48 protein-coding genes (1 of these 48 running past the window's edge) are annotated in these 57,671 nt (G+C 45.2%); 19 read left to right on the top strand and 29 right to left on the bottom strand.

The window, feature by feature from the left end; genetic code table 11:
- A protein-coding gene (locus V7R55_RS15605; RefSeq protein WP_334060210.1) for a hybrid sensor histidine kinase/response regulator crosses the window boundary here: on the top strand, nucleotides 1-2,678 show its 3' portion. 442 nt of this gene lie to the left of the window's left edge; the window shows 2,678 of its 3,120 coding nt (coding positions 443-3,120); its start codon lies beyond the left edge, outside the window; its stop codon occupies nucleotides 2,676-2,678.
- A gap of 39 nt (nucleotides 2,679-2,717) precedes the next feature.
- Here the strand turns inward: V7R55_RS15605 and V7R55_RS15600 are convergent, their stop codons facing one another.
- The 3 genes from V7R55_RS15600 to V7R55_RS15590 all read right to left on the bottom strand — a co-directional run bounded on the left by V7R55_RS15600 (nucleotide 2,718) and on the right by V7R55_RS15590 (nucleotide 7,863).
- Nucleotides 2,718-3,413: a DUF2982 domain-containing protein gene (locus tag V7R55_RS15600; RefSeq protein WP_334060209.1), complete on the bottom strand. Its 696-nt coding sequence runs from the start codon at nucleotides 3,411-3,413 to the stop codon at nucleotides 2,718-2,720.
- A gap of 164 nt (nucleotides 3,414-3,577) precedes the next feature.
- Entirely contained in the window at nucleotides 3,578-6,724 is a 3,147-nt protein-coding gene (locus tag V7R55_RS15595) for an efflux RND transporter permease subunit (protein WP_334060208.1), read from the bottom strand.
- Entirely contained in the window at nucleotides 6,724-7,863 is a 1,140-nt protein-coding gene (locus tag V7R55_RS15590; RefSeq protein WP_334060207.1) for an efflux RND transporter periplasmic adaptor subunit, read from the bottom strand. Before V7R55_RS15590 ends, V7R55_RS15595 begins: the two co-directional genes overlap by 1 nt.
- A 129-nt stretch (nucleotides 7,864-7,992) precedes the next feature.
- Here V7R55_RS15590 and V7R55_RS15585 point away from each other — a divergent pair, with 129 nt between their 5' ends.
- The 4 genes from V7R55_RS15585 (at nucleotide 7,993) to V7R55_RS15570 (ending at nucleotide 12,339) form a co-directional block, all read left to right on the top strand.
- Nucleotides 7,993-8,652: a TetR/AcrR family transcriptional regulator gene (locus V7R55_RS15585; protein WP_334060206.1), complete on the top strand. Its 660-nt coding sequence runs from the start codon at nucleotides 7,993-7,995 to the stop codon at nucleotides 8,650-8,652.
- Between the two features lie 145 nt (nucleotides 8,653-8,797).
- Nucleotides 8,798-9,811: an aspartate carbamoyltransferase gene (locus tag V7R55_RS15580; protein WP_334060205.1), complete on the top strand. Its 1,014-nt coding sequence runs from the start codon at nucleotides 8,798-8,800 to the stop codon at nucleotides 9,809-9,811.
- Between the two features lie 4 nt (nucleotides 9,812-9,815).
- Nucleotides 9,816-11,096, top strand: coding sequence for a glutamate-1-semialdehyde 2,1-aminomutase (gene hemL, locus V7R55_RS15575; protein ID WP_334060204.1), 1,281 nt, complete (start codon nucleotides 9,816-9,818; stop codon nucleotides 11,094-11,096).
- Nucleotides 11,097-11,262: 166 nt separating this feature from the next.
- Nucleotides 11,263-12,339 carry an adenylate/guanylate cyclase domain-containing protein gene (locus tag V7R55_RS15570; RefSeq protein ID WP_334060203.1) on the top strand — a complete coding sequence of 359 codons (1,077 nt, stop codon included), beginning with the start codon at nucleotides 11,263-11,265 and terminating at the stop codon, nucleotides 12,337-12,339.
- Nucleotides 12,340-12,426: 87 nt separating this feature from the next.
- Here V7R55_RS15570 and V7R55_RS15565 read toward each other — a convergent pair whose 3' ends face one another.
- The 4 genes from V7R55_RS15565 to glnK form a co-directional block, all read right to left on the bottom strand.
- Nucleotides 12,427-13,353: a Dyp-type peroxidase gene (locus V7R55_RS15565; RefSeq protein ID WP_334060202.1), complete on the bottom strand. Its 927-nt coding sequence runs from the start codon at nucleotides 13,351-13,353 to the stop codon at nucleotides 12,427-12,429.
- Nucleotides 13,354-13,531: 178 nt separating this feature from the next.
- Entirely contained in the window at nucleotides 13,532-15,223 is a 1,692-nt protein-coding gene (gene ggt / locus V7R55_RS15560) for a gamma-glutamyltransferase (RefSeq protein WP_334060201.1), read from the bottom strand.
- A 219-nt stretch (nucleotides 15,224-15,442) separates the two neighbouring features.
- Complete coding sequence (locus V7R55_RS15555) at nucleotides 15,443-16,690, bottom strand: ammonium transporter (RefSeq protein WP_334060200.1); 1,248 nt, start codon at nucleotides 16,688-16,690, stop codon at nucleotides 15,443-15,445.
- Between the two features lie 32 nt (nucleotides 16,691-16,722).
- Nucleotides 16,723-17,061, bottom strand: a complete 339-nt coding sequence (gene glnK, locus V7R55_RS15550) for a P-II family nitrogen regulator (protein ID WP_012516988.1) — start codon at nucleotides 17,059-17,061, stop codon at nucleotides 16,723-16,725.
- A gap of 242 nt (nucleotides 17,062-17,303) precedes the next feature.
- Here glnK and V7R55_RS15545 point away from each other — a divergent pair, with 242 nt between their 5' ends.
- Complete coding sequence (locus V7R55_RS15545; protein ID WP_334060199.1) at nucleotides 17,304-18,146, top strand: hypothetical protein; 843 nt, start codon at nucleotides 17,304-17,306, stop codon at nucleotides 18,144-18,146.
- 5 nt (nucleotides 18,147-18,151) lie between these two features.
- Here V7R55_RS15545 and V7R55_RS15540 read toward each other — a convergent pair whose 3' ends face one another.
- Nucleotides 18,152-18,892, bottom strand: coding sequence for an AraC family transcriptional regulator (locus tag V7R55_RS15540; RefSeq protein ID WP_334060198.1), 741 nt, complete (start codon nucleotides 18,890-18,892; stop codon nucleotides 18,152-18,154).
- Nucleotides 18,893-19,059: 167 nt separating this feature from the next.
- On the opposite strand from V7R55_RS15540, the gene V7R55_RS15535 reads away from it, so the two are divergent.
- Complete coding sequence (locus V7R55_RS15535) at nucleotides 19,060-19,983, top strand: DUF808 domain-containing protein (protein WP_334060197.1); 924 nt, start codon at nucleotides 19,060-19,062, stop codon at nucleotides 19,981-19,983.
- Between the two features lie 372 nt (nucleotides 19,984-20,355).
- A complete protein-coding gene (locus tag V7R55_RS15530) occupies nucleotides 20,356-20,640 on the top strand; it encodes a hypothetical protein (RefSeq protein ID WP_334060196.1) in 285 nt (94 codons plus the stop codon).
- Nucleotides 20,641-20,921: 281 nt separating this feature from the next.
- Here V7R55_RS15530 and mrcB read toward each other — a convergent pair whose 3' ends face one another.
- Nucleotides 20,922-23,273 carry a penicillin-binding protein 1B gene (mrcB, locus tag V7R55_RS15525; protein WP_334060195.1) on the bottom strand — a complete coding sequence of 784 codons (2,352 nt, stop codon included), beginning with the start codon at nucleotides 23,271-23,273 and terminating at the stop codon, nucleotides 20,922-20,924.
- Between the two features lie 267 nt (nucleotides 23,274-23,540).
- Here mrcB and V7R55_RS15520 point away from each other — a divergent pair, with 267 nt between their 5' ends.
- Nucleotides 23,541-24,827, top strand: a complete 1,287-nt coding sequence (locus V7R55_RS15520; protein WP_334060194.1) for a lytic murein transglycosylase — start codon at nucleotides 23,541-23,543, stop codon at nucleotides 24,825-24,827.
- 89 nt (nucleotides 24,828-24,916) lie between these two features.
- Here the strand turns inward: V7R55_RS15520 and V7R55_RS15515 are convergent, their stop codons facing one another.
- Nucleotides 24,917-25,729 carry a DUF4198 domain-containing protein gene (locus V7R55_RS15515; RefSeq protein ID WP_334060193.1) on the bottom strand — a complete coding sequence of 271 codons (813 nt, stop codon included), beginning with the start codon at nucleotides 25,727-25,729 and terminating at the stop codon, nucleotides 24,917-24,919.
- Between the two features lie 179 nt (nucleotides 25,730-25,908).
- Complete coding sequence (locus V7R55_RS15510; protein WP_334060192.1) at nucleotides 25,909-28,632, bottom strand: ATP-dependent RNA helicase; 2,724 nt, start codon at nucleotides 28,630-28,632, stop codon at nucleotides 25,909-25,911.
- Nucleotides 28,633-28,818: 186 nt separating this feature from the next.
- Between V7R55_RS15510 and thpR the strand changes: the two genes are divergently transcribed.
- Both thpR and purU read left to right on the top strand, forming a co-directional pair.
- Complete coding sequence (gene thpR / locus V7R55_RS15505) at nucleotides 28,819-29,472, top strand: RNA 2',3'-cyclic phosphodiesterase (RefSeq protein WP_334060191.1); 654 nt, start codon at nucleotides 28,819-28,821, stop codon at nucleotides 29,470-29,472.
- Between the two features lie 239 nt (nucleotides 29,473-29,711).
- Nucleotides 29,712-30,566, top strand: a complete 855-nt coding sequence (gene purU, locus V7R55_RS15500; protein ID WP_039217723.1) for a formyltetrahydrofolate deformylase — start codon at nucleotides 29,712-29,714, stop codon at nucleotides 30,564-30,566.
- An 80-nt stretch (nucleotides 30,567-30,646) separates the two neighbouring features.
- On the opposite strand, the gene V7R55_RS15495 is transcribed toward purU, so the two are convergent.
- Both V7R55_RS15495 and V7R55_RS15490 read right to left on the bottom strand, forming a co-directional pair.
- On the bottom strand, nucleotides 30,647-31,129 hold the full coding sequence (locus tag V7R55_RS15495; protein ID WP_334060190.1) for a hypothetical protein: 483 nt from the start codon (nucleotides 31,127-31,129) through the stop codon (nucleotides 30,647-30,649).
- A 63-nt stretch (nucleotides 31,130-31,192) separates the two neighbouring features.
- Nucleotides 31,193-31,711, bottom strand: coding sequence for a YgjV family protein (locus V7R55_RS15490; protein ID WP_334060189.1), 519 nt, complete (start codon nucleotides 31,709-31,711; stop codon nucleotides 31,193-31,195).
- Between the two features lie 255 nt (nucleotides 31,712-31,966).
- Between V7R55_RS15490 and V7R55_RS15485 the strand changes: the two genes are divergently transcribed.
- Together V7R55_RS15485 and V7R55_RS15480 are read left to right on the top strand one after the other, a co-directional pair.
- Nucleotides 31,967-34,156 (top strand): M3 family metallopeptidase, encoded by a 2,190-nt coding sequence (locus tag V7R55_RS15485; RefSeq protein WP_334060188.1) that lies wholly within the window; start codon nucleotides 31,967-31,969, stop codon nucleotides 34,154-34,156.
- A 341-nt stretch (nucleotides 34,157-34,497) separates the two neighbouring features.
- Entirely contained in the window at nucleotides 34,498-36,408 is a 1,911-nt protein-coding gene (locus tag V7R55_RS15480) for a methyl-accepting chemotaxis protein (protein ID WP_334060187.1), read from the top strand.
- 59 nt (nucleotides 36,409-36,467) lie between these two features.
- Here the strand turns inward: V7R55_RS15480 and V7R55_RS15475 are convergent, their stop codons facing one another.
- Nucleotides 36,468-37,055, bottom strand: a complete 588-nt coding sequence (locus V7R55_RS15475; RefSeq protein WP_334060186.1) for a hypothetical protein — start codon at nucleotides 37,053-37,055, stop codon at nucleotides 36,468-36,470.
- Between the two features lie 194 nt (nucleotides 37,056-37,249).
- A complete protein-coding gene (locus V7R55_RS15470) occupies nucleotides 37,250-37,993 on the bottom strand; it encodes a hypothetical protein (protein ID WP_334060185.1) in 744 nt (247 codons plus the stop codon).
- A 319-nt stretch (nucleotides 37,994-38,312) separates the two neighbouring features.
- Here V7R55_RS15470 and V7R55_RS15465 point away from each other — a divergent pair, with 319 nt between their 5' ends.
- Nucleotides 38,313-40,121 carry a cation:proton antiporter gene (locus V7R55_RS15465; RefSeq protein ID WP_334060184.1) on the top strand — a complete coding sequence of 603 codons (1,809 nt, stop codon included), beginning with the start codon at nucleotides 38,313-38,315 and terminating at the stop codon, nucleotides 40,119-40,121.
- Nucleotides 40,122-40,394: 273 nt separating this feature from the next.
- Here the strand turns inward: V7R55_RS15465 and waaA are convergent, their stop codons facing one another.
- The gene (waaA, locus tag V7R55_RS15460) at nucleotides 40,395-41,705 is read right to left on the bottom strand and encodes a lipid IV(A) 3-deoxy-D-manno-octulosonic acid transferase (RefSeq protein ID WP_334060183.1); all 1,311 of its coding nucleotides are present in this window, start codon (nucleotides 41,703-41,705) and stop codon (nucleotides 40,395-40,397) included.
- Between the two features lie 129 nt (nucleotides 41,706-41,834).
- Between waaA and V7R55_RS15455 the strand changes: the two genes are divergently transcribed.
- Complete coding sequence (locus V7R55_RS15455) at nucleotides 41,835-42,908, top strand: glycosyltransferase family 9 protein (protein WP_334060182.1); 1,074 nt, start codon at nucleotides 41,835-41,837, stop codon at nucleotides 42,906-42,908.
- Nucleotide 42,909: 1 nt separating this feature from the next.
- Nucleotides 42,910-44,016, top strand: coding sequence for a glycosyltransferase family 4 protein (locus V7R55_RS15450; protein ID WP_334060181.1), 1,107 nt, complete (start codon nucleotides 42,910-42,912; stop codon nucleotides 44,014-44,016).
- Nucleotides 44,017-44,137: 121 nt separating this feature from the next.
- Here the strand turns inward: V7R55_RS15450 and rpsQ are convergent, their stop codons facing one another.
- Genes rpsQ through rpsJ form a run of 11 tightly spaced genes read right to left on the bottom strand, consistent with a single transcriptional unit; the run spans nucleotide 44,138 to nucleotide 49,075 of the window.
- Nucleotides 44,138-44,395, bottom strand: a complete 258-nt coding sequence (gene rpsQ, locus V7R55_RS15445; RefSeq protein WP_012516966.1) for a 30S ribosomal protein S17 — start codon at nucleotides 44,393-44,395, stop codon at nucleotides 44,138-44,140.
- Nucleotides 44,395-44,586 carry a 50S ribosomal protein L29 gene (gene rpmC / locus V7R55_RS15440; protein WP_012516965.1) on the bottom strand — a complete coding sequence of 64 codons (192 nt, stop codon included), beginning with the start codon at nucleotides 44,584-44,586 and terminating at the stop codon, nucleotides 44,395-44,397. Before rpmC ends, rpsQ begins: the two co-directional genes overlap by 1 nt.
- Nucleotides 44,586-44,996: a 50S ribosomal protein L16 gene (rplP, locus tag V7R55_RS15435; protein ID WP_012516964.1), complete on the bottom strand. Its 411-nt coding sequence runs from the start codon at nucleotides 44,994-44,996 to the stop codon at nucleotides 44,586-44,588. Before rplP ends, rpmC begins: the two co-directional genes overlap by 1 nt.
- A gap of 2 nt (nucleotides 44,997-44,998) precedes the next feature.
- Nucleotides 44,999-45,703 carry a 30S ribosomal protein S3 gene (gene rpsC, locus V7R55_RS15430; RefSeq protein WP_014947978.1) on the bottom strand — a complete coding sequence of 235 codons (705 nt, stop codon included), beginning with the start codon at nucleotides 45,701-45,703 and terminating at the stop codon, nucleotides 44,999-45,001.
- Nucleotides 45,704-45,712: 9 nt separating this feature from the next.
- Complete coding sequence (gene rplV / locus V7R55_RS15425; protein ID WP_012516962.1) at nucleotides 45,713-46,045, bottom strand: 50S ribosomal protein L22; 333 nt, start codon at nucleotides 46,043-46,045, stop codon at nucleotides 45,713-45,715.
- 11 nt (nucleotides 46,046-46,056) lie between these two features.
- Nucleotides 46,057-46,332 (bottom strand): 30S ribosomal protein S19, encoded by a 276-nt coding sequence (gene rpsS / locus V7R55_RS15420; RefSeq protein WP_012516961.1) that lies wholly within the window; start codon nucleotides 46,330-46,332, stop codon nucleotides 46,057-46,059.
- Between the two features lie 15 nt (nucleotides 46,333-46,347).
- Nucleotides 46,348-47,172, bottom strand: coding sequence for a 50S ribosomal protein L2 (rplB, locus tag V7R55_RS15415; RefSeq protein WP_012516960.1), 825 nt, complete (start codon nucleotides 47,170-47,172; stop codon nucleotides 46,348-46,350).
- 14 nt (nucleotides 47,173-47,186) lie between these two features.
- On the bottom strand, nucleotides 47,187-47,486 hold the full coding sequence (gene rplW, locus V7R55_RS15410) for a 50S ribosomal protein L23 (RefSeq protein WP_012516959.1): 300 nt from the start codon (nucleotides 47,484-47,486) through the stop codon (nucleotides 47,187-47,189).
- Entirely contained in the window at nucleotides 47,483-48,088 is a 606-nt protein-coding gene (gene rplD / locus V7R55_RS15405) for a 50S ribosomal protein L4 (RefSeq protein WP_118490523.1), read from the bottom strand. Before rplD ends, rplW begins: the two co-directional genes overlap by 4 nt.
- 18 nt (nucleotides 48,089-48,106) lie before the next feature.
- On the bottom strand, nucleotides 48,107-48,745 hold the full coding sequence (gene rplC, locus V7R55_RS15400; RefSeq protein WP_014947975.1) for a 50S ribosomal protein L3: 639 nt from the start codon (nucleotides 48,743-48,745) through the stop codon (nucleotides 48,107-48,109).
- A gap of 18 nt (nucleotides 48,746-48,763) precedes the next feature.
- Nucleotides 48,764-49,075: a 30S ribosomal protein S10 gene (rpsJ, locus tag V7R55_RS15395; protein ID WP_010179497.1), complete on the bottom strand. Its 312-nt coding sequence runs from the start codon at nucleotides 49,073-49,075 to the stop codon at nucleotides 48,764-48,766.
- Nucleotides 49,076-49,505: 430 nt separating this feature from the next.
- Between rpsJ and V7R55_RS15390 the strand changes: the two genes are divergently transcribed.
- Nucleotides 49,506-51,722 carry a GspE/PulE family protein gene (locus tag V7R55_RS15390; RefSeq protein ID WP_334060180.1) on the top strand — a complete coding sequence of 739 codons (2,217 nt, stop codon included), beginning with the start codon at nucleotides 49,506-49,508 and terminating at the stop codon, nucleotides 51,720-51,722.
- A gap of 63 nt (nucleotides 51,723-51,785) precedes the next feature.
- Here V7R55_RS15390 and acnA read toward each other — a convergent pair whose 3' ends face one another.
- Nucleotides 51,786-54,503 carry an aconitate hydratase AcnA gene (gene acnA, locus V7R55_RS15385; protein ID WP_334060179.1) on the bottom strand — a complete coding sequence of 906 codons (2,718 nt, stop codon included), beginning with the start codon at nucleotides 54,501-54,503 and terminating at the stop codon, nucleotides 51,786-51,788.
- Nucleotides 54,504-54,976: 473 nt separating this feature from the next.
- Here acnA and V7R55_RS15380 point away from each other — a divergent pair, with 473 nt between their 5' ends.
- Both V7R55_RS15380 and gpmA read left to right on the top strand, forming a co-directional pair.
- Nucleotides 54,977-55,438, top strand: coding sequence for a cupin domain-containing protein (locus V7R55_RS15380; RefSeq protein WP_334060178.1), 462 nt, complete (start codon nucleotides 54,977-54,979; stop codon nucleotides 55,436-55,438).
- A 176-nt stretch (nucleotides 55,439-55,614) separates the two neighbouring features.
- Nucleotides 55,615-56,361, top strand: a complete 747-nt coding sequence (gene gpmA, locus V7R55_RS15375) for a 2,3-diphosphoglycerate-dependent phosphoglycerate mutase (RefSeq protein ID WP_012516952.1) — start codon at nucleotides 55,615-55,617, stop codon at nucleotides 56,359-56,361.
- A 124-nt stretch (nucleotides 56,362-56,485) separates the two neighbouring features.
- Here the strand turns inward: gpmA and V7R55_RS15370 are convergent, their stop codons facing one another.
- The gene (locus V7R55_RS15370; RefSeq protein ID WP_334060177.1) at nucleotides 56,486-57,487 is read right to left on the bottom strand and encodes a branched-chain amino acid aminotransferase; all 1,002 of its coding nucleotides are present in this window, start codon (nucleotides 57,485-57,487) and stop codon (nucleotides 56,486-56,488) included.
- Nucleotides 57,488-57,671: the final 184 nt, after the last annotated feature.

The raw sequence follows: 57,671 nt of genomic DNA, 5'->3' as shown, positions 1-57,671 counted from the left end.
CTGTCGATCTTTATATACGTATCGAAAGTCACTCTTCAAGTCTCATAGCTCCACTCCGCATACAGGCTGAACCTTTACACAGCAGCTATTTCCAAATGGACAGTTTGCTATGGGGCTTTTTTTACGGCGGCTTACTCATACTTGCTATTTACAACCTAGCCTTGTTTTTTGGCGTGAAAGAAAAAAGCCTTCTTGCCTATGTCGGATATATATTGGCGGTGATCTTGTGGCAATTCGTGTGGGGAGGACATACTCACCTATTGTTCACCCAAGGTATCCCCACGTGGCTAGCTGGTCACTCAGAATTGATATTCGTCATTATTGGTATCAGTTCAGGCCTGTTTACCATGACTTTCTTAGAAACCGAAAAGCACTCACCCACTGCCCATCCTATTATAAGCTTATTATTAGTGTGCCAAGCACTCACTGGACTCGTGTGCTTTGTCGATCTTCTTCCCTCTATCTGGAAGAACAACCTGGTATATGGTGTAGGACTGGTAGCGATTTTGAGCTATATCTACGCAGGGGTGGAAGCCTTCCTCAATAATTTCAAGCCCGCACGGTACTTTATTTTTGCATGGGGTATGCTTGCCACCGGCGCTATTGTTGGCATGTTAAGCCTTTTGGGCGTGCTGCCCTCAAACGATTTTACTACCTACTGCTTCCAAGTTGGCGTTTTCCTCGAAGCAGGTCTTTTTTCTTTCGCATTGATGGAGAAAAGCAGAGGACAGCTTGAAAGTGAAGTGGAACAAGCAACCAATGATTTACGCAACAATGTTGAGCTTATTGAAGAGCAAAATGCTCGTCTAGACATTGCCAGAAAAGATGCTATTAAGGCCAGTAACGTTAAGTCTCAGTTCCTTGCAAACATGAGTCATGAGATTCGAACGCCCCTAAATGCAATCTTGGGGTTCAGTAAAGAACTCAATAACGCAATATTACCTACTGACCAGCAAGAACAGGTGCGGATAGTCAGTACCGCAGCTGAAAACCTGCTTACTATTGTTAACGACGTACTCGACTTTTCAAAAATTGAAGCGGGCAAACTTCAAATCAACAACCAACCTTTTTCTCCGAATAAACTGCTCGAAGAGATGGTCACCATTATGGCTAAATCTTCGCATAGTAAACGTATCGAATTCGTTTTTGACTTAAAACCACTGCCTGAAAAACTTATTGGTGATGTGTTTCGCATTAAACAAGTGCTTAACAACTTACTCAGTAACGCACTTAAATTTACTTCTAGCGGAACCATTACATTCTCAGTAAATGGGCGTTCGCTTCCTCACGGTATCCACGAGTTAAATATTACCGTTGAAGACACGGGAATTGGCATTAGCCGGCAAGACAGGAAAAAGCTTTTTAACGCTTTTTCTCAGGTAGATGATGCGCTTAATCGCAATTATCAAGGAACGGGCTTAGGTCTTGTTATTAGCAGAGAACTCGTTCGCCTGATGAACGGAGACCTTACGCTCAAAAGCGCACTGGGCCAAGGTTCTACGTTTAGCGTTTCCCTTCGCATGAACCAGCTTAGTCAAAAGTATTCGTTGACAAGTAGCGAAGACTGGAAAGAGAAAAACGTGGTTATTTTCGACCCCATTCCATCAACCCGCCGCTCAAGCGCTAACATGTTGTCGATATTGGGTGCCAAGGTTACCTCAGTGGAGTCCTTAGAATATTTAGCTACACTCAGCGACCAGTATGACTTCTTTATGGCAACGGTGCCGGTAAGCAAAATGGCACTGCGTGATACTTACCTTAGCAGATTTGTGCAGTTCCCAGCCAAAAAACGAGTACTCTGGTATTCTGGCCCTGAGCCCTTTGCGCAATACCCTAGCCTTTCGCAGCACTTCCATTCGCAAATACGTATGCCGATAACGTTGACTAAGCTTGACAGCCTGGTAAACCAACACACAACGCCAGCGAAAAACGCCATGCAAGAAAAAATCAGCAGTTTGCCTAACGTGAAAGTATTGGCTGTTGATGACATGGAAATGAACCTGAAGCTTCTGCACACATGGCTTGACCAGTCACCGGTTGAGCTTATTACAACTATTAGCGGACAAGATGCAGTAAACCAGTGTCAGACACAGGAGTTCGACCTAATTTTAATGGACGTTCAGATGCCAGGCATGGATGGTATACAGGCCACCCGAGAGATACGCAAGTCTCCTGTTAATATGGGCACGCCCATCATCGCTGTCACCGCGCACGCATTTAAAGAAGAGCAAGAACGATTGCTTGCATCAGGTATGGATGATTACCTTCCTAAACCTATCGAGGTAGAGTTACTCATTAACCTTATCAAGTCGTGGTGCCATAGTATTGAGCCCGGGGAGATCGAACTTCCTTCCGTTGACTGGCAGCTTGCGCTAAAACGTGCCAATCAAAACCAAGAAACCGCAAAAGAAATGTTGGAAGGCTTCATTACACTGCTTCCAGAAGCTATTGATACGCTTTCAGCCCTGTGGGAAGAACAAGACTATAACAAGCTTAAAACCGAGGTACACAAACTTCATGGGGCTTGTTGTTATACTGGCTTGCCGCGCATGCAACATCTCGCTCATGAAGCTGAGAGCGCGCTCAAGTTAGGCCAGCATAAGCTTGTTGATGAGCACTTACCTGCACTTATCGCTGAAGCTAAGAAGGTATTAAGAGAAGGGATTACCCGCGCTTAACGAATGATCCACCACACAGCACAATAAGTGCAGCATGGCTTAATCATTGTGATAAGACTGCCGAGTTTGCTGGCATTCGGCGATTAACCTGGCAAATTCGGTGGCGTCTCTATCTAACTCTGAACTTGCTATAAAAATATCAAAACCAAGCCGTTTTCGTAGCTCTACCATTCGGTGAGCTAACATGGCTTTTATTCCTTTAATGATAGTACCGTCTTCCATAACGTACTGCTTATCGTCGAACATCGATTGTTCGTAACAGCTGCCAGACGCACAGTTTTCGTCAGTATTTTGCATTAGCAGTGGCCGCTGCTCCATCAGTAAGTGTGTAGCAAGCCTAGGTGATATTGTATTTAGAAAATCAGTGTAGCTTTTTATTTTAAAGCCGATTGTTTCTAAAGGAACGTGATCCAACCCATTGCGTACACGTGGGCAATCTGCGCGCTGTAGGTTGTCCCAGTGAATTCTCCAACTCCCGAGACGATGGCGATAGGTAATGTAATCTCTGGCTATTTCCAAACTATAGTCTGGTTCGCGCACCTTAAAATAGCCGACTAGCAAACACACCAGTGCTGCGCTCGTTAAAAAAATACCGGCTAAAAACAACCAATCTGGCAAAAAGGCCAGCCACAATGCTGCAACAAATAGCCCTACACAGCCTAATACTAAGCTAGTAATGCCGTTACTTTTTGATGCAGCTCGGATATAAATAGGTTCAACACTAGTGCCAGACATACAAGTACACCACCAACATAATTATGGCCCAAACGATATAAAGTCTGACCCGTTTACACTTCACGCAGTCAGTCTGCCACCAGCGTAATATTGGGTGTGTTTTACGCATACACTGATAACCCTTTTTTATACGCTCATTAGAAAGGGATAGTTTAACCGCAAAATTAAGCTAATGTGTGGTTTCTATAACGATAACGTTGAAATGCCGCCACAATAGCTGGAGTGAATACTAACGACAAAATGACGGAAAAGCCCACCCCACCTGCAAGTACAACAGCAAGTGGCGGCCAGAAGCTTCCTTCACTGAATAACAACAGTGGAATTAAACCGCCTACCGTTGTAAATGTTGTCGAGAGTATGTGACGGCTACAGCTCATGGTTTCTTCAACAATGGCCTTGGTATCACCTTGCTTCGCTTTGGGATTGGCATTGATTGCAGCTATGACTACGATCGATCCATTGATTGCAACACCAATAAGCCCTGCACAGCCAAGTAAAGGGTTAAACCCCACTGGCAAACCAGAAATCCATAAGCTAAACATTCCCAGCCCCACTGAAAGTATCGCTACTAGAGCAATGACGCCTGCCATACGCAGGCTTGTAAATGTCAGTATAAGCGTGGTTATCATAAGAACTAATAGAACAGGCGCATAAGTGGCAAGCTTGCCCAGCGCTTGCTGCTGTTCGTCTGCATCGCCTGCCAAGTGAACTCTATAACCCTCGGGTAGTTTAAGTTGGCTCTCAAGCAAATCTCTTAACTGATTACTGGCATCAATTGCCGGAACCCCAGGAAGTAAAAAAGCCTGAATCCGGTTAAGCCTTTCTCCGTCAACGCGGGTAATGCTGCTGGTTGCAGGCTGTAACGTCAAATTAGTTACCGCGGCCAGGGGCGACCATGAAATAGCATTGTCGCCGGATACAGGTATAGGCATAGCATCCACACCAGTGAGGTTTTGCCTGTAAGCCTCATCAAGCCTTACCCGAACCGGAATTTCTTCTGTGCTCTCCAATACCGACCCACCGGTGATCCCCGAGAAGTTGATCTGCATCTGGTTAGCAAGCTCAGAAAGGGTTAAGCCGAGGTAAGACAAGTTATCGCTCTGTGCATTAATTTTAAGCTCGGGCTCGCCCATAGAGATACTGGTGATAGACTGAGATATGCCGTCAACTTGTGACATCAACATACGTACTTTATCGCCTAAATCATTCAATATATTTAGATCTGGGCCGAATATTTCGACTTCTACCGGCGCAGCAATTGGCGGACCTTGACCGAACGCTCGTACTACAATTTGCACTTCAGGATATTCGCTATCAAGGGAATGTTGTAATTTACCTACCAGCGCTACAGCGTCTTCTACCGTTTGCGTCGAAACCACTGCGTTGGCAAAATAAGGCATATTGTCGCGAGTCATCATTTGATTGTAATACACTGAAGGCGCGGAACCACCCACTAACCAGCTAACCTGTTTCACGCCTTGCTCACTGCGAATAGCGGCATCAACGTTTTTAACATAGTCGGTAGTGTTTTCAATGCTGCTCCCCTCTTTCGTCCACAGATACACTTCAAACTGGTCTCTATCTGCACTTGGGAAGAACACGTTGGCCAATGTCGAAGACAGCACGAACCCAGAAAGGCAAAGTATGGCGACTGCCGGCAGCACTAAAACGGGTTGTTTTATCCAGCGACCTAACTGCCTTTTAAAAGCTAAACTTAGCTGTGGCGCTTGAAGGCCAACTTTCCACCACGTCGTGGATACGACTTCACCTTGCAGAGCACTATTGTGCTTTGGTAAGAATCGTGCAGCTAGCGCGGCAATAATAGTCAGTGAAATAAACAAAGAGCCAATGAGCGCCATAACCACGCTTATAGCAATTGGGCCAACGAAATCACCTATATTTCCATCAAGAAGAAAGATAGGCATAAAGCCTAGAATGGTCGTAAGTGTTGAAGCTAAAAGTGGCGCAAATAAGTGAGAAACACTTTTTGCCATGGCCCCCACCCGCGTTAGGTTGGGGTCTTGTAAGTTAATGCGTATTTCATCGGTAATTACAATAGCGTTATCAATAAGCAGGCCGATGGCGATGATCATGCCGAAGATTGACATTTGGTGTATTTGCTCGTTGTAAAAGCTCAATGAAAACAGCGCAAAAGCGGCGCACAATGGCAGCGCTAACCCCACAATCCATGCTGCGCGAAACCCCATGAAAAGTAGAATAACCATCATGACAACCGCACACCCCATCAATAAGTTCATCGATAGGTCGGCAAGGCGCGTGGCGGTATATTCATTTTGCTCAAATGCTACCGTAGCGGTTAATGTTCCGCTGAAATCTTTATTAAACTGCTCTACTACCGCTAATGCATTTTTTGTCCATACGTCAGAACGCAATGAAGGCTGCATGCGGGCGGCTACAAAGATAGACTCTTCACCATTTAAAAAGGCTATTTCGTCTCGTGGGGTGGTGTAACTGCGTTCTACCGACGCCACATCTTCGACTCTCAAATAGCGCCCTTGTTCATTAACAAGAGGTATGGACGCTATCATGTTTACACCATTCAAGCCCTCTCCCACCGTAAAGCGCAGGTTACTTTGTTGGGTGTTCAACATGCCCGCTGGCAATTTGGGGTCGGCGCGACTGATTGTATTGCTGACCTGCTGTAGTGTAAAGCCTGTCGCAGCAAGCTTAATGGGGTCAATATTTACGCTAATTTCTTCCCGCGGTGCGCCGTATACACGCACTAACTCAGTCCCGTTAACATTGCGAAGTCGGTCGGTGAGCTCTTGAGCCAAGCGAGCGGTAAGCGTAATAGGGGTATTGTCAAAATGTTCAGCGCGAAGAGAAAGCAGAAGGGTAAAGGCAGTTGCGCCACGTTTTTCATCAAATATTGGCGCCATTGCGCCTTCTGGAAATGACTCAGCGGCAGCACCTATTGCGTCGCGGATCTCACTAAATAGCTGCTCGTTACTTGTGTTGTCGATCCAGTCCTGTGTTTCAATCAATATGATGGAAATCCCTGCACGAGAGGTAGATTTCACTTCCTTGATTTCAAATATCTCCCTTAATCTGTCTTCCAGTACGTCGCTGACTAAGGCTTCAACTCGCTCGGCTGATGCGCCAGGATACTGGGTAATAATCAGTGCATTTCTTGTATCAATTCGCGGGTCTTCTATTCGCGGCAAAGAGCCCAAGGCTGATAACCCAGCGGTAATCAAAATCAATAAACTTAAAATCAGCAAGTGGCCCCGTCGATAAAAGAGCGTGTACCACGGATAGGACTTATCAGCGTCGAAATTAAATGACTTCATTAACGGGCCCCAGCATGTTGTTGGCCAGGTATCGCTACCATTTGCCCAGGCGCTAATTTATGGGTACCTTCGTCAACGTAAATATCACCGTCTTTGAGTGCGCCGCGAACGAACGCTTTATTTCCATCTGTATATACAACCTCGACAACTCGCGCCTCTATGGTGGCGTTCGACTGGCCGGATAAAACAAAAACGCGCCACAGGCCTCTAAGACCATTGCTTAGTGAGTTTACCGGAAGCCACGCGCCTGTTTCAGTATGGGAGCGGAAGGCAGACAAGATCGCCATATCGCCAGGGCGAACCTTTTCATTGCTATTAAGTGTAACCAGAATATCTACGGTTCGAGTCTGAACGTTTCGTGTAGGAAGACGCTGAGATACCGTACCCGCAACATCAATATCGCCAACATGCACAAGTACGGGTTCATCTACATCAAACTGCTCTACGACGTCAGCAGGTACCGCAAAGCGGGCCTGATAGTTTTCGATACTCGTAATACCAAATACGGGGCTTCCTGCACTAACCACACTGCCTTCATCAAAAAATCGGCGATTAACAACACCATCAAAAGGCGAAACGAGTGTAGTTTTTGCGATCTCTACATTGAGAGATTCGAGCGCGGCCTGCATTTCGCTGACCTGCGCTTTCGCTACATTTAAACTCGCTCTTGCTTCGTCCAATCGTTGTGCTGACTCTAGCTTTCTCTCCACTAATGAGGTGGTTCTATCACTGTTAACTTTTGCAAGTGTAAGGTCTGCGTTTGCTCGCTCAAGCGCGGCTTGTAGCTCTCGCTTTCTCGCATTTAGGCGCTGTAGATCTTGGTGAGCAAGAATATCGCCTTTGCTGACTACATCCCCTTCTTCTACGAGCATTCGGGTAACTTGACCAGCGACATCAAAGGATAAAGACGTAGCCTTGGGCGATTCAACCAAACCAAATACATTAATTGGCGTCTCAAAGCCCGATTGAATAGTGATCGTGCCAGTTGAAACGGCAACTGGTAGTCTTGCCTCCGGCGTTTGCGTTGCGTTCCCCAAGCCAGCGGTCATCAATAATACCACCAGGGCTGCTGTAAAAACGGCAATCGAAATAAGTAACGTGAATTTGCCACTTTTAGACGGTGTATTTGCAGCAGTCATAACAGTTCCTTTAACCAATTCGGCGTGTGCTCTAGGCTATATTTGCATACTTATTGTGCTATGCTAGTATATAAATACTAGACCGTCCAGTTTGATATTTAAATATTCTGCAATAAAGTGAGAACGTACGTGGCTACCATCAAAAAGCAAGGCCGTCCTAAAAGTGAAGAGAAATACCACCTCATATTACATGCCGCGTCTTGCCTGTTTTTAAAAGAAGGGTTTGCTAATACGTCAATGGACACCGTGGCTAAAGCTTCTGGCGTATCAAAACAAACGGTTTACTCTCATTTCGAGAGCAAAGATGCTCTGTTTAAAGCCGCCATCTCTTCAAAATGTCACTCGTATCAACTCGACACTCAACAGCTTATCGACGCATCACTAGGCTCACTTTCATTGTTTGAATGCTTACAAAAAGTGGGGTATCAGTTTGTTCGTCTATTACAAGACCCTGAAGCTATCGCTATATTCCGCGTAATTATTGCCGAAGCAGTAAATAGCCCCCACGTAGCCACATTGTTTTATCAAGCAGGTCCTGAAGCATCCCTCGCCACACTTAGTACAATGATAGAAAAATTTGGGCAAGGTAGCTTGAGCGCTGATGTTGCGCAGCAGCTAGCCGTGGATTATTGCGCGCTACTTAAGGGCGAGTACCATACCATGATGTTATGTGGCATAAAGTCTCCGCTGACAGACGACGAAATCACGGCGCACGTTGATAGAGCAGCAGAAAAAATCCTGCTGCTCTTTACTCATTACACAAAGCAAAGTGGCAAACACTTAAAATAATATGAACCTTCTCAATTAGCTTAAACAAAGGTTTTATAAGCTACTAGGCAAAGAAAAAACGTAAAACAAGATTAACCTTGCGCTAATGACTTAATACCAGCGGTATTATAAACTAGCGGCGTTTTCGTTGATGATTGAGAAGCGCATGTCTGACTTTACCGGTAACCACATTCTTTCCGTTAATCAATTCGATCGCGAGGCCATTGAGAAAGTCTTCTCAGTCGCCAATTCCATGAAGCCTTATGCCAAGCGACAAAAACGCACGACCGTGCTAGACGGCGCTATTCTCGGGAACCTTTTCTTTGAGCCAAGTACGCGTACTCGGGTGAGCTTTGGTACTGCTTTTAATCTATTAGGCGGCGAGGTAAGAGAAACTACCGGCATGTCTAGCTCCGCCCTTGCTAAAGGCGAATCGCTCTATGATACCGCCCGCGTACTAAGCGGCTACTCTGATATTATTGCCATGCGCCACCCTGCGGCTGGCTCCGTTGCTGAGTTTGCAGAAGGTAGTCGAGTGCCTGTCATTAACGGGGGAGACGGCGCAAACGAGCACCCCACTCAAGCACTATTAGATCTATTCACGATTAAGCGCGAGCTTGAATACAACGGGCACGGTATTGACGGCTTACATATCGCAATGATTGGTGATCTTCGATACGGTCGAACTGTACACTCTTTATCACGCTTATTATGCTTGTTTAAGAATATTCGCTTCACGCTGATATCGCCAAAAGAGCTGGCTATGCCTCAGCCAGTTATTGATGCAATTGAGAACGCTGGACACCAGCTTACTATTACAGAAACGCTCGAAGGAAATATGGATGCGGACATATGCTATCAGACTCGCATTCAAGAAGAGCGCTTTCCTTCGCAAGAAGAGGCAAACAAATACCGAGGTAAGTTCCGTTTAAATCAGTCGATTTATACGAAACACTTTCAGTCGAAGACCGTTATTATGCATCCACTTCCTCGTGACTCACGTATGGAAGCCAACGAATTAGATAACGATCTAAACCTTAACCCAAACCTCGCTATCTTTAGGCAAACCGACAACGGTGTGCTTGTAAGAATGGCCTTATTTGCGCTAACACTTGGTGTAGAACATCTTCTCACTAAGTATGAGCGTGACGTTGTTTGGTACAGCAATAAGAGTAAGTAATTACATGCAAAAATCTGAAGCCCTATTTTCCCGCGCCCAAAAGACCATTCCCGGTGGCGTAAACTCACCTGTTCGCGCATTTAAAGCGGTAGGCGGTACACCCCGCTTCATTACCAAAGCTGACGGTGCTTACATGTGGGATGCGGATGGTAAGCAATACATTGACTACATCCAGTCTTGGGGGCCGATGGTACTAGGTCATAACAATGCAAAAATCCGTGAAGCAGTGATTGAAGCATCATACAGCGGCCTTTCATTCGGTGCGCCAACCGAAGCAGAAGTGATCATGGCTGAACTTGTTAGCGAGTTGGTGCCATCTATGGAGATGGTACGTATGGTTAACTCTGGCACAGAGGCCACCATGTCAGCCATTCGACTGGCTCGCGGCTATACCAGCCGAAACAAAATCGTTAAGTTTGAAGGCTGCTATCACGGTCATGCCGATTCACTTTTAGTTAAAGCAGGCTCTGGCGCATTAACCCTAGGCGTACCTAGCTCTCCGGGTGTACCTGCCAACGTAGCCGAGCACACGCTAACAGTTGAATACAATAATCTAGATAGCGTTAAAGAGATTTTTGAAGCTCACGGCGATGATATTGCGTGTATTATTGTTGAGCCAGTCGCTGGTAACATGAACTGCATCCCGCCGGTGGAAGGGTTCCTTGAAGGGCTTCGCACAATCTGCGATGAGTACGGCAGCGTACTTATATTTGATGAAGTGATGACAGGGTTCCGTGTATCTCGTGGTGGCGCTCAAGAGCGCTACAAGGTTAAACCAGACCTAACCTGCTTGGGTAAAGTTATCGGTGGTGGTATGCCTGTGGGCTGTTTCGGTGGACGCCGCGACATCATTACTCATATCGCGCCAACTGGTCCTATCTACCAAGCCGGTACACTTTCCGGTAACCCTGTCGCTATGGCAGCCGGACTTGCTGCGTTAACCCAAATTAAACAGCCAGGACTTTACGATTCTATCTTTGAGAATACACAAAAGCTGGTTGATGGATTTCAGGCGCTGGCAGACAAACACAATATTAGCCTAACTACTAATATTGCTGGCAGTATGTTTGGGATATTCTTTACAGACGTAGAGAAAGTTACTAATTATAAGCAGGCAATTAACTGTAACACCGAGCAATTCAATAAGTTTTACCACGGTATGTTAGAACAAGGTGTTTATTTGGCTCCCGCTTCCTACGAAGCAGGGTTTGTCTCGAAAGCACACAATACTGAAGTAATTGAAAAAACATTGGCTGCAGCGGATAAAGTTTTCTCAACCCTATAAGTTAATTGCCCCTTACCGTTAATTAAAGCTCGGCGCTAACACTTTTTGTAAATGTAATTAAATGTAATGTGTTAACGCCGAACTATCCTTTATACTTTCTCGGCAGCTTAATTGTTGTCCGCTATTTTGCTGCTTTTCTATAGGAAATTTAAAGGTTTGATTAACAATGGATTGGCAAATAAGCGCGCTCTTTGCACTTACTCTTTACAGCACTGTTATAAGTGTTCTTTATGTTAGGCGTAGCAGGCGCTTCAAATATCGACTCAGAAAAGCCTTATCCCGCAACTCAAGCAAGCTTGAGGCGACACTGCAGGCTGCAGACGAAGCCCGGTTTCAGGCCGCTGCTGATGAAGCCTTAAAACTCACCCAAACTTTCCAGAAATTTGTACCCCGCCAGTTCGTTGAGCATATGGCTACCACCGATGTAGATTCATTGGAGCTTGGCTATGCTGCTGAAAATGATGTTGCCATCATGTTTTGTGATATTCGCGGTTTTGCAGGTTTTTCCGAGCGTATTACCCCACAAGAATTGATGAACTTCCTCAATTCGTATTTCACGCGAATGAATGACCCTATTCACCAAAACCGAGGCTTTATCGACAAGTTTATGGGTGACGGCATCATGGCGTTATTCGACCATCAAGGTGGCACGCCTAAAGAAAAAGCATTAGACGCGGTACAAGCGGCATTAGATTTACGTAAAGCATTAACTATTTATAACGGTCACCGGAAAAACTGCGATTACGAAGCTATAAATATGGGCATAGGTATTCATTTCGGCCAAGTCATTATGGGGACCGTGGGCTCGGAAGATAGAATGGATACCACGGTTATAGGCGATAGTGTAAATATAGCCTCTCGTCTGGAAGCTCTGACGCCTAAATACCAAGCTGACATCATTGTAAGTGCTCAGGTGCTACAAATTATAGGCCCTAACGACTCACTCAGAACCCGCCTACTTGACTGGGTTAGAGTAAAAGGGCGAAAAGCGCCTATTGAGATATATGAAATTCTCAGTCACCTACCAGAAAAAGAACAAGAGAAGAAGCTTGCGGTGCAAACGAAAATAGCAGCAGGTTTGGCATGTAGAATTAATCAGCAGTGGGATGAGTCTATTGCATACTTTGAAACGGCCCTAGCAATAAGCCCCAATGATTCACTCGTACATCACCACCTCGACGTGTGTCGTATTTACCGAAGCCTAGATCTAGCCCCTGACTGGGACGGCGCTTTGGTTCTTTAGTATTTAACTACCTGACATTTTGAAACGGTTTTTACTTGTTGATACAAATCCAATTACCAAATAAAAATCGACATTGGTTTAACGCTCTCAGTTTTCCGACAGCTTCGCCTGCTGACGAATGAAGGTCACCGAGGGTGCAAAGAACGCAGCGCCAGTTTCAGCACTGGTAAAGTCTAGCCAGCGGTCGTAGTCGCCTTCACCGTTGCCATAAATCTGACTATGCAGCATTTGTTTAAAAGGCCGCGCACTCGCGCTACAACTCACAAAAAATAAGCCTTGAGAAGCCATATCCCCGTAGGGCATACCCTGCTTTATCAGCCTAGGTTCATCGCCATCTGGGGCGACCGTACTTGCTCTCACATTATGTGACGACTCTGACTGCTCACTACTAACTAAGTTATGCTCTCGCGTTGTGCCCATTATCTGCTCTTGTTGACGGCTAGAAAGGCTATTCCAACGTCTTAAATCGTGGCGGTAGCGCTGAACATGAACATAGCTGCCACCGCTAAAATCTGGGTCATCTTCCCCTATAATACCCACTTTTCTGCGCTTCATTCCACGAGGGTTATCTGCTCCATAAAGATACCCGTTGAGATCCCGGCCGTCTAAATACCTGAAGCCTCTTATCTGTTCGACAAGCTCTACGTGAATGCGCAGCAAGTCCATCACTTCAATACCAACGGCGTGGCAGATATCCAACCTATCAGCGCGAATTTGAATAAAAAGGTCACAGGGCATGGTGGGCGCGCTTCTGTCTTCACACTGCATATCAGGAAAAGGAGCAAGTTCAACGGGTATCAAACCCGGATAGACTTCTGCCCAATAACCAGTACCTATGGCCACCACACCCGTAACCATAGCCTCATAATGCTCATTCTCGAAGTGCTCAAAAATGTCCAAGACACGAGATAATTTTGCTCGCACGGCTTGGCTATCATCGTCGATTACGTTCAGTAATAAATACTGTGCATGTAAATTAGGCTCAGCGCAGAGGCCTTTTTGTGGTTGTGTCATTGCCGCTCTTTTTGTTATTCACGCCTTGTTCTGACGTTTCACTGCTGACGAATATTCGCCACCCTTTGTATTGCGAACTTTTTTAATTGTAGCAACTGCCTCAAACTTAAAACCTTTTCAAGTGAAGACGAGCTTTATTGAGCAGACCTTCTATCGCTCAATATTTACCCTAGTGTGCTTAATAGCCCGCAGCTTGTCCATCTTTTCGCGTTTCTGAAGCACCAAAATAAACCCCTTTTTGCTCATCCCAAGCAATGGCTTGGTAACCGCCAAATGCGCCTACAACGCGCTGTAGCTTATGCCCTCGTTCCATGAGCTCTCGCTGGACGGCCTCACTAAAGCCAGATTCTAAGCTCACATAGCCGCCATCGGTCATGAGCGCCCCAGTTGGGCTACTAGAACCACTGTGCAGTATGCGGGGAGCGTCTCCGGCTTCTTGCAAGTTCATACCGAAATCGAGAATATTCACAATTATTTGCGCGTGCATTTGTGGCTGTGTCCCGCCGCCCATCACCCCAAAGCTCATCACGGGGTTGCCGTTTCTTGTTACAAAAGCAGGAATAATAGTGTGAAACGGACGCTTGCCTGGGCGGTACTCGTTAAAATGCCCTTCTTCAAGCGTAAACATCTCGCCTCTATTTTGAAGAATAAAACCAAGTCCAGGCGGCGTCATTCCTGACCCCATACCGCGATAGTTGCTTTGAATCAAAGACACCATGTTGCCCTCTTTATCAGCAACAGTAAGGTAGATGGTATCTCCTTCATAAATGCCCGCATCAACACGATTTGCAGCGCGTTCGCTGTCAATCAGCTTTTGGCGCTCAGCGGCATATTCTTTTGAAATCAACCAATCGACGGGAATCTCATTAAAATCTGGATCAGCGTAGAACTTAGCGCGGTCTTCAAAGGCAAGCTTTTTGGCTTCAACAAAGGTATGTATGTAGTCAGCTGAATTAAAGCCCATGCCTTCGATATCGTAACGTTCTAGCACATTAAGAATCTGTAGTGCTGCGATGCCTTGTCCGTTTGGCGGAAGCTCCCATACATCGTAGCCGCGGTAGTTAGCGGAAACAGGCTCTACCCACTCAGAGGTATGTGAAGATAAATCCTGGTATGACAAAAAGCCCCCTTGGGACTTCATATAAGCATCGATGGTACGAGCGATATCACCTTTATAAAAGGCATCACGTCCGCCGGTCGCAACCTTTTCATAGGTCACGGCTAACCCGGGGTTTTTAAAAATATCACCTTTTTGCGGTACCTTACCATTGATAAGAAAGGTCTCTGCAAAACCATCGTAATGGCCAATCCGTTCTTGATTCATTTTCCAGTAGTAAGCGATGACTTCTGAGACCGGAAAACCCTCACGGGCATATTTAATTGATGGCGTGAGCAACGCTGACATAGGCAGTTTGCCAAATTTCTCGTGTAACGCGAACCAACCGTCTACAGCACCAGGGACAGATACGGGCAGAGGACCAAATTTGGGTATTTGATGAAGACCTCGTTCAGCAAAGACCTTTTTGGTTAGCTGTCTAGGTGAACGGCCAGAAGCGTTTAAACCCACCAACTTTTCATCTTTTGCGTCCCATACAATGGCAAATAGGTCGCCACCAATACCGCTACCTGTAGGCTCAACCAACCCCAACATGGCGTTGGCCGCAATGGCTGCATCAACCGCGCTGCCACCTTGTTTTAAAATATCCAGAGCCACTTGCGTAGCTAATGGCTGGCTAGTGGCCGCCATGCCGTTTTTTGAGATAACTTCTGAGCGACTTGCAAAGGGTTGCCCCGTTATTCTGTCATATCCCAAACAATCAATACTGAAAAAAGCCAATATCAAAGGTAGGAGTCGTATACTTACAGTCATAACTATCCTTTTACAAAAATGTTGCCGTTGATAAATCTAGCGTAAGCCGTTTAAAACATAGTGTAGCCTTATTGTCACATTACGCCTAGGGCCTTTTCTTCAGTCTTATAGAAACTGAAAAGTACATGACTTTAAACGAAAAAAGCCCCGCAACTGCGGGGCTTAAACGAAGTAATAAGGCATTATTATTGTTATTTCATTTGCCTAATCGAGACTCTCTTACGAGCGGCCGCTTGTAAAGTCTGGGTATGCTTCCAGACCACACTCGCTCATGTCTACGCCGTCGAACTCTTCTTCTTCGCTCACACGTACACCCATTACCGCTTTAATCACTAGCCATACCACTAAGCTCACTACGAATACCCATACAAAGATAGTCGCGGCGCCGATTAGCTGACCAGAGATGCTTGAACCATCATTTGTGAAAGGTACAAGGATTAGACCTAGTAGACCAACAACACCGTGAACTGAGATAGCGCCCACTGGATCGTCAATCTTAAGTTTATCTAGGGCAACAATGCTAAGCACTACTAGGATACCGCCTAGACCACCAAATAGAGTTGCCTGAAGAGGCGTTGGTGTAGATGGCTCTGCCGTGATAGCAACAAGACCAGCTAGCGCACCGTTAAGCACCATAGTTAGGTCAGCTTTACCGAATAGAATGCGTGCTACGATAAGTGCAGCAATAGCACCACCGGCAGCTGCAGCATTTGTGTTCATAAATACGATAGCAACGGCGTTTGCGCTTTCAACAGTTGCAGTAGCCAGTACTGAACCACCGTTAAAACCGAACCAACCCATCCAAAGGATAAATGTACCTAGAGTCGCTAGCGGCAGGTTAGCACCAGGGATAGCATTTACTTTGCCGTCTGCAGTGTATTTACCTTTACGGGCACCAAGTACAAGCACACCAGCAAGGGCAGCAGCTGCACCAGCCATGTGAACAATACCAGAACCAGCGAAGTCAGAGAAACCTAGGTCGCCAAGGGTATACATACCGAACACCGCTTCGCCGCCCCATGTCCAAGCGCCTTCCATTGGATAGATGAAACCCGTCATAACAACTGCGAATGCTAGGAATGCCCAAAGCTTCATACGCTCAGCAACCGCACCAGATACGATAGACATTGCTGTAGCAACAAAAACTACTTGGAAGAAGAAGTCAGCAGAAGGTGCGTATGTTGCTGGATCTTCAGCTACACCTGTTGCGCCGTCACCCATGATACCGCTTAGGAATGGACCCCAGTCGCCACCGCCATACATAATACCGTAGCCACAAATCATGTACATGGTGCAAGCAATTGCAAATAGTGCCACGTTTTTAGTTAGAATTTCTGTGGTGTTTTTCGCTCGAACTAGACCAGCTTCGAGCATCGCAAAGCCTGCAGCCATCCACATAACCAGTGCACCGCAGATTAGAAAATAAAAGGTATCTAGCGCATACCCAAGTTCAAAAGTGATTTCCATTATGGTTTTCTCCGCAAAAATATCGTTGTGGCTTACAGCGCGTCGCTATCCGACTCACCAGTTCGAATACGAACGGCGTGTTCAAGGTCGTAAACAAACACCTTGCCGTCTCCAATCTTGCCTGTTTTGGCAGCGCCAACGATGGCTTCTACCAGGCGCTCTACCTGATCATCCTGAACAGCAATTTCCAGTTTGACTTTAGGTAGAAAATCCACCTGATATTCCGCTCCGCGGTAAAGTTCAGTGTGTCCTTTTTGACGTCCAAAACCTTTCACTTCGGTAACGGTCAATCCGTCAATACCGATTTCTGAAATGGCTTCACGAACGTCATCTAGCTTGAACGGCTTGATGATCGCTGTAACTAGTTTCATGAGTTGCTCCCAGTTTATTTTGGTTATTCTGTGATTTATGGTCGTGTTTCCAACTACGGAAAGGTAAACCAAGAGCCATGCCACAAATGATTAGCCATAAAAATCAAACACATATGAGCAAACGCTTCAATAACGCACACAAATAATGCACACTAATGGTGCACCGTTAAAAATTTGCCCAATTTTGAAGCGGTATGAGGTTGAGGTAAGGTGAGAAGACTAAAAAGTGCGATGAAATTAGGATGGAACTATTCGATAGAGACCATGGTCTGTTGTTTACTATGACGACTATCACCCCATCTTTCTTTGCGCCTGAGCGCAGCATTGAACACCATTCCGTTGCAAAGAAAACGGCGTGGCGATCGCTACTAATTTCAGGCTGTGTACATATATTTGGAGTGATTTTGGTTGTCATACTTTCTCAGTTAAGTATTGATAACCAAAAAGAGCGTATAAACGTTTTAGAGCAAAGCTCAGAGATAAAAGCCCGCCTGTATTATCCTCCAATGCCCCAACCTCAAGCTACAGAAACTAAGCAGATTGAACGCCTGAATGAGACACTGAACACGGCGCTTAAACCAGACGTATCTCAAAGCATGCAAACTACTGATAGTAAAGCTAAATCACCAAAAAAAGATGAAATCCCACAAAAGGTAAACGCAGAACCTGAAACACAGCGAAAACCGATAAAAACTAAGCCGAACGATACGCCACCGTCCCCTACTATTTCGAACAATGCAAATCGACGTGCAGGCACGTTTAACTTATCGGTCAAAGACGGAGCTGCTCGTTATTTTGAAAACTATAACAACAACAAAGTAGCTGAAGAAGCTGAACAAGCATCAAGAGAATTTCAAGAGCGTAAAAATAGCCCTAGACTAGAAGGCCCAAGTACAGGGCAAATGCAGGCCGTTGAAAATAAACGCCCATCTAAACGCGTTAATTGCAGCGGGACTGCGAATAAAACACTCGCTTTTTTAAGCGGTATTGCCGGCGGTACCTTAGAATGCACCAAAATGGGCGATCACGACCGTTTTATTGATGCCAGAGTCAATAAAACTACCAAAAACGAAGGCGGAAACTAGCTCGATTACTTCCTTTTAAAGAACTTAGGTGGTTGCCCAAAATACGCTTTGAATCGCCGGCTAAATGCTGCAACATCTTCATACCCCGTTATCTGAGCTATGCTAGACATTGGTGTATCGGTATTCCTAAGCAATGCTTTGGCTTTCTCCATTCTTATCTTCACTAAGTAATCACGTAAGCTAAGACCAGTGGCTTGTTTAAACCGATTTTTAAATTGCGTATTTCCCATACACGCCATCTCAGAAAGCAACTGCAACGAATGTGATGCCCCTAAATCACCGTGTATGTGGCTTATTACTTGAGTGATCCGCTTATCTGTTCCCGCACCCACTTCACTTTTAGCCAGAAGCACCTGAAATAAGGCGGTCATTTCATCCTGTCCGTCAACCGCGTAATTCGTTAATTGCACTTCGATAAAGCTTAAGAAAGCTTGAAGGGCGGTATTAACCTGAAAGATAGGGCTTCGTTTGTCTTTTAACTGCTCAGGTACTGAAAGTAAGTCAGCAACCACAAACCTTGCGTTTTCGTTCGCACTAAAATTGTGTACTTCGAGCGGCGCTATACACACTCCCTCACCCACACCTACGCTGCCAGTAAAACAGTCTTGCGCTATTTCTATATGCCCATTTATAGGCAATACTAACTGATAAAAAGGGTGAGCGTGACTACGTGCCTTTCTGGCATAAGAACGAACTGACAGCGAGGGTAATTCTGTTGCTTCAACTATTTCTCTGTCGTTACTCACATTGATTCCAACCTTTTTCTCTGATGCCACAAGATTCATAAGTTGCCAAAGGCAAGAGGCTGCGCGTATCCTTTGTAAGCCGCAACTACTTATCGCTTGCCGATTTGCTATGTTAGTGAAACATAAAAAAGGCACATTTAATAACAACTAATACAAGGAAAATCACTGTGGCCGCAGCTAACTTACTTGCCCTACTTGATGATATAGCAACGTTAATGGACGACATCGCAACCATGTCGAAAGTCGCTGCGCAAAAAACAGCGGGCGTTTTGGGCGACGATTTAGCGGTAAACGCCGACCAGGTCCAAGGGGTTAAAGCAGATAGGGAATTGCCTGTTGTATGGGCTGTCGCAAAAGGCTCGCTTATCAATAAGGCCATTTTGGTTCCCGCTGCATTAGCCATAAGTGCCTTTGTTCCCTCCCTCATTACCGTGTTATTAGTGCTGGGTGGATTATATTTATGTTTTGAAGGTGCAGAAAAACTGCTGCATAAATACCTTCCTCATGAAGGTGAGGAAGAAATACGAGAAGCTCGAATTGAAGCGCTTACCCACGAAGATGTTGATATGGTGGCGTTTGAGAAAGATAAAATTAAAGGCGCTATACGCACCGACTTCATACTGTCTGCCGAAATCATTGTTATTGCATTAGGTACTGTGACCGATGCAACACTTACTACGCAAATTGGTGTGCTAGTAGCATTAAGCTTAGCCATTACCCTTGGCGTTTATGGCCTGGTAGCGGCACTAGTTAAAATGGACGATGTTGGGCTTTACATGCTTCGCAAGTCGCTAACGGGCTCAATGAACACCATTCAAAGATTTATTGGAAGAGCACTATTAGTTGCCGCGCCAGCACTAATGAAAACGCTGGCGGTAGTGGGTACGGTGGCTATGTTCTTAGTAGGCGGCGGAATCCTTACTCACAGCATAGACTTTCTACACGTCGTTACCGACTGGTTTACCGCACTTATCCCAGACGCATCGCTGGTTATGTCTATACTTGCTGATGGTGTTGTTGGTATTGCTGCTGGTGTGATCATTGCGCTAGTAGTGACAATGTTTTCACAATTTAGAAGTAAAGCGTCCTAGACCTATTCACTCTTTTATACATTGGCGGCGCTGCTCTTTTTTATAGACTAGTGCCCCTACTTTTGATCTTTCTCATGGTAACCAGTGTCGCTGTAGAAATGTCAAAAACGTTGCGTTAGTCATTTTGACTACCTCCATAATAAATTCGCTAAATTTTAGCATTTCTTTAATATCTCAATTTGACCTTCATTTTTTATAAAAAAATAAAACACTATAAATTCAACCACTTGCCACTTTTTAACGAGTTGGCACATCCCTCGCTATAAACTAATTGTTAATTGATAACGACTTATTATCGAAACCTTTAGCAACATGATAGCTGCCACGCAGTATGTTCAAGTGCAGTGTCTAACTTAATTTTTGGAGATTACTATGTTTATCGGTCGCAAAACTTTCACTGCATTAACTTTAGCAACTAGCGTATTGAGCGCAGCAGCATTCGCGGATGAACCTCAGAGTGACATTGTTTCACATACAGATTTTATCGTTGAAAGCGCCATGAATGACGTAAAGCAGAATTTAGCGCTGGATGTGACCTATGACGTGTTAACTGCCAGTCACACATTTGAACCAGAAGTAGAAGAAGCACATTCATTGGTTGCAGAGATTACCGTTACCCCAATTGAGCCTATTAGCTCAAACGATAACGACGCATAAGGAGAGTGCACATGTTAACCGCCGCAACCCTATTTATGGTAGTACTCGGGCCGGTTATTGCGTTTGTAGTCAGTGCGCTGGTGTTTTCTACAGCGCGCCTATTCCTTCAGAAAGGACATTGAAAACGCAATAAAAACTAGTAGGTGCCGAACCGACTACCACAACTTTTTTGCCTTCCCTGGGCCTTTTACTCCAGAGGGAGATAGAAAGCACGGACTATACGCTAGCTATGCGTTTTCAAAGCCAAGTGATTGTGTTTTCTATCTTCTTACTGGAGTTTTTTATCCGAATATGCGTTCCCACCAGCTTTTTTCGTCTTTATCGCTGTCCTTATCTACTGGGCGACCCGAGCAGTCTTGCTGAGGCGGTGGTAGTACATCCAAAATAGCCGGTACGCTTAAGCTTTCAGCACAACCTGCAACAACAACAGCCCCTGTTTTAGCATCGAAATGCGCAATGCCTAATCCTTTAGGGAAGCGTCGTGATAAGGATTTAGGTGATTGAGACTTCATGTAGTTAATGAACACGGGTAGCGCACCACCCGCACCGGTTAAGTTAACGGGTTTATTATCATCGTTACCTACCCAAACCGTGACCACATTATTTCTATCGAAGCCGCTAAACCAACTATCGCGGTAGTCGTCAGTAGTTCCTGTTTTGCCAGCCATGTTCACATTACCGAAGTTCCAACCTATACGTTTTGCAGTGCCTTCTGTGGTTACCTTGTACAAAGCGTAATTAAGCAAATAGGTAGCGGCCTCTTCAGTACGCTGACTAAAGAACTCCGCCTTTTTCCAAAGCAAAGCATTATCCGCTGTCACTACAGAGGTCACCGTGTGAAGGGGTATATAACGCCCGTCGTTCGATAAGGTTTGATACATTTGATTAGTGTTAAATGGCGTTAGTTCGAAGGCACCAAGGGTTAACGACGGCACCTTGTCTACCGGAGTGGTAACCCCTAAACGCTCAATGGTATCGGCCAGCGCATCTAGCCCTATCTGCATGCCTAAATTAACTGTTGGCACGTTCAAAGATTCAACTAGCCCTTGAAGCAGAGGCACCTGCCCTCTGAACTCTTTATCGTAGTTTTGCGGTGACCATTCAGTGCCGTTTCTACTTTCAAGGGTAATAGGCTTGTCTTCAAGGGGGGTAGCCAAATTAAACTGAGTAGGATCTTCTAAGGCAGTTAAGTACACAGCAGGCTTAATCAATGAACCAATTGGCCTCTTAGCATCTAGTGCTCGATTGAAACCCTTAAATGCAAAGTCTTTACCGCCTACAATCGCGCGCACCTCACCACTTGCACTGTCGGTGACTACCATGGCACCTTGCAGTGGTACGCTTCTATCTTTTTGAAGGCCATTTAGAGTGCCTGACAATGCTTTTTCTGCCCTGCGCTGGGCGACAATATCCAGTGTTGTAAACACCTTAACGCCCGAGTCTCTTAAACTTGGCTCTGCTAAAATTTCATTAAGCTCTCGACGAACCTGTTCCATGAAAGCAGGATGTTTACCGCTTGCTAAACTCGCTCCGCTGGCAAGCCCTAACGGCATATTCACGAAACGTTCGTAGTCTTGACGGCTTATTTCATTTTCATCGAACAACATGCGAAGCACCAAATCACGTCGCTCTTTTGTTCGCTCGGCATATTTACGGGGATTGTAATAAGATGGGCCTTTAATAATAGCAACAAGCGTGGCTATTTCAGGTGTGCTTAACTCGTTGGCTGGTCGGTCAAAGTAGAAATAGCTGGCAAGTCCAAAACCATGTACGGCCATGTCACCATTTTGACCTAGAAACACTTCGTTCAAATACGCTTCGATAATTTCTGATTTGCTGTAACGTGCGTCTATAATCACCGCCATAATGGCTTCTTTTGCCTTACGCACAATTGAGCGTTCACGGGTTAAAAACATATTTTTAACTAGCTGCTGCGTCAGCGTGCTGCCACCTTGAACCGTACGACCAGCAGCAATATTCGCCATTAGCGCTCGCAATATTGAAAGTGGTGCAACGCCATGATGGTTATAGAAATTGCGGTCTTCCACTAGCGTCAGCGCTTTAGGTAACATTTCAGGAATAGTATCAAGGGTCACCAACATGCGGTCTTCTTGGGAGCCACTTGTCATACGCGTTACTAACCAAGGTTCAAGTTTTGCAGAGCCATAAGGGCGCCCTTGCGATTTGTCAAAGATTTCCCCAATGCGTGCACCTTCCCACGTTATTACTAAGTGTCGAAGAGGCTCAGCGCCTTCAGGAAACTGAAAGGCGCGGCGCTGCACGGTCAGAACTTTATTTTGATAGCTATATTCACCGCTACTGTCGGCAAAGGTTACCTTGCGGTAGCCCAGCAAATTGAGTTCATCAATGACTTCTTGGGGCGTTATCTCTTCACCTTTACTGACTTCCAACGGGCGGGCAAAGATCTGAGCGGGGACTTCCCACTTGTTCCCCGAAAACGCATGCTTAATTTGTGCGTCGAGATAAAACGCATAAGCCCCAAGCACGACCAAGCCAATTAAAGTGACTCGCCAGAACAGCTTGAAAAACCACGAGCGCTTGGCCGAGCCTTTGCCATTGCTTGATGCTTTACTTTTTGAAGATGGATTGTCTTTTGTCTGTCTTTTTGCCACGTGAAAACGCCATGAAGATCATTGAGGATGACATCGCACATATTGCGATATGAATTTAACGAACGCCTTTGAAACGTTAGTTTTAATAGTATCAACATTACCATTCGGGCCGCCTCTCAACAACTGTTTCCAAATATGCACACTCCGAATTTATATACTTCTGAAACGTCCCGTGGCGCTAATGTGTTGACGGACTAAAATGAATTTTACTCGCGTTTCACGGTCACAATGCGATAGCATGCTGGCAAGTAACACAGGAACCGTACTATGCGCTTAGCTTCATTTAAGTCTTCTTTTTTTTCTACTCGTTCGCCTAAAGGGGCCAAATCTTACGCCTCATTTCTTCGACCGTCACTTCGCACGTCTATGGCACTGCTTCTCGCGGGTGCGACTATGAATTCAGCGCTAGCCAATGAACAATTTGCTAGCTGCACCGCAGCGCTTGCAGATAAAGCCAAGCAGGAAGGGGTTAGCCAGCAGACTATCGATGATGTGTTTCCTCGCCTTGTTCACCAAGACCGTGTGATTGAGCTAGACCGAAGCCAACCAGAATTTGTACAAACCTTTCCAGGGTACTTCAGCAAGCGCGTTACCGACTGGCGTACTCAAAAAGGCAAAGAGATGTACGCTAAGCACGAGGCGCTGTTACACAAACTAAGTGATAAGTACGGCGTGCCTCCTCATTACTTGCTCGCCTTCTGGGGTCTAGAAACAAACTTCGGCTCTTACAAAGGCAAAATGCCCGTACTTGATTCTCTTGCTACTCTGGCTTGTGACAAACGAAGAAGTAAGTACTTTACCCAAGAGTTTCTTGTGGCCGTGAAGCTAATGGAACGGGAAAAGCTTCAAAAAGAAGACATGATTGGTTCGTGGGCTGGCGCTATGGGCCACACTCAGTTTATGCCTTCGGCCTATACCCACTATGCCATTGACGGCGACGGCGACGGGCAAATTAATTTGTGGGCAAGTGAAGAAGATGCGTTATCTTCTGCCGCAAACTTCCTTGCAAGTCTAGGTTGGGAGCGCAGCTTCCGCTGGGGTCGTGAAGTGCAGTTGCCTGACAACTTTGACTATCAAGAATCTGGCTATAAAAATAGAAAGCCTCTTAGCGAATGGAACGCTCAAGGCGTGAAGAAAGCCGATGGGTCAGCGCTGGGCGAAGACGATACCACAGCTTATGTAATTGTACCTGCAGGGCATAACGGCCCGGCCTTTATCGCTTACAAAAACTTCCGAGTTATTATGCGCTGGAACAACTCTGAGTTTTACGCCATCGCCGTAGGCGTATTGGCCGACCGCATCGCTGGGGCGTCTGGTATTAAAGCTACCTTACCTGATCTCCCCGCATACAGCCGCAAAGACATTATTGCACTTCAAAGTAAGCTGAATAATTTAGGCTTTGATGTGGGCAAACCCGACGGCATCATTGGCCCTGCCACTCGCGAGGGTATTCGCAACTACCAAATTAGCAATAATATGATCGCAGATGGGTTTCCAGGTCTGGAAGTAATGGCAGCACTTGATATTGACCTGACAGGCAAGGCTACCTCTTAACCTTGATAAAAACAGCGCCCCTTTTAGGGGCGCATTAATCATATAGTATTTTCAGTGACCGGTAAGATAGAAGCCGTTCATCTTATTGGTTACTGAACGTATTCAAACGTAAGGCTTGAAAAGTAAGTCTCAAAATCTGCTGCAGAACTATTTGTGAGGGGTACGCCCCAAACCGTATTTAGCATAACAGGCCCTTCGACATTAAGTTTAAACGTCGCCTTTCCTTCACTGTCAGTTTGCACCGCTTGCACTTCAGCACTGTGATCAACCAAAGATACTGCATCGATAAGTGCATTGCTCAAGGGCTTTCCTTTGAATAACACCTGAACAGATAGGGTGTTATCTGAGAGCTTATAAGGGTGTTCAAGGGGCACTATTTCTAACGTGTGGCCAATAGGTTTTAGGGCATTGTCCGTTATTGCCTCACCCACTTGCACAATGGTTTTTGCTTTCCTTGAATAGAGCTCTTTTCCAGCGATATCGTTTTGCCCTCTCGCCTCGCGATGAGCCAGTATCTCAGCTAAACCCTCATCTTTTGCGTACTGGTTAAACTTCTTCGCTTTAAGTACGCTAGTAGCGTGATAGCTTTCAAACCCTATGACATGGGTGCCAGAAGAAAGCTTGGCCGTTTTAGCCATGCCGGGCAGCATTGACGTTTTAGGTACTACGCTGGCGGCCATATCACTTACACCATCAGAAGAATAGGTGCGCAGCGCAACTATTCTATTCCAAGCAAGGTTCCAGTGAGAGGTATCTTCCTTATGACCTACTTTAAACTGCAGGGCAACAGCACTTGGCTCTTGTGTACGATAGCTTGCTGGCTCTAACCAAAAATCGTGCGCTTGAGCGCTTAAAGATGTGGCAAACAGAAAGCCCGCGGTGGCTAGTTTGGATAATTTCATAGCGTAAGGTTACCTAAATAAACGTTTGAGATTTCTATCATCAACTTAGCTTAGTTTTTAATGTGTAACCACTGTCGTTAAAAACAGACTGTGTAAGAAACTGGTGTATAAGCAATGGCTGGTATTTGAAATACACAACAATCAACTAAAAACAGTAAGAGGTATGGCCGCATCAGCGGCTACATATGTTTTTTTGTTTTACTGGTAGGCACTGCATTGGCAGGATCATCCGGCCAAAAGTGCTTGGGGTAACGCCCCTTCATCTCTTTTTGTATTTCCTTATAGCTGCCTTGCCAAAACGCACCTAAGTCACTGGTGGTTTGCAGTGGCCTACCTGCTGGCGACAGCAGCTCGCACACAACAGTAACTCGCCCACCCGCCAAGGTTAATGGAGCGCTTTGCGAGTACAATTCTGGCATTTTGACCGACAGCACCACATCCTCATTGTCACGATAATCTAGGCTAGCTTCTCTGCCAGTAGGAATAGTCACGTGAGTAGGCAAAAGCGTGGCTAATGCGTCTTGCTGGGGCCAAGATAACCCGTTGTTCAAGGCTGTTTTCCACGGTAACTGCTTAAGGTTTTTAATACTTTTACAGCTTTTTAAAACAGGCGCTAAGCTGTCTTTTACCCTATGCACCAGGTCGCTTAATGACAATGGCCAGGGATCTGGTTCGTTAAAGGCTTTATCTTGCGGCAGATTTAGCTTTGCGGCCATTTGAACTCTTCGCCACCATTGCCAATCTACATCCGAAAAGGGCCAATTGGATAACGGCAAGGTATCGAGATAGGCAAACCACGCATCGCACATTGCGCTATCCCAAAACGCTTGTTCCCGGCTTTTTTCCTGCCCGGATACTGGCGCACTATTTAGCGTTATGTCATAGAACCCCGTACTTACTCTGGCTTCCATTACGCCAGTGTCGCTGTTAAGAATAACGCTACGCTTTTCGCTAAATGCGTCAGGGAAAGCTAAACGCAACCAGCGTTCAGGAACATGCTGAGCTAGGCGTATTGTCACTGTGCTTTTGATTAGCTGCCCCTCAAGCACTGCTATCCACGGGTAATTATCCTTTTCGCTTTCATTGAAAAATGTATTACTGGCTGTAGCTGTCAGCTCAGCTCCCTTTCCACTCGCTAACTTGTACTCAATAATATGAGACTGAGAAGCACCGCTTCGTGTAGCCCCATTTATTGCGCCTTTCGAATTACCAGGGTTACCGCTAGAACTGCTTAGCGCATTTCGCCTGTAGCCCACCTGCAGAGGAAATGCGATGGCGATACAAAGGCCAAGAGCGCATTCGTCCAATGCGTTAATGTAAGGCTTAAAATTCTGCGCTTTCCCCTTCCCGCTTTGCACATAGCGCGCATAACGGGAAGCTTGTTGTATAAGCTGATTGCGAGTGCTGCTATTAGCATGAAGCAGCGCATCCATTACGTTTGTCGCACCATTTACATTAATATTGCTTTCGCTTATAGCCACTACAAAAGGTGCTGCAAAGCGAAGCGCACTATTTTCATTAGCACTTAGCCCCTCTATACCTGTTTTTGCCGTTAGCAATAAATGGGCTAAATGGGGCTGACATGGCAACTGGGCCAGCGCTCTTCCATAAGGGGTAATGTTTGCCTTTGAAACAGCATTAACTCGGCAAAGCTTTTGCTGTGCGACCTGCAGTTGTGCTTGTGTAGGTTGAGTCAACAATGCCAACGTATCTGGGCTGCTACCCCACGCCAGAGTATCAAGCAAGAAGCTGCTTAAATCCTCTTTCTCAATTTGCGCCGCGTTATGTTTGGCCAAACGCTCGAAGCTGCTTTTGCTGCATAACCTGTAGCAGGTGCCGGCCATGACTCGCCCAGCTCGCCCAGCTCTTTGCGTGGCAGATGCTTGCGAAATACGTTGCTGGGTAAGCGCAGTAATATCGCTTGAAGGGTGATACTGAGCGCTGTTCTCCCACAGAGTATCAATAACTACTGTCACGCCTTCAATGGTTAAACTTGTCTCTGCAATATTGGTAGATAATATGATTTTTCGCCTGCCCTGTGGGTCTGGCGCGATGGCTGCCTGTTGCGCTGATTTTCCTAAAGCGCCATAAAGCATGTGAACGGCTATGTCCGCACTCTCAGCTACCCCTTTTATTTCTCTGGCAACAGCATTTATGCTTCCTCGGCCGGGAAGGAACACTAAAATATCACCATCGTGCTCGCTTACTGCCTGTTTTATGAGATTACTGGTTTTTGGTACCAGCTCATAAGCCTGCACATCTTGGGTGTAGCGAACATCAACAGGAAACATACGACCTTGCGTTTCCAAGTTCGCTAATGGCAGTACGCTAAACCCATTGAGCAATGTTTGAAGTGGCGCAATATCCAAGGTTGCCGACATCACCACTAGGCGTAAGTCATCGCGAAGCCCAGACTGGACTTCAAGTGCCAGCGCCAACCCAAAGTCACTATGAATACTGCGCTCATGAAATTCATCGAAGACAATAGCAGCTACCCCAGCAAGCTCTGGGTCTTGCTGAATCATGCGTGTTAACACGCCCTCGGTTATTATCTCAAGTCGAGTAGCTGACGACGTTTTTGACTCGCCCTTTATACGATAACCAACTGTTTCACCCACGTATTCATTTAACTGTTTTGCTAAGTGGTCAGCAAGATTTCTTACCACCACCCGGCGAGGCTGCATGAGCAAGATTTTTCCTTTTAGCGAAGATTGCAGCAGCGACAAAGGCAGCACAGTAGATTTTCCCGCCCCCGGAGGCGCCCCTATGATGATGTTGTTAGTCGCTACGGCTTCTTGTAGCGGCGTAACAAGTTCATAAGCGGGTAGATGAGAAAACGGTTGTAACATAAAGGGCATAAAGGTGTTATAAGTTGGTGGGTATAGTGTACCTGATGTAAACAATGCACTCGAACATCACAGCTATTTTTTTAAATTTGGTAAATACTCAATACGCGCGACTTGTTTTGGAACTCGTCCACAGCGCCATGATAAACTTATTATGGTACAGACGTTCGCTGTCTTCTTAAGCTTGTGGACAGCAATACTGTTTAATGTACATAGATAGGGCAAATTTAAAGGAGGAAAGCTATGCGAAGCTTTATTGGTTTAGATCTTAGCGCCACAGAAAAACTTGCTCTAGATAGCTGGCGTCAACAGGCATTGCCTGAAGTAATGCCTCGTCAATGGGTGAAAAGCGAGGTAACTCGTACTCGTAAGTCTGGCAACAAGCGTAACGAACACATCAGCAATCAAGGGCCAGCAATACCTTATGCTGTGCCAGCAGCAAACTTTCACATCACGCTTTGCTTTTTAGGCGAGATAAATCACCGTCAGCACGAAGCGCTTGTGTATGAACTCGACCAGCTCGTCAGCGAACCATTTTCTCTAACTCTCGATGCCACTGGGTTATGGAATGGACCTAAAATACTCTTTGCTGCGCCTACTGATACGCCAAAGGCACTTAATGAGCTCGCTAAATTGTCGCGAAAAGCGGCCCGTAAAGCGGCAATCGAAGTAGAAAGCAGAGAGTATAAGCCTCACGTCACGCTTGTAAGAAAGGCTACGTCGACATTGCCGCTTCCGCTTTACAGCCCGACCGTAGACGTTCACATTTCAGCATTTCACCTATTTGAATCGGTTTCTACGCCGCAGGGGGTAACCTACCCTATTCGTCAATCTTGGCCGTTGAAACACAATATGTCGGTAAGAGAGAAACTTCGCCGCGGAATTACGGATGAGTAAAAAGTAGCGAGTGTAGAGAGACGAATAAACGGCGGCTAACAAAGAAGAGTGCTCTGCCGTACCGGATTACCCGTACCTGTATTACTATGACAAACGCTTTTTTATAGCTAAGCTGCGGCAACGGCTGTGTGTGATTATGAGTTATAGCAATTTAAGCTGGTTTTAAATTACCTGTAGCCTTTACAACGCCTAGCGTCACGGGTAAAAAGATAGCCTGTTTTTTTATTCAAACTGCCCACATGCAACAAACATTTAGATTAGTTATAGACTGCCCCGACCAAATCGGGCTAGTTGCCAGCGTGTCGCAATTTTTAGCCGACCATAACGCTACCATCGTTGAAGCCAGCCATCATACTGATTTACAGACCGGCCGCTTTTTTATGCGCCATGAAATTAGTACCGATTCGCTAAAACTAGACCATCAAAGCTTTGTTAAAGAGTTCACCCCACTTGCTAACGAATATCAGATGAACTGGAAGCTGAGCGACTCTAGCAAAAAGCAGCGCGTTGCGCTGTTAGCTAGCCTTGAGTCTCACTGTTTAGTTGACCTGCTTCACCGCTGGCACACAGGCGAACTACACTGTGATATTCCGGTGATTATTGGCAACCACCCGCAAATGAAACAGTTTGCAGACTGGTACAAAGTCCCTTTTCATTGGGTAGACTTTAAAGCGTTAGGTAAAGAAGCCGCTTTTGCTCAAATCACGACCTTACTTCAAGAATACAAAATTGATTTGACCGTGCTTGCCCGCTTTATGCAGATTTTACCTGACACGCTTTGCCAAGAATTGGAAGGCAAAGCCATTAATATTCACCACAGCTTTTTACCCAGCTTTGCGGGCGCTAAGCCATACCAGCAAGCCTATGATCGCGGCGTGAAATTAATTGGTGCAACCTGTCATTACGTTACTAAAGACTTAGATGAAGGCCCTATCATTGAGCAAAGCGTAAAACGTATCAGTCACAGCGATAGTGCAGCTGACATGGTGCGCAAAGGTAAAGATTGTGAAGTAACCGCACTAGCTCACGGTGTGCGCTACCATTTAGAAGACCGCGTGATTATTCACAGAAATAAGACCGTGGTGTTTGCGTAAGTCTTCACACTGATGACATTAAAAAGCCCGCTAGTCGAAGTTACTAACGGGCTTTCTATTTAATACTAGCTTTGCTCTATCTACACGTTCACTTTGACGTTGTTAAACCCATCCTCACCAAGCACCTCTAGAAGCCTCGCTTTTATCACGGCTTCCTTATGAGGATAGTGAAAATCAAACCCTTTGCCGTTGCCGCTTTCCAAGATAACGCCAAGGTAATGGTGAGAGAAATTAAGTGCATAGATAGTATTGGCGTTAACCCTGAGGGGCTGGCGATCAAATCCATGTAGAAAGTGAAACACTGCAAAATCACCATCTTTTTCTATCAATTTTTCAATGGGATATTTAATACCAAAGCGTCTACTTCTTAAATAAGAGAAAAAGCCAATACATAACCCTACGCTACCGATAGTAGACGCGAGCTTTAATTCACCATCTGCATTTATGTTAAAAATAAAAAGAGCAAGTAGAAGAGCCGGAGCACCGAAAAATAGAGCTTTGTCGATGGGTTTGCGTTGCATTACCTTGCCTGTGGATTCAATTCCGTTTGACAATAAATACATCACAAAACGCCTATATATTCAACAGCGCAGCCTTCTTTTCACCTATATTGGTTTCATCGTTAACTAAATTGGGCTAGTGCGCATGGCACGCCTAAGCTTCATGTAGTACCACAGGTTTGATACTGCAAATAGCGCTTCAGTAATGGCTAACCCCCACGTTTGAGTAATTACGCCGTATGCCGTGAAGTTGATTGAACCAATAATCATACACACGCGAAGGCCTGCTTCTTTACAGTGCAGTTCGCCAAAGCGATAAGCCATGAAAGTTAACGCAGGCATAGCTTCAATCAGCGAGGTTTTACCGGTTAAATTATTTACTGTCAGTACAATCACCATCATAGTGATTAAAGTAATGTAAGTTGCGATAGGCGACAGTAGCTTGTTTTTTACTAGTCGATAACTAGTACTCAGTCCTGCCACCGTGATAACTACGGCACCTCCCCACGCTTGCTCGAAAGCCAAAAGAGAGCCAATGGCAATACATAACCCCAGGTTCAGCAGCAGTAATTTGCGTTCAGTATTCGACCAAAATGAGGCCAAAGCGAATGCTACGGGAAACCCGTGAAGAAGTAATTCAAACATGGTGATCACAATAAATAAGTCAGTGGTTTACGGGCTGTGGAATACAGCTAATTCAGAACGCGCGCAGTGTAATTTCCAACCAGCGCAAAGCCAATCAAAATTTGTGCAATTTCGACGAATTGCATACCAGTACGATTTCCCCTTCAAACCGCTGTACTGCAAGGAATTACGTTAAAGAGCATTTAACTTATTTTTACATTATCTTAAGATGGTTTTTGTCAAAAAACGTATAGATAAAAACAGACAGGAAAACTCATGGGTAAATTTAAAACATCACTTACCGCTATAGCGGTTGTGGTTGCACTTGGTGCATGTTCAGAACAAAAGGCACCAGAAACATCTAGCACAGATGTGCAAAATACAACGGCCTCTCAACAAGCACAGTTTGATAACGTACTGCTTCAAGAATTTAAAGGCCCCTATGGCGGTGTACCTGCTTTCGATAAAATGAATTTGGAAGATTTAAAGCCAGCGCTAGAACAAGCTATGGAATTGAATCTTAAAGAAATTGAAGCTATCGCGAACAACGAAGCGCCACCAACGTTTGAAAACGTTATTGTAGAAATGGAGCGCGCAGGTGCTGAGCTTGGTCGCGTATTCACCTATTACGGCATTTGGAGTTCAAACAAGTCGAGCCCTGAATTCCGCGAAATTCAGGCAGAGATGTCGCCTAAGCTCTCAGCTTTCTTCACGCAAATTACGCAAAACGAAAAGCTTTTTGAAAGAGTTAAAACGGTATATGAGTCTGACGAGTTAAATTCACTTACGCCAGAAGAACAGCGTATAACATGGATGACTTACAATAGCTTCGCACGCAATGGTGCGACCTTAGATGGCGAAGCGAAGAAGCGCTACGCTGAAATTAACCAAGAGCTTGCTACGCTACACACTAAGTTTTCAAACAATGTACTAGCAGACGAAGAAAACTACGTTACCTATATTACTGAAGACCAACTTGACGGTTTGCCTGCCTCGTTTGTTAAGGCAGCAAAAGCGGCAGCCGAGTCTCGCGGCGAAGAAGGTAAATACGCAATTACCAACACGCGTTCATCAATGGACCCGTTCTTGACATACTCCACCAATCGAGAGCTTCGCGAGAAAGTATGGCGTACTTACTATAATCGCGGTGACAATGCTGACGAGTTTGATAACAACGACATTATCAAACGTATCTTAACTCTTCGTGACGAGCGCGTTGAGCTATTAGGTTACGAAAACTACGCACAGTGGCGCTTAGAAGATCGCATGGCAAAGAACCCAGAAAATGCCATGGATCTGATGATGAAAGTATGGCCTGCCGCCATTGCTCGCGTTGAAGAAGAAGTGGCTGACATGCAGGCTATTGCCGATGAAGAAGGTGCAGACATTACTATTGCACCTTGGGACTACCGCTTCTATGCAGAGAAAGTACGCCAAGCGAAATACGACCTAGACTCAAACGAAGTAAAGCAGTACTTACAGCTTGATAAGCTTCGCGAAGCCATGTTCTACGTTGCTGGTCGCTTGTTCAACTTCAATTTCACGCCTGTTGAAGAAGGCAAAGTGCCGGTTTTCCACGAAGACGTGAAAGTATGGGAAGTAACCGACAAAGACAGCGGTGAACACATTGGCCTTTGGTATCTTGACCCGTTCTCACGTCAAGGTAAACGCTCTGGCGCTTGGGCAACTACATACCGCTCTTACACTACCTTTGATGGCAAGAAAACCGTATTGTCTTCTAACAACTCGAACTTCGTAAAAGGCGCTGAAGGCGAAGCCACGCTTATTTCTTGGGACGACGCTGAAACCTATTTCCACGAGTTTGGCCATGCACTTCACTTCTTAGCGTCTGACGTAAAATACCCGTCTTCGCATTCTGGCGTGCGCGATTACACCGAGTTCCAGTCTCAGTTGCTAGAGCGCTGGTTAACTACCGATGAGGTTATTAACAACTATCTAGTTCACCATGAAACAGGTGAGCCTATTCCTGCTGAGCTGGTAGAAAAAATTAAAAAAGCTTCAACCTTCAACGAAGGCTTTAAAACTACCGAATACATGGCTTCTGCCATTATGGACCTGAAGTATCACACAACCGATCCTAGCCAGATTGACCCTGATACTTTTGAGCGTGAAGAACTTAAGAAGCTCGACATGCCGGAAGAAATAGTTATGCGTCACCGCTCACCTCATTTCGGCCACGTGTTCTCGGGTGAAGGTTATGCAGCGGCCTATTATGGCTACATGTGGGCAGAAGTACTGACTGCTGACGCTGCAGAAGCCTTTATGGATGCACCGGGTGGTTTCTACGATAAAGAAGTAGGCGACCGCTTAGTGAAATACCTATTTGCTGTGCGTAACGCAATGGACCCAGCTGAAGCGTATCGCAAATTCCGTGGCCGCGACGCCAAGGTAGATGCGTTGATGCGTGACCGTGGTTTCCCTATTCCTAAGGAAACTAAAGAGTAAGCGTCAGCAGATGCTATAATAAGCATTGCTTTTACTAGCCCTTGGTTTAATGACTAAACCAAGGGCTTTTTTGTTTAGCTTTAAAGAGCAATGTTTCTATTGACCTGTTGGTCAATTATGCTTCACAATCAATTCGTCCTATTCATCAATAAAAAGTATAAACTTTGCAAGTAATAGGTCGATAACTTCTCTGCGCTTTAGAAAATAATAAAAGCATTAGCGTAAGAATCATAAAGTAGTACTGACCCGCCTAGGATTCAGCAGCTGACGTCGCTGTGCCTGCAATGTAACGTCACCTTTGATCAATTAATTTTCAGCATTAACTTACGTGGTCGAAAGTCATGACTTTCAGTATTAAACAAAAACTCATTATTTCTCTTATTGTGGCGGTACTGGCTGCTGCAATTCTTGTAGGTTCAATTAGCCAATGGATTGCCCGTGATCTTGTTAAAGAGAACATGGAAGAACTACAGCTTCCTTCTTTACTTAAACAGGTTGGCAACCGCGTAGACAGAGAGGCTAGCGTGATGCTTACCGTAGCACACGGCATTGCCTCTAACCCCGACATCCTCGCATGGTCATCAGCAGGCGCCGATTCGGCAGGCGAACACCGCCTTCTTGGTTATTTAAATAATATTGTTGAATTTAACGATTTAACCGTAGCCTCGTTCGTAGACAGAACCACCTACAAATATTGGAACCAAGATGGCTTTTTACGTGTGCTTCAAAACGACGAATTTGATGGGTGGTTTTTCGCTTACAAAAATAGTGGCGAACCTATCTCGCTAAGCTTGTACAACGAGCCCGGTCAAGGTTATCGCCTGTTTGCGAATTATCAGCAAGTAAATGGCAGAGGTATGTCAGGTGTCGCTAAATCGGTAGATGAGTTATTAGGTATTATCAATGCCGTAAAAATTGCGCAAACCGGTTTTGTCTTTCTTGTAGACGGTAACGGCACTATTATCGCCCACCCCAACACCGAGCTATTGGGCAAAGCCAAACTAGCATCAATAAGCGATTCAAATACAGCGGGGCAGCTACTTAATCGGCAGGAGTTCGCCATGGCCACCAGCGATTCAACAGGCGACGCTCAACTGTTTGCCAGTACCTATGTGGAAAAAGCCGGTTGGTATGTGGTAGCACAGGTTCCTGAACACGAGCTTTACGCATCGCTAAATGCTGGCAGTCGCCAAATCATTATTTGGGCGTTGATTATAGCCGGTGCTTTCGCCTTTATCGGAATATGGCTGGCTGGCACCCTTACTAAACCACTTGAATCACTCGCTGATGTTTTCCAACAGCTTGGCAAGGGTCAAGGCGACTTGCGCTCGCGAATTCCTATGCCAGAACAAAAAGAAATTGCCCGCTTAGTAGAGGGGTTTAATAACTTTATCGACCATCTACACGGCACTATTTCTCAGGTAGCTAAAACAAGCCATGCATTAAAAGCATCTGCCGAAGATGTAGCACAGCAATCACATCAGACAGAGAGCTCCACTAAGAGTCAGCGAGATCAAACTTTGCAGGCAGCGGCGGCATTAACAGAGATGGGCAGTACGGTAAATGAAGTGGCCCAGTCTGCGACCCATGCGGCACAAAATGCGAATTTAGCAACCACAAACTCGGCTCACGGTCGTGAAATTACCCAGCGAGCGGTGCATGCGATAAACGGCTTGTCAGAGCAAATTCAAGATGTATCACGGGTTATTCAGTCCCTAGATGAACACACAGCAGCCATTGGCGGAATCCTTGACACGATAAGGGGCATTTCGGAGCAAACCAACCTACTTGCGCTTAATGCGGCTATTGAAGCAGCGCGTGCTGGCGATCATGGCCGAGGCTTCTCAGTCGTCGCGGATGAAGTTCGCACTCTAGCCCAACGAGCCGCTCAAGCGACTGATGAAATACAGGTGAAGATCGATAAGTTCCAGCAAGACTCTAAATCTGCCGTTTCACAAATGGAGTCAAGTCGTGCTCGCACTACCGATGTGGTAACCGCAACTAATGAAATTGACAAACTGCTTCAAGATATTGCTGAAGAAATTGCTCACATTAATGATGTGAACACGCAGGTAGCGACAGCTACAGAAGAGCAAGCAACTGTGGTAGAAGATATAAATCGAAACATTAACGATATCAGCGCATCTAGTGAAGAAACATTAAATGCGACACAGATATTGGTGAATGTGAGTGACAAGCTTGATGAGCTGGCTCAAGAGCTTTCGTCAGAAGTGAGCAGGTTTAAGTTGTAGGCTTTTCTATATGCCCATTGCTGAAAGTGACAAGGTAAAACAACCTTTTACGCCATCATTTAAAAAGTGATGGCGTACTGCACTTTAACTTGATTGTCGCGGCTTGAACGCCAAGGTAATTGAAGTGACGCACCATCACTTTCCCACGACTCTCGCATAGCGCCGAAAGTAAGTAGGTGCTTATCTTCGTTTAACGGAACTTCTACGTATAGACCTGCTGTTGTGCTCGTTGGTAGTCTGATTGTATCGGCAACCGGGATACGCATCTCATGTTGTGGGCGCACTTTATGACTCAACCCTACACGGTAATCCCCTCTATCCCACCAGCTAACTACTTCAAATTCATGACTTCTGACACGCTGCGACAAAACACCGTAGTCAAGAAGGCCTTTGTTGTAGTGCACAATAGCTTCAATGTTAAACATAGGCGCTATTTTTTGGCTGAAAGCTAATTGATATTGCTTCTGCTTGCAGCCTTTAAATTTAATTTTATTTTTGGTGAGGGTTAAAGAGAATATATCGTCGCTGTCTGAATATTTGTTGAGCCATTGTTGCGCCTTTTCAACAACAGAAGCATGAGCTACACCCGCCATTAAAAAACATGGGCAAATGCATATTGCTAAAAATGACTGATTTAAACGTCTCATTTTTCGCTGCCTCTTGAATTGTGGTTGGCGACAAATCACTCAATAACAATTTAAGTATAGACAGGAAAGTAGTAAGTTGGGTATTAGCCATTTTACTAACAAGAGTTAAAAGATAACTTAAAAAGAATGACCACTGATAATGACAGCGAGCTTGTTCACGGCCTTAAATGAGCATAAAAGCCAAATTGCGCTTATCAACGTGTTACGTGAGCACTAGACAATGACGCATTGCGTCCTTCCGTTGCCTCTTCACTAAACCAATATGTACCTTTGTTATCCACACAAACGCCTTCAACTTGCTTGTATCGCTCTAACGGCCATATATCATGAAGCGTGTAGTCTTGCGAGATTTGCGCAATAAAGGTAGCAAAATTGCCAAAAGGATCCGACTTATATCCTGTGATAACGAACTTGCCTTGATGAGGGTCGAAATCCACGCCAGTTACCACACCAGGTAGGCCTTCAATCGACGCAAAGGGGTTGATGGTTTGTTCAATTTCCCCTTCGTTAATTTTGTAGATATGAGTAATACCCGTTCTCCAACTTTTCGAGAACAGAAGCAGTTCCTTACCGTACTTCACCATGGCTTCTGAATCGAAATCGTGTGCGTAAGGCATATTACTTGAGGCGTTGTTTCCCGCGTACTTTAGCGTGAAGGTAGTGATATCGTTTGCGTTAAGGCGACTTACTTTGTGAATCTCTACCTTTTCTCTGTTGCCTTTGTTGTTTCCGACATCGGCTATGTAAAACGACGTGTCGTCAGCAGTTATCGCTTCCCAATCTCTATTGGTAAGCGGTAAACGCGTGCGCTCGACTATCTCACCTTGGTAGTTAACGCGATAGATTACTGGTGCATTGCCTGAGTCATTAAGCGAAAACATACCATCAGCATCACAAAACAACCCCGACGTTTCCGAAAGCTCTTTAGGCAACTCCACAACACTCTTCACTTGAAACGAAGCAACTGATGCTGGGTATCGATTCGCGCATGCAGACGCTAGCGAAAGCGTTAACAATAAAAGTGATAGTTTAAAAAAAGAGCTCAAAAAGTCGCACCAAGAAGTCTTGTCATATATTTGATAATACCAAAGGTTTTAAACATCGAATATGTATTTAATGCGCTAAAAATGGCCTATTGGTCTAAACTTCAAACCCAAGCGTATATTGCTATAAGCTAATGCTTTGCTTAAAGTCTCTATATGACAAATGTTTAGGCTGATGTACGATGGACAAATAACAACTCGATAAGGATTCACTTTGTCAGACCCGCTTCTTTCACTCGTTGCAGTAGGACTACTGTCAATAACATGCCAATACTTAGCTTATAAGGTAAGGCTTCCTGCTATTTTACCACTTTTAATAGTCGGTATTGTTGTCGGCCCAGTTTTCGGTGTGCTTAATGCGGACGACTTATTTGGCGATTTACTGTTTCCCGTCGTGTCTCTTTCTGTTGCCATTATTCTGTTTGAAGGCTCACTGACGCTAAAATTCAGCGATATTGCAGGCCATAGCAATATGGTGAGGAATCTGTGTTCAATTGGCGTGTTAGTCACTTGGATAGTCGCGGCAACCGCTGCTCATTACAGTCTTGACCTTTCATGGCAGCTGTCCTTTTTGTTCGGAGCAATTGTTACCGTAACTGGCCCTACCGTTATTGTTCCTATGCTCAGAACTGTGCGACTAAAAACGAATTTAGCCAATATCTTGCGCTGGGAAGGGATTGTTATCGACCCTATTGGAGCCTTGCTCGCGGTACTGGTATTCGAGTTTATCGTAGCGTCACAAGAAACGGCTATCACACACACGCTTATAGCCTTTGGAAAAACCGTTGGTATTGGGTCTGTATTGGGGCTTGCCTCAGGCTATTTACTTGGCTTATCTATACGTAAAGAATGGATCCCTCATTATCTACTTAATACCGCTGTGTTAACCGTTATTTTAGGTGTATTTGCAGCATCAAACTATGTAGCGCATGAATCAGGCCTTTTAGCCGTGACCATCTCTGGCATGGTGTTGGCCAATATGAAAGATGTCGATGTAGAAGACATCCTAGAATTTAAAGAAACCTTGAGCGTTCTACTTATTTCAGGTTTATTCATACTACTTGCCACGCGGCTGAACTTACAGTCTGTCGTTGATGTCGGTTGGGGCTCAATTATTGTGCTGGCCGCTATAATGTTTGTGGCGCGGCCCTTGTCAGTATTAGCATCATCCATTGGTACCGGCCTTAAGCTTAATGAATTAGCGTTACTAAGCTGGATTGCCCCGCGAGGTATCGTTGCCGCTGCGGTTTCAGCGTTATTCTCTTTAAAGCTAGAAGAGATAGGCTATGAAGGCGCAGGCATCATAGTCCCTATCGTCTTTATGGTGATTATCGCAACGGTTGTAGTACAAAGTCTCACGTCGCGTAGCGTTGCGTCGTTACTTAAAGTACGTGCCCCTGCCCCAACTGGCTACCTGATTTTTGGTGGCAGCAAATTCAACCGCGCCTTGGCGTGTGAAATGTTGAATCAAAAATTAGACGTGACAATTGCAGATACTAACTGGGATGCGATTAGAGAGGCGCGCATGATGGATATTCCGGTATATTTCGGAAACCCGATGTCTGACCATGCTGCGCGACACCTCGACCTGAACATCTTTGGTACTGTCTTAATTATGTCGCCTTATAAACAATTGAACCCGCTTATTGCGTATCACTTTGAATATACTATGGGTAAAGACAAGGTGTGGGCGCTAACCAATAATGAACAGTCTACGCGGCCTAGTCACCAAGTAAGCGAACAGTATGCTAAAAAACTCACTTTGTTTGATGAGGGCGTTACCTATGGCTATTTGGCTTCAGCTATAGCCCGTGAATCTGCCGTTAAAACTACTCGTCTTTCAGAAGAGTTTACCTTTGAGCAGTATACAAAACAGTATGGTGAGCGAGCTACGCCGCTTATTGCTATTGATGCTGAAGGTAAAAGCTACACCTTTATCAACGGAAACAGTATTCAACCAAAGGCTGGCTGGCGTGTTATCAGCTTGATTGAGCCAGAGCCTGAACAAAAATTAGAAGGGTAAAAGTAAGAAAACCTCCTGCCAGTCGGCAGGAGGTCTCTCCCTGGAGAACATGTAACACAGTGCCCTTTTTTAAAGGTGCGTATTTATTTGGATTTTACTGTCATTACGCTGTCGCAACCTTAGTAGCAAAGAGCAGACCAAATCAACAAATCCTAAACTTTACAAAAGCTTACATTAATTTACACGCTATAACTCTACAGCGGCCTCACAGGAAACCCCATTAAAGTGCACGATACGCACTATTTAGGGGCCCACTTTTTAACCACAAAACAATTAGTTAACGTATTTTCGTATGCACTGAACAGTGGCCTCAAGAGCACCGCTATTTTCTTCTAGTACTTGTCGACCAGCTTGGCCTGCTTTTTTTCGCTCATTCGGGTTTATAAGCCAACTATTCACAATCGCCGACATCGCTTCCCCACCCTCTACTTTTATCAGCGCGCCACACTCTTCTAAGTAACTGCAGATAACCGGATTATTATAAGTGTGAGGGCCCATTATAATAGGAATTGAGAAACTTGCCGGCTCCAAGGCATTATGTCCGCCTTTATCAGCTATTGAACCACCAACAAAGGCGAAAGAAGCCACCGCATAGGCATCGTTTAATTTACCCATCTCATCGAGTAACACCACATTGGTATCATCTGATACAGATTTCACCTGAGAGCTTCGCACAAAGGGTAGCGATTTAGCTTCAATAAGTTTCGCTACTGCATCGAAACGCTCGGGGTGACGTGGAACAATAATGACTTTCAAGGAAGGGCTTTTTTGCCACAAGTCATTGGCCGCCTGAAGTACCGCTTCTTCTTCAAGGTCGTGAGTACTCCCCGCAACAAGTATGGGGTAATCCGCTTGACGCAAACCTAAAAAAGGGTGCTCGGGCACTGTAGCAGACGCTACCTGATCGAACTTGATGTTATTAGTAAGCGTTAGCTTTTCATCAGGAACACCAAGCCATGCATAATTTTTATAGTCGCGCTGTCCTTGGGCACAAATATGATAAAGCTTAGCAAGCATAGGGTTAAACAACTTACCAATCTTTTTATAACGTCTGGCAGACCTATCGGTCATACGGGCGTTAACGACCATTACAGGTATATTTCGTTTCCAGCATGCGTGGATAAGGTTAGGCCATAACTCTACCTCGGTAATTAGCACAGCTTTGGGCTGAATTCTTTTTAGCATTCCTGCCATGGCCATATGCAAATCGTAAGGTAGATAAAAGTGATGCACGCTGTCACTGAATATTGCCCTTACACGCGCAGAGCCTGTAGGCGTAGTGGTGGTCACCGTAATCTGACAATTGGGTTCGTCTTGCATGATACGCTTAATCAAACAAGAAGCTGCAACTACCTCCCCCACAGAAACGCAGTGAAACAAGTACCCGTCTTTTTTAGGGGCATGTGCGACGAACCCAAAGCGTTCAAACCTTCTGCGGTTATAGTCTTGGTTTCTGGTGGTACCTCTTAGCATCAAATGTAAAAAGGCGAAGGGAATAATGAACACTAATACCAGGGAATATCCCCATCGGCATATATCTTCGATAAGTGTGGGTTTGTAGCCGTTACGCTCGGCAGCAAACATAAACTGTCCTTAATGGTAAACATAAACGCATACATAATCGTTAATACAACGTGCGTCATTAAAGTGTCGTCAAACTGTGATGTTATTGCTAGCTAGTTAGCTTCACGTGAATTTTGAAAGCCTATTCTAATGCCTAAAAACGTACAACAAATTCTTTTTATCAGGCTTAGCGCAATTGGCGATATTGTAATGGCTTCTGGCCTACCGTCTAGCATAAAGCAAAGTTATTCCCAACACGGAGAGCCTGTTGAACTAACTTGGCTAGTAGAAGCTCCCTATGTCGCACTAGTTAGCAGTCAACCTTATGTCGACCACGTTATTGCGTGGCCTAAAAACGAATGGCGAGCGCTATTAAAGGCTAAAAAGTACTGGGCGCTTTTTAAAACTATAAAAGCGTTTAGAAAACAGCTTAGAGAAAAGAACTTCAAAGTAGCAATTGAAGCACAAGGTCTGTTAAAAAGCGTCTTTTTCGCTTACGTCAGTGGAGCTTCACAACGCATAGGTTTTAAGAGCAAGGAAAATAGCCAAAGGTTACTTACTGTCGCGCTAGATAAGCCAACATCACAACAAATTAGCAGCGAATATCGCTATCTTGCTAAATCACTACATTCACTTTGCTGCCCTGATAGAAAAAATTATCCAGACTACGAAATGTGCATCAGATCAAGTGGCGCTGCCATGCAGTCAGCGATACCGAAAACTAGTCACTTAGGCTTAACACAACCCTTTATAGCCCTTGCGCCTTTTACTACTCGCCCTCAAAAGCATTGGCCATCTGAACACTGGCAAAATTTAATTCACAAGGTACGTAAACACTCTAATTTACCTATAGCCATTTTAGGAGGCCCTGATGATGCAGCAAAAGCCGAAGCCTTAACCTTTGAATGTAACGGAGTAATTTCATTGGCAGGAAAAATTAGCTTAGAGGAATCCGTGAGCATGCTATCACTTTGCCATGCGTTTGTTGGTGTAGATACTGGCCTCACCCATTTAGCTATAAGCTATAAAAAACCTACTGTTGCCATTTTTGGTTCAACAAGACCCTACACCATAACCGACAATGCATATACCCATGTACTGTTTAAAGACATGCCTTGCGCCCCATGTAAACGAAAACCCACCTGCAATGGGCGCTTTGACTGCATGAAGCTAGTTACACCTGAACAAGTCTTTAATCAGCTTAAACCATATATAAGCCACTAGTATGAGCAACAAGCATGCTTCCGGCATTAACATTTTACATATCGAATTGGGAAGGCATTTATACGGGGGTGCGAAGCAAGTAACTTATCTTATCGATGCGCTAGATAAAGACGCTAGGTTTACTCAACATCTTCTTTGTGCAGCGAATAGCGAAATTAGCCATTGTAACTTTAACCGCTGTAACACCCTCTCTATTTGCTACAAAGGCGATACTGATCTTTTAGGTTTTAAGCGTTTACTTGACGCTGTAAAGCGCATTAAGCCAGACGTAATTCATGTTCATAGTAGACGTGGCGCTGATATCTGGGGAGCACTAGCAGCAAAATTCACTGGGATTCCGGCAGTATGCACCCGTCGCGTAGATAACACTGAAAGTGTATTAGCTCGCTTTAAATATCGAGAGTACGACGCTGTAATAAGCATTTCAGAGGGTGTACACAAGGTTGTCTCAAAGCATTGCGAAAAAGTGAAATACCAAGGAATTATTCACTCTGCCGTCGACCAGGAAGAATACGGCCAACCGACTGACCAGCAGTGGTTAAAGGATAAGTTTAATATTCCACAGCACCACTTGGTTATCGCTAATTTTGCACAATACATTCCCCGCAAAGGGCAAGCCGACTTGATACTCGCTATGCGGGAGCTAACAGCGCAATTTAACAACTTAACTTGCCTTCTATTTGGTAAGGGTCCGCAAGAAGAAAACTACAGACAGTTGATAGAAAGACATAACCTACAAAGTAGTGTAAAGCTGTGCGGATTTACTAACGAAGTTGCAAACATTTTACCTAATATAGACGCGCTGGTTCACCCCGCTTACGCTGAAGGCCTTGGCGTTATACTTCTTCAAGCTGGAGTAAGCAACTGTGCCGTTGTATCAACCCCCGTTGGTGGAATACCTGAAATTATAAAGCATAAGGAAACGGGTTTAATGGTAAGTGCTGGGGATGTTAGCGGGCTAGTGCAAGCAGTAAGTTTATTGTTAGAGAAACCCGAGGAAAAAATAGCATTAGGTAAAGCACTTCACCGGCATGTGAAAACACACTTTAGCATAGAGAATATGGCAAGAGAGTATGCTGCACTTTATCAACGAGTAGTGAAAGTATGAAAGAAAAAAGCAAAGTTTGTTATTGAGTAATGTGCACCCTAATGACTATCTAGGGTGGGTTAGCAAACACAAAAAAGCCGCTCGAAAGCGGCTTTTTTAAGACTTTGAAAAAAGTTAGCGATTAAACGCCAGCTTTCTCAACAACGTCAACTAACATCCAAGATTTGTTCTTAGATAGTGGGCGACATTCACGTACTGTTACTACGTCACCTTGGTTGCACACGTTGTTTTCGTCGTGGGCGTGAAGCTTAGTGGAGCGCTTGATGAACTTCCCGTAGATTGGGTGCTTAACAAAACGTTCAACTACAACAGTGATAGTTTTATCCATCTTGTTGCTAACCACACGACCTTGTACTGTACGAATTTTTTGCTCAGTCATTACGCATCAGCCTTTTGAGTCAGAATGGTTTTAACACGCGCGATGTTACGACGTACTTTTCTCAACTGATCAGTTTTTTCAAGCTGACCTGTTGTGTGCTGCATGCGTAGGTTGAACTGTTCGCGTAGCAGGTTAATCAACTCTGCGTTCAGCTCTTCTACGCTTTTGTCTTTCAGTTCAGTCGCTTTCATTACATCACCGTCCGAGTTACAAAGGTTGTTTTAAATGGCAGTTTAGCCGCTGCCAATTCAAACGCTTCGCGTGCAAGATTTTCAGGAACACCTTCCATCTCGTAAAGAACACGACCAGGCTGAATTTGGCATACCCAGTACTCAACGTTACCTTTACCTTTACCTTGACGCACTTCAAGAGGCTTCTCAGTAATTGGCTTGTCAGGGAAAACTCGAATCCAAATTTTACCTTGACGCTTAACGTGACGAGTCATAGCACGACGCGCTGCTTCGATTTGGCGCGCAGTCATTCGACCACGGCCAACTGCTTTAAGGCCGTAAGTACCAAAGGCAACAGTGCTACCCGCTGCGAAGCCGCGGTTGCGGCCTTTGTGCATCTTACGGAACTTCATGCGTTTTGGTTGTAACATGATTAGCCCTCTCGCTTAGCGTTGCGGCCTTTCTTCTTAGGTTGAGCAGCTGGTGCTTGCTCTTGAGTTGTAGGTAGACCACCTAGAACTTCACCTTTGAAGATCCATACTTTAACGCCGATGATACCGTAAGTAGTTGACGCTTCAGAGGTTGCGTAATCGATGTCCGCACGGAAAGTGTGCAGAGGAACGCGACCTTCACGGTACCATTCAGAACGTGCAATTTCTGCACCGCCCAAACGGCCGCTAACTTCAACTTTAATACCTTTCGCGCCTAGACGCATTGCGTTTTGAACTGCGCGCTTCATAGCACGACGGAACATAACACGACGCTCTAGCTGGCTAGAGATGCTGTCAGCTACTAGCTGGCCATCTAGCTCTGGCTTACGTACTTCAGCGATGTTGATCTGAGCTGGCACACCGGCTAGCTTAGATACGTAGTTACGCAACTTCTCTACGTCTTCACCTTTCTTACCGATTACTACGCCTGGACGAGCAGTGTGAATAGTCACACGGATACTCTTAGCAGGACGCTCGATCACGATTTTAGAAAGTGAAGCGTTCTTAAGTTGTTTAGTCAGATACTGACGTACCTGATGATCGTTATACAGGTTGTCTGCATAGTCTGCAGTATTAGCGTACCAGGTAGAAGTCCATGGTTTGCTGATACCCAGGCGTATACCTGTAGGATGTACCTTCTGTCCCATTATCTACTCCTAGTTATCCGCTACAACCACAGTGATGTGACTGCTGCGCTTAAAGATACGATCAGCACGGCCTTTAGCACGTGGCTTGATGCGTTTCATAGTTGGACCTTCGTCAACGAAAACTTTGGCAACGACTAGCTCGTCGATGTCCGCGCCTTCGTTGTGCTCTGCGTTAGCAATCGCAGATTCCAAAACTTTCTTTACTAGCGCTGCGCTTTTCTTCGGGCTGTACGCAAGAACTTCTAAAGCTTTCTCTACGTGTAGACCGCGAATTTGATCCGCAACCAAGCGTGCCTTTTGAGCCGACGTGCGGGCAAAACGGTGTTTAGCTAATGCTTCCATCTTCCTACCCCTTAACGTTTAGCTTTCTTATCCGCGACATGGCCGCGGTAAGTACGCGTTGGCGCAAATTCGCCCAACTTGTGGCCGACCATTTCGTCACTAATAATGACAGGTACATGTTGGCGACCGTTATGGACCGCAATGGTCAACCCAATCATATCTGGGATGATCATAGAACGACGAGACCAAGTTTTGATTGGTTTACGTTCGTTCTTTTCCACTGCAGCCTCTACCTTCTTCAGCAAGTGAAGGTCAATAAAAGGACCTTTCTTGAGAGAACGTGGCATGGTGAATCCTCGCTATTACTTGTTTCGACGACGTACGATAAGCTTATCAGTACGCTTGTTGCTTCGGGTTTTCTTACCTTTGGTAGGAACACCCCAAGGAGTTACTGGGTGACGACCGCCTGATGTACGACCTTCACCACCACCGTGTGGGTGATCAACCGGGTTCATGGCAACACCACGAACGGTAGGACGAATACCACGCCAGCGTGTAGCACCAGCTTTACCTAGTGAACGAAGCATGTGTTCTGCATTACCAACTTCACCAATGGTGGCGCGGCAATCAGAAAGAACTTTACGCATTTCGCCAGAGCGTAGACGTAGGGTAACGTAGTTTCCGTCACGTGCTAGGATCTGAGCGTAAGCACCAGCAGAACGTGCGATTTGTGCACCCTTGCCAGGCTTCATTTCAATTGCGTGTACAACAGTACCTACAGGGATGTTACGCATAGGTAGCGTGTTACCAGACTTGATCGGAGCGCCCGAACCAGACTGGATTGCATCACCTGCTTTCATACCCTTTGGAGCCAGAATGTAACGACGTTCACCGTCTGCGTACAATACTAGTGCAATGTTTGCAGAACGGTTTGGATCGTATTCTAAACGCTCAACTTTGGCTGGAATGCCGTCTTTGTTGCGTTTAAAGTCGATTACACGGTAGTGTTGCTTATGACCACCACCAATGTGACGAGTGGTAATACGACCATTGTTGTTACGACCGCCAGATTTGCTGTTCTTTTCAAGCAAAGGTGCGTACGGTGCACCTTTGTGCAGGTCAGGATTTACGACCTGAACAACGTGACGACGACCGGCAGAAGTTGGCTTAGCTTTCAATAATGGCATTTCTAATCCCCTTCTTACTCAGCACCACCGACAAAGTCGATGTCCTGACCTTCTTTAAGAACCACGTAGGCCTTTTTCCAGTCGCTGCGCTTACCGAAAGACATGCCGTGACGCTTGGTTTTACCCTTAACGTTCACAGTACGAACACCTTCAACTTCAACTTCAAACAGTTTTTCAACTGCAGCTTTGATTTCAGCTTTGTTCGCGTCTTTAGCTACTTTAAATACAACTGTGTTGTTCGCTTCAGCAGCCATTGTAGACTTTTCTGAAACGTGAGGTGCTACTAGCACCTTCAGTAGACGTTCTTCTTTCATGCTAACGCCTCCTCAAGTTGTTTAACCGCATCAGCAGTAATTAGCACTTTTTCAAATGCAATCAAGCTCACTGGGTCGATGCCTGCTACGTCACGTACGTCAACTTTGTACAAGTTGCGTGCCGCTAGGAACAAGTTCTCATCAACTTCTGGAGTAACGATTAGAACATCATTTAGTTCATATTCGTTAAGTGCAGAAATAAGAGCTTTAGTCTTAGGTGCGTCAACACCGAACTTCTCTACAACAACCAAACGGTCTTGACGGATTAGTTCAGACAGGATGCTCTTAAGTGCACCGCGATACATTTTCTTGTTAACTTTTTGGTCAAAGTCACGAGGCTTTGCTGCGAAAGCACGGCCACCGCCAACCCAAATTGGGCTACGGATTGTACCAGCACGTGCACGGCCAGTACCTTTTTGACGCCATGGCTTCTTACCGCCACCACGAACTTCAGCGCGAGTTTTCTGCGCTTTTGTACCCTGACGAGCGCCTGCACCGTAAGCTACAACTACCTGGTGTACCAGGGCTTCGTTGAATTCACGTCCAAAGGTCGCTTCGGATACTTCAAGAGCGCTTTGCGCGTCTTTCAATGTTAATTCCATCAGTTCACTCCCCAGACGTTACGCTTTAACAGCTGGCTTTACGATTACATCGTTGCCAGTTGCGCCAGGTACGGCACCTTTAACTAGGATAAGGCCGTTCTCTACGTCAACACGTACAACTTCCAAAGACTGAGTAGTCACCTGCTTGTTACCAAGCTGACCAGCCATTTTCTTGCCTTTGAATACTTTACCTGGTGATTGGTTTTGACCAATTGAACCAGGTGCGCGGTGTGACAAAGAGTTACCGTGTGTCATACGCTGTGAACTGAAGTTCCAGCGTTTGATAGCACCTTGGAAACCTTTACCTTTTGATGTACCAGTTACATCAATCTTTTTAGTGTCGTTAAAGATTTCAACAGTGATTTCACTGCCTACTTCAATATCGGCACCTTCGTTTTCTTCTAGGCGGAATTCTACTAGAGTGCGTCCAGCTTCAACACCAGCTTTAGCAAAGTGACCTGCTTCAGCTTTGTTGATGCGGTTAGCTTTCTTAGTTCCAGCAGTAACCTGAAGAGCGCGATAACCGTCAGTTTCCTCAGTACGAAGCTGAGTAACGCGGTTTGGGGTCGCTTCAATAACAGTCACAGGGATAGACGTACCATCTTCAGTGAAGATGCGAGTCATACCCACTTTACGACCGACTAGACCAATCGCCATTGTTATAACCCTCTCTTATTAGCCCAGGCTGATTTGAACATCAACGCCAGCAGCCAAGTCCAAACGCATCAACGCGTCAACTGTTTTATCAGTTGGCTCGATGATGTCTACCAAACGCTTGTGAGTACGGATTTCATATTGATCACGCGCGTCTTTGTTAACGTGCGGAGAAATCAGAACTGTATAGCGTTCTTTGCGAGTAGGTAGAGGAATAGGACCACTTACCTGAGCACCAGTGCGTTTCGCAGTTTCAACGATTTCAGCCGTAGACTGATCGATCAACTTGTGATCAAACGCTTTCAAACGAATGCGAATTCTTTGATTTGGCATCGATTAAGCTCCAATCGAAAGAACAAAAAAATTCACCTTTTCTCTTCCATTAATTCCGGAAAGAAAAGATGTGCGTAAACCGATGGTTCCCTATCGGAACCCTGTTCTTTTTTCTAGCACGCCAGCAACAGGCTAATCAGTAATGATGAATCCGTTACTTCGGCAACCACCCTAAAAGCAGTGAGGTTGCGGCTAAAAACTTCATACCCTAATTGGGCAGTGGGCGCGAATTATACAGAAAGCAGAGGGTAATGCAAGAGTCAGTTTGCTTTTTATACACATATTTTTACGCTATAACAGTATATGTAACTGTCTATAAGTAGTATTGTTGCTTTGGTGGTAACAGTATATCTTGATACCCTAGCGTAAAACATGCTTGTAGCGTCAGTAGCATAAAGGAATAGGCGCCAACATTTTTAGTAGTGAGAATATGGAAGTAGTAAATAATCAGCAAACATTTGCACAAATAAAACGCATCTTAAATAACCACTCTACGTTACTGGATGCCTACAGCCTATTAGAACCTATGATACTGGGCTTGTTTGACGCCACACGCATGAGTATTTTTCAACGCCGTCGTCAACACCAAGACCTGGTCGCCAGATTCAAAACTGGTAAAGAAACCCTAGAGATAAAAGTACCGATTAGCCCCATGTCGATTGCTGGCTACGTTGCGCTTTCTCAAAAGCCGGTTGTCATTGATGACCCTTACAATCCTACGCTACTTCAAAGCATTCACCCTCGTCTTCGCTTTGCCGATAAATTCGATAAAGGTAACGACTTTAGAACTCAAAACATTCTTTGCGTGCCAATAATGAACGCAGGAGTGTTAATGGGTGTTATTCAAATCATCAATAAGGCAAGTGGCGGGTTTACCGAAGAGGATCTCAAACGCGGGAACGCATTGGCACTAATCCTTGGTGATAAATTCAGATTTGAATTAGGCGGCACTAATAACCCCTTTGACCTGTTAGTTCACAAAAGCTTACTAGAAGAAACGACTCTCACCGACTTACAAGCGACAACACCAGACATACGCGCCTTGGTGCAGCGGTTAATATCTGAACATCGTATATCGGAAGATGAAATTGGTAACTCTCTTTCTATTCACTATCAAGTGCCGTTTATTTCTTACCTTCCGGAGAAATACCACAGGTTTGAAAACGAAAGTCGCTTAAACGTTTCTTACCTTAAGCGAAACTATGTTGCAGTTATCGCCGATGCACACGAAAAGCCCATTGTGCTAATGGCTGAGCCAAACAATGCTGCGCTCTTAATGGAAATTGAAAGCGCTATGGGCATAGATAGCTACGAAATTGCAGTGAGCCTACCTAACCTTATTCTTCAATATTTAGGGGAGAATAGCGGAAGCGGCGGCCCTGGTGAAATGAGCGACATCCTTGATGAAATTGGCTCGTCCACCGACGAAAATGAAGATCAGATTGATGAGCTTTCAGACGATGCGCCAGCAGTTGTCCGCTTGGTAAGTCGTATATTGCACGATGCTAAACGTTTAAACGCCTCAGATATTCATATAGACCCTGAAAAGAATGCTCCTACTCGTGTTCGCATGCGCGTGGATGGCGTATGTCGCGATATGAACCAGGTACCTCACTCGCATCATAACGCGGTGATTGCGCGTATTAAGATAATGTCGAATCTTAATATCGCAGAGAAGCGCGTACCTCAGGATGGCAAGCTCGCATTTAGAATGAACGGTAAACTCGTAGAAGTGCGTGTGGCGACCATTCCTACCGTAGCCGGTGAGGGTGTAGTAATGCGTATTTTGGCATCAGGCGGAGCGATGCCCATCGACAAGATGAATTTAGCGCCCACCAACCGTACACGGTTGGAAGAGATGATTAAAAAGCCTCACGGTATTTTACTGGTTGTAGGCCCCACAGGTTCCGGTAAAACCACTACGCTTCACGCTATATTGGGATATTTGAATACGCCTGAAAAGAAAATTTGGACGGCCGAAGATCCAGTAGAAATCACTCAACCTGGTCTGCAGCAGGTTCAAGTTAGTCCGAAGATTGGCTTTAACTTTGCCGCAGCACTTCGAGCATTCTTACGTGCAGACCCAGATATTATTCTTATTGGTGAAATGCGTGATAAGGAAACCGCTCACGCTGGCATTGAAGCCTCACTAACTGGTCACTTAGTACTTTCAACGCTGCACACTAACTCAGCGCCAGAAACCATCACCCGTTTACTTGACCTAGGTCTTGATCCGGTTAACTTTTCAGACGCATGCGTAGGTATATTGGCCCAGCGACTTATAAGAACCTTGTGTGGGAACTGCAAAGAGAAGTACGTGGCTGGCGAGAAAGATATGGCGTTCATTGAACGCCAATACGGTCAAGAACACTTGTCAGAACTCAATATTCAGGCCCCGCTTGAGCTTTACAAAGCCAAAGGATGCGAAGAATGTGGAAACACAGGTTATAAAGGTAGAACAGGTGTGCACGAATTATTGGGGATGACACCAGAACTTCGCTCAATGGTTTATAAAGAAGCCAGCGTTTCAGAAATGAAAGCACAAGCGGCACAGGATGGTATGCGAACCCTAGTGCAAGATGCTATTTTCAAAGTATTAAAAGGCGATACTGATATAGCACAAGTCCAAATTATTGGCGGTGAGTAGATGTCTGTGCTGGGCACAAATAAAAAGGCTGCGAATTAACCGCAGCCTTATTCTTATAAACGCTTATCGTTTTAAATACTCTCTAATTACGTAATGAAGTATTCCGCCGTTTTCAAAGTAGGTAAACTCATTTGACGTATCAATTCTGATATCCATCATAAATGAAGTCGTTTCCCCTTCATCCGACACGGCTTTTACTTCAACCTCGGTCTGCCCACGTTCAACAGCATCGATAGAGAACGACTCGTTCCCCTTAAGATCTAAAGAACTTGCGCTGTCACCTGATTTGAATTGAAGTGGCAGGATACCCATTCCTATTAAGTTAGAGCGGTGAATACGCTCATAGCTTTCTGCAAGCACGGCTTTCACGCCCATAAGTGATGGCCCCTTCGCGGCCCAGTCTCGACTTGAGCCAGTGCCGTACTCCTTACCGCCAATCACAACTGCTGGTACACCATCATCTTTATAGCGCATAGCAGCGTGGAAAATAGACATGCTGTCGCCGCTCGGGTAATGGGTTGTCGCACTTCCACGCGTGCCCGGCGCCAGTTGGTTTTGAAGACGAACGTTAGCAAACGTCCCTCTCATCATAACCTCATGGTTACCACGACGAGAGCCATAAGAGTTGAAGTCTTTAGGCTCAACACCTTGTGCCTGAAGATACTCCCCTGCTGGGCTATCGTTTGCGATGGCCCCTGCTGGTGAAATATGGTCGGTAGTGATGGAGTCACCAACTTTTACTAAACATCGCGCACTCTCGATTGCAGTCAAGGCTTCAGGCTCTTTACCCATCACCTCAAAGAATGGTGGATGCTTAATGTAAGTCGACTCTGGCCAGTCATAAACTGATGTTTTACTCACTTCCAGTTCATTCCACTCGCCGGCGCCTTTAAACACATCCGCATATTTTTCTTTAAACAAATCGCCCGTTACGTTTTCAGTAATATATCGCTGAATTTCGTCTTCAGTAGGCCAAATGTCTTTTAAATAAACAGGTGAACCATCACTTGCCTGACCCAGTGGCTCTTTGGTGATGTCTATATTCATATTCCCAGCTAATGCATACGCAACTACTAGCGGCGGCGATGCAAGATAGTTTGCCGCCACATCAGGGTGAATACGGCCTTCGAAGTTACGATTACCTGAAAGCACCGACGTCACCGTAAGTTTAGCCTTTCTGATAGCATCAGTAATGGCATCGGGTAATGGACCCGAGTTACCGATACAGGTTGTACAGCCATAGCCTACCAAATTAAAACCTAGGGACTCTAACGGATCCATAAGACCAGCATCTTCTAAATATTGAGTCACAACTTGTGAGCCAGGTGCTAATGAAGTTTTTACCCAAGGCTTACGGGTTAAGCCCTTTTCTGCGGCTTTCTTCGCAAGGAGGCCTGCGCCAACTAGCACTGACGGGTTCGATGTATTAGTACAGCTGGTTATAGCAGCAATCACAATTGCGCCATCTTCCAAGTTAAACATGTCACCTCTAAATTCTACGAACGAGTCATGATCTTCATCAACTTCATCATTGGTGCCTAGTCCAGCTTCAGCAATCAAGTCGGTCTCTTCATCAAGCACTTTGACGTCAATTTGAGAACGATGCCATTCATTGAATGCTTCTGCGGCTTTATCAAGAGCAATGCGATCTTGAGGACGCTTAGGCCCAGCAAGTGATGGCACTACTTCGCCCAAATCAAGCTCAAGTGTTTCATGGTACTGTGCATCTTTTGAATGATCATCGTGCCATAAGTGACTAAATTTAGCGTACTTTTCGACAAGTGCTATTTGGTCTTCATCTCGACCTGTAAGTCGCAAATAGTCTAACGCCACATCGTCTATCGGAAAGATACCGCACGTTGCACCATATTCTGGTGCCATGTTTGCAATTGTTGCGCGATCTGCTGTGGTTAAGTGCTTAAGACCCGGACCGTAAAACTCGACAAATTTGCCAACAACGCCGTGTTCACGCAGTTGCTGTGTGATGGTAAGCACCATGTCAGTAGCAGTGACGCCAGCAGGTAATTTCCCTGACAATCTAAAGCCCACTACTTTCGGCAGTAGCATAGTAACGGGTTGACCCAGCATTGCCGCTTCCGCTTCAATACCACCCACACCCCAGCCAAGTACGCCAAGGCCATTAATCATTGTGGTGTGAGAATCGGTACCCACAAGGGTATCTGGATATACTAAAGTCTCACCAGCTTGTTCTTTAGTGAACGCACAACGAGCAAGATACTCTAGGTTAACCTGATGCACGATACCACGACCTGGTGGGACCACTTTGAAATTGTCAAAGCTAGACTGGCCCCATTTTAGAAACTGATAACGCTCTCTATTTCGCTGGATTTCAATGTCGGTATTCTTTTCAAGCGCATCGTCTTCAGCAAAATGATCCACCATTACTGAGTGGTCGATAACCAGTTCTACGGGGTTTAAAGGGTTAATTGCTTGTGCATCTCCACCCAAACGATTAACTGCATCTCGCATTGCTGCTAAGTCGACTATTGCTGGAACGCCAGTAAAGTCTTGGAGAATAACTCGTGCCGGGACAAATGATACTTCGTGGTCTGGGTGATTTTCTGTATCCCACTTAGCGACTTGCTCAATATCACTACTGGAAACAAATTCTTCATCTTCGTGTCGTATTAGGTTCTCGAGAAGAATTTTGATACAAAAGGGTAGCCGGTCGAGCGCATACTGATTACCGATACTGTCAAAATTAACCGCCTTGAAGTTTTTGCCGTTTACTTCAAGCTGCGAAAAAGACTTATATGTCATACGCTCTCATCCTTCTTTGCCTGTTCGTGAATTTTATCTAGGTTTCAAGTTTGCTAATGTATGAAACCCGCGACGTGTTAAATCCGTCGCCTAATTTTGAAGTTTGTACGGCCTGAACGTGAAAAAAAGTTCACCTTTGATTAGTTATTGGTAACGCTTCTTTTTCCTTTAGACTTGCGTTTTTGACGTGGTGGACTAAAAAAGAGCGCTATAGTAGCGAAAGTCAACTAGTAAGAATAAATACCACTTCTGAGCAGATAGCAGCTTTTGAGCTTTCCTGACACAGACCGCTTTTGTCCTAATTACAGTTTTAGATAATTACCCATTTACAAAAATGTAACATCCCTATTTTCTTATAATCTATCAAGCGGTATGCTTAGCACTACGCTAAGCACCTAATAACTTTAAACATGCTCAACAATCGTCAAAGGGCGAGCATCAGTAAAAGTAATAACAATAATAACGAAGTTATCATGACCCATCCGCTTATTAAGAAATACAACCTTGAACCTCATCCCGAGGGTGGTTTTTATCGTCAGGTTTTTCGTTCAGAAAACAAGACTGCATCTTATGTCCATAGTGCCAGTCGACCAGCACTCACCCATATCTATTTTCTTTTACTTAAGGGCCAAGTCAGTCGCTTTCATCGCGTTTTACACGATGAGGTATGGAATCACTACGAAGGTGCCCCTCTACAGCTATTCCAAATTCAAAAACAGCAGTTGTGGGAACGCCGTATAGGCGGTGGTAGCAACGATTATGTTGAGGTAGTTGAAGCAGGTAATTTTCAAGCTGCTGCGACTATGGATGATTACTCACTTGTAGGTTGTACGGTCGCGCCTGGATTCGATTTCGAAGATTTCAGCTTTATTGAAGAGCCATCAATGAAAGAATGGATAAAAGTTGCCCATCCAGACCTGACACGGTTTATTTAATAAATCTCTTATTTTAACTGCAAAGACACGTCTTACCTGCGATTTTATAACCGCTTAAACTGGATTTTTAAGCGCCAATCAAGGATGATAACGGCAGTTTTTAAATATACGTCTGAACGTCCAACTTCTGGAATTATCTCAGACTATTTCACTCTAACGCCGCAGGTAACCCAACTATGTATAAATTGGTACTTATTCGTCATGGAGAAAGTCAGTGGAACTTAGAAAACCGTTTCACGGGCTGGCACGACGTTGACTTGACCGACACTGGTGTAGCACAAGCAAAGACCGCAGGTCAGCTACTTAAAGATGCTGGATTTACATTTGATCAGGCTTATACGTCTGTACTTCTTCGCGCTATTAAAACACTTAATATTGCACTTGAAGAGATGGGTCAACACTACCTTCCAGTTGAGCGTCACTGGCGCCTGAACGAGCGTCACTATGGTGCGTTGACTGGCTTAGACAAAGCAGAAACTGCTGCTAAGCACGGTGAAGAGCAAGTAAAAATCTGGCGTCGTAGCTTTGATATTCCACCTCCAGCAGTTGAAGACGACAGTGAGCATTTCCCGGGGCACGACCCGCGCTATAACAACGTTGATGCTGATATTCTGCCACGTGGTGAAAGCCTAAAACTAACTATCGAACGTGTACTACCATATTGGCACGACGTTATTCGCCCAGACATCCAGGCTGGTAAGCGCGTAATTATTGCTGCCCACGGTAACAGTCTTCGTGCGCTTGTTAAGTACTTAGATGGTATGTCAGACGAAGAAGTATTAGGTCTTAACATCCCTACAGGTGTGCCGCTAGTATATGAGCTAGATGAAAACCTTAAGCCCATCTCAAAAGAGTACCTAGGTGACGCTGATGCTATTAAAGCGATGATGGATGCAGTTGCCAAACAAGGCCAAGCTAAGTAAGCAAAAGCCACGTTAATACTAAAAAGCCTGCTTATGCAGGCTTTTTTATGTGTGTCTGTTTATACCAATCCGCTTAGAAAATTGCTCGCTGAGTGAGTAATGATCTATGCGGATTTGTATTAAACTAGTTTGGCACTTTGACTAACCAGTTGTGAGTATCTTCAGCTTTACCCCATTGAATATCATTCAACGCTTGTCTAAGCTTCATTGTCACAGGGCCAGCTTCACCGCTTCCCACCTGATACTCTTTATCATTATGGATAAACGTACCTACTGGTGTTAGTACAGCCGCAGTACCAGAAAGCGCAGCTTCTGTATTTGGTTTTGCTGAGCGTTCTAATAGCTCTTCAACTGTAATATCGCGCTCACTTACTTTCATGCCGTGATCTCTAGCAATTTGAAGAACGGTTGCGCGGGTTACACCGTGTAAGAAGCTTGAGTCGAGCCCCTTAGTAATGATCTCGTCACCGTCAATAAGTAAGAAGTTTGCTGCACCGGTTTCTTGAACGTCACCATTGGGACAAAACAGGATTTGATCAGCCTGCACTTCTGCGCGGGCTTTAAGGATAGGTGGTAATGCACTGGCATAATTACCGCCGCTTTTCACCATTCCCATATGTGGAGCGCACCGCATTCCAGTTTCATCTAACAACAAACGAAGGGGTTTGGCTCCTCCTGCAAAGTAATCACCGACCGGAGACAATAATACGTATAGCATTGAATCTGCTGAAGGCGCAGCAGCTTTCCCGATAGATGCTTCTGTTCCGATATGTGTTGGACGAATGTACATTGAACCTGGAGGCTCTGGTACTTCAGAAGCATATTTCGCAACAATATCGATAATCATCTTTTCAACTTGCGTTTTATCTATTTCAGGCAAATTTAAAAGGCGGCTACTTTGAGCAAAGCGCTCAATGTTCTTATCCATTCTAAAAATATTGATGCTGCCGTCTTCGTGTTTAAATGCCTTTAAGCCTTCAAAACAAGTGCTTGAATAGTGGAGCACATGCGCACCAGGGTGAAGTGAAATACTGTCTGCACTGACAAATTCGGTGTCAGTCCACTTATCGTTGACAAAGGTAGCAAGTGCCATTTGTGGCATGAATACTGTACCGAATACGGCCATTAGTTCGTCCTATTTACTTCGACTAGAAAAATACTCGACAGAGTTTACCAAAAAACGCTCACTTTGCTAAAAGTAAGTCAGATCTATTAAGGCTTTTATCGAATAAGAATGTCTATAAATACTGACAACACAAAAATAATGATGCAGAAAGCAAAAAACCCGCCGATAGGCGGGTTTCTTTTAA

The sequence above is a fragment of the Alteromonas sp. S005 genome (assembly GCF_036864475.1).
In the GTDB taxonomy this organism is placed as follows: Bacteria; Pseudomonadota; Gammaproteobacteria; order Enterobacterales; family Alteromonadaceae; genus Alteromonas.
Note: the sequence above shows the minus strand (reverse complement) of the source record. Positions and strands in the feature narration are given on the sequence as shown.

Excerpts from the sequence above, each read along its gene's own strand:
- V7R55_RS15600 (WP_334060209.1), bottom strand. The coding sequence starts at position 3,413 with ATGTCTGGCACTAGTGTTGAACCTATTTATATCCGAGCTGCATCAAAA.
- V7R55_RS15595 (WP_334060208.1), bottom strand. The coding sequence starts at position 6,724 with ATGAAGTCATTTAATTTCGACGCTGATAAGTCCTATCCGTGGTACACG.
- V7R55_RS15590 (WP_334060207.1), bottom strand. The coding sequence starts at position 7,863 with ATGACTGCTGCAAATACACCGTCTAAAAGTGGCAAATTCACGTTACTT.
- V7R55_RS15580 (WP_334060205.1), top strand. The coding sequence starts at position 8,798 with ATGTCTGACTTTACCGGTAACCACATTCTTTCCGTTAATCAATTCGAT.
- hemL (WP_334060204.1), top strand. The coding sequence starts at position 9,816 with ATGCAAAAATCTGAAGCCCTATTTTCCCGCGCCCAAAAGACCATTCCC.
- V7R55_RS15570 (WP_334060203.1), top strand. The coding sequence starts at position 11,263 with ATGGATTGGCAAATAAGCGCGCTCTTTGCACTTACTCTTTACAGCACT.
- V7R55_RS15565 (WP_334060202.1), bottom strand. The coding sequence starts at position 13,353 with ATGACACAACCACAAAAAGGCCTCTGCGCTGAGCCTAATTTACATGCA.
- ggt (WP_334060201.1), bottom strand. The coding sequence starts at position 15,223 with ATGACTGTAAGTATACGACTCCTACCTTTGATATTGGCTTTTTTCAGT.
- V7R55_RS15555 (WP_334060200.1), bottom strand. The coding sequence starts at position 16,690 with ATGGAAATCACTTTTGAACTTGGGTATGCGCTAGATACCTTTTATTTT.
- glnK (WP_012516988.1), bottom strand. The coding sequence starts at position 17,061 with ATGAAACTAGTTACAGCGATCATCAAGCCGTTCAAGCTAGATGACGTT.
- V7R55_RS15545 (WP_334060199.1), top strand. The coding sequence starts at position 17,304 with ATGGAACTATTCGATAGAGACCATGGTCTGTTGTTTACTATGACGACT.
- V7R55_RS15530 (WP_334060196.1), top strand. The coding sequence starts at position 20,356 with ATGTTTATCGGTCGCAAAACTTTCACTGCATTAACTTTAGCAACTAGC.
- V7R55_RS15520 (WP_334060194.1), top strand. The coding sequence starts at position 23,541 with ATGCGCTTAGCTTCATTTAAGTCTTCTTTTTTTTCTACTCGTTCGCCT.
- V7R55_RS15515 (WP_334060193.1), bottom strand. The coding sequence starts at position 25,729 with ATGAAATTATCCAAACTAGCCACCGCGGGCTTTCTGTTTGCCACATCT.
- thpR (WP_334060191.1), top strand. The coding sequence starts at position 28,819 with ATGCGAAGCTTTATTGGTTTAGATCTTAGCGCCACAGAAAAACTTGCT.
- purU (WP_039217723.1), top strand. The coding sequence starts at position 29,712 with ATGCAACAAACATTTAGATTAGTTATAGACTGCCCCGACCAAATCGGG.
- V7R55_RS15495 (WP_334060190.1), bottom strand. The coding sequence starts at position 31,129 with ATGTATTTATTGTCAAACGGAATTGAATCCACAGGCAAGGTAATGCAA.
- V7R55_RS15490 (WP_334060189.1), bottom strand. The coding sequence starts at position 31,711 with ATGTTTGAATTACTTCTTCACGGGTTTCCCGTAGCATTCGCTTTGGCC.
- V7R55_RS15485 (WP_334060188.1), top strand. The coding sequence starts at position 31,967 with ATGGGTAAATTTAAAACATCACTTACCGCTATAGCGGTTGTGGTTGCA.
- V7R55_RS15480 (WP_334060187.1), top strand. The coding sequence starts at position 34,498 with ATGACTTTCAGTATTAAACAAAAACTCATTATTTCTCTTATTGTGGCG.
- V7R55_RS15475 (WP_334060186.1), bottom strand. The coding sequence starts at position 37,055 with ATGAGACGTTTAAATCAGTCATTTTTAGCAATATGCATTTGCCCATGT.
- waaA (WP_334060183.1), bottom strand. The coding sequence starts at position 41,705 with ATGTTTGCTGCCGAGCGTAACGGCTACAAACCCACACTTATCGAAGAT.
- V7R55_RS15455 (WP_334060182.1), top strand. The coding sequence starts at position 41,835 with ATGCCTAAAAACGTACAACAAATTCTTTTTATCAGGCTTAGCGCAATT.
- V7R55_RS15450 (WP_334060181.1), top strand. The coding sequence starts at position 42,910 with ATGAGCAACAAGCATGCTTCCGGCATTAACATTTTACATATCGAATTG.
- rpsQ (WP_012516966.1), bottom strand. The coding sequence starts at position 44,395 with ATGACTGAGCAAAAAATTCGTACAGTACAAGGTCGTGTGGTTAGCAAC.
- rpmC (WP_012516965.1), bottom strand. The coding sequence starts at position 44,586 with ATGAAAGCGACTGAACTGAAAGACAAAAGCGTAGAAGAGCTGAACGCA.
- rplP (WP_012516964.1), bottom strand. The coding sequence starts at position 44,996 with ATGTTACAACCAAAACGCATGAAGTTCCGTAAGATGCACAAAGGCCGC.
- rpsC (WP_014947978.1), bottom strand. The coding sequence starts at position 45,703 with ATGGGACAGAAGGTACATCCTACAGGTATACGCCTGGGTATCAGCAAA.
- rplV (WP_012516962.1), bottom strand. The coding sequence starts at position 46,045 with ATGGAAGCATTAGCTAAACACCGTTTTGCCCGCACGTCGGCTCAAAAG.
- rpsS (WP_012516961.1), bottom strand. The coding sequence starts at position 46,332 with ATGCCACGTTCTCTCAAGAAAGGTCCTTTTATTGACCTTCACTTGCTG.
- rplB (WP_012516960.1), bottom strand. The coding sequence starts at position 47,172 with ATGCCATTATTGAAAGCTAAGCCAACTTCTGCCGGTCGTCGTCACGTT.
- rplW (WP_012516959.1), bottom strand. The coding sequence starts at position 47,486 with ATGAAAGAAGAACGTCTACTGAAGGTGCTAGTAGCACCTCACGTTTCA.
- rplD (WP_118490523.1), bottom strand. The coding sequence starts at position 48,088 with ATGGAATTAACATTGAAAGACGCGCAAAGCGCTCTTGAAGTATCCGAA.
- rplC (WP_014947975.1), bottom strand. The coding sequence starts at position 48,745 with ATGGCGATTGGTCTAGTCGGTCGTAAAGTGGGTATGACTCGCATCTTC.
- rpsJ (WP_010179497.1), bottom strand. The coding sequence starts at position 49,075 with ATGCCAAATCAAAGAATTCGCATTCGTTTGAAAGCGTTTGATCACAAG.
- V7R55_RS15390 (WP_334060180.1), top strand. The coding sequence starts at position 49,506 with ATGGAAGTAGTAAATAATCAGCAAACATTTGCACAAATAAAACGCATC.
- acnA (WP_334060179.1), bottom strand. The coding sequence starts at position 54,503 with ATGACATATAAGTCTTTTTCGCAGCTTGAAGTAAACGGCAAAAACTTC.
- V7R55_RS15380 (WP_334060178.1), top strand. The coding sequence starts at position 54,977 with ATGACCCATCCGCTTATTAAGAAATACAACCTTGAACCTCATCCCGAG.
- gpmA (WP_012516952.1), top strand. The coding sequence starts at position 55,615 with ATGTATAAATTGGTACTTATTCGTCATGGAGAAAGTCAGTGGAACTTA.
- V7R55_RS15370 (WP_334060177.1), bottom strand. The coding sequence starts at position 57,487 with ATGGCCGTATTCGGTACAGTATTCATGCCACAAATGGCACTTGCTACC.